Annotated in this window: 46 protein-coding genes (1 of these 46 running past the window's edge); 34 read left to right on the forward strand and 12 right to left on the reverse strand. The window is 34.8% G+C overall.

The window, feature by feature from the left end:
• Positions 1-108: 108 nt before the first annotated feature.
• Together Q0871_RS17055 and Q0871_RS17060 are read right to left on the reverse strand one after the other, a co-directional pair.
• Positions 109-861 (reverse strand): SDR family NAD(P)-dependent oxidoreductase, encoded by a 753-nt coding sequence (locus tag Q0871_RS17055; RefSeq protein WP_299325849.1) that lies wholly within the window; start codon positions 859-861, stop codon positions 109-111.
• A gap of 12 nt (positions 862-873) precedes the next feature.
• Positions 874-1,740 carry an aldo/keto reductase gene (locus Q0871_RS17060; protein WP_299325851.1) on the reverse strand — a complete coding sequence of 289 codons (867 nt, stop codon included), beginning with the start codon at positions 1,738-1,740 and terminating at the stop codon, positions 874-876.
• Between the two features lie 168 nt (positions 1,741-1,908).
• On the opposite strand from Q0871_RS17060, the gene Q0871_RS17065 reads away from it, so the two are divergent.
• From Q0871_RS17065 to Q0871_RS17150, 18 genes are all read left to right on the forward strand, one after another.
• Entirely contained in the window at positions 1,909-2,910 is a 1,002-nt protein-coding gene (locus Q0871_RS17065) for a MoxR family ATPase (protein ID WP_299325853.1), read from the forward strand.
• Positions 2,911-2,996: 86 nt separating this feature from the next.
• Complete coding sequence (locus Q0871_RS17070) at positions 2,997-3,863, forward strand: DUF58 domain-containing protein (protein ID WP_299325855.1); 867 nt, start codon at positions 2,997-2,999, stop codon at positions 3,861-3,863.
• A 5-nt stretch (positions 3,864-3,868) separates the two neighbouring features.
• The gene (locus Q0871_RS17075) at positions 3,869-5,530 is read left to right on the forward strand and encodes a hypothetical protein (protein ID WP_299325857.1); all 1,662 of its coding nucleotides are present in this window, start codon (positions 3,869-3,871) and stop codon (positions 5,528-5,530) included.
• Complete coding sequence (locus Q0871_RS17080) at positions 5,531-6,529, forward strand: VWA domain-containing protein (protein ID WP_299325859.1); 999 nt, start codon at positions 5,531-5,533, stop codon at positions 6,527-6,529.
• A 1-nt stretch (position 6,530) separates the two neighbouring features.
• Positions 6,531-7,577: a VWA domain-containing protein gene (locus tag Q0871_RS17085; RefSeq protein ID WP_299325861.1), complete on the forward strand. Its 1,047-nt coding sequence runs from the start codon at positions 6,531-6,533 to the stop codon at positions 7,575-7,577.
• Positions 7,558-8,427 carry a tetratricopeptide repeat protein gene (locus tag Q0871_RS17090; protein ID WP_299325863.1) on the forward strand — a complete coding sequence of 290 codons (870 nt, stop codon included), beginning with the start codon at positions 7,558-7,560 and terminating at the stop codon, positions 8,425-8,427. The genes Q0871_RS17085 and Q0871_RS17090 overlap by 20 nt, the downstream gene beginning before the upstream one ends.
• 59 nt (positions 8,428-8,486) lie before the next feature.
• A complete protein-coding gene (locus Q0871_RS17095) occupies positions 8,487-10,211 on the forward strand; it encodes a BatD family protein (RefSeq protein ID WP_299325973.1) in 1,725 nt (574 codons plus the stop codon).
• A gap of 2 nt (positions 10,212-10,213) precedes the next feature.
• Complete coding sequence (locus Q0871_RS17100; protein WP_299325865.1) at positions 10,214-10,975, forward strand: tetratricopeptide repeat protein; 762 nt, start codon at positions 10,214-10,216, stop codon at positions 10,973-10,975.
• Between the two features lie 59 nt (positions 10,976-11,034).
• Entirely contained in the window at positions 11,035-11,328 is a 294-nt protein-coding gene (locus Q0871_RS17105; RefSeq protein WP_299325867.1) for a hypothetical protein, read from the forward strand.
• A gap of 69 nt (positions 11,329-11,397) precedes the next feature.
• Positions 11,398-12,990, forward strand: a complete 1,593-nt coding sequence (locus tag Q0871_RS17110) for a SulP family inorganic anion transporter (protein WP_299325869.1) — start codon at positions 11,398-11,400, stop codon at positions 12,988-12,990.
• 65 nt (positions 12,991-13,055) lie between these two features.
• Positions 13,056-13,685: a carbonic anhydrase family protein gene (locus tag Q0871_RS17115; RefSeq protein WP_299325871.1), complete on the forward strand. Its 630-nt coding sequence runs from the start codon at positions 13,056-13,058 to the stop codon at positions 13,683-13,685.
• A 171-nt stretch (positions 13,686-13,856) separates the two neighbouring features.
• Positions 13,857-15,731 carry a SulP family inorganic anion transporter gene (locus Q0871_RS17120; RefSeq protein ID WP_299325873.1) on the forward strand — a complete coding sequence of 625 codons (1,875 nt, stop codon included), beginning with the start codon at positions 13,857-13,859 and terminating at the stop codon, positions 15,729-15,731.
• A 71-nt stretch (positions 15,732-15,802) separates the two neighbouring features.
• Positions 15,803-16,822, forward strand: a complete 1,020-nt coding sequence (pheS, locus tag Q0871_RS17125; protein ID WP_299325875.1) for a phenylalanine--tRNA ligase subunit alpha — start codon at positions 15,803-15,805, stop codon at positions 16,820-16,822.
• A gap of 9 nt (positions 16,823-16,831) precedes the next feature.
• Positions 16,832-17,227 carry a hypothetical protein gene (locus Q0871_RS17130; RefSeq protein ID WP_299325877.1) on the forward strand — a complete coding sequence of 132 codons (396 nt, stop codon included), beginning with the start codon at positions 16,832-16,834 and terminating at the stop codon, positions 17,225-17,227.
• 234 nt (positions 17,228-17,461) lie between these two features.
• On the forward strand, positions 17,462-17,953 hold the full coding sequence (locus Q0871_RS17135) for a transcriptional regulator (RefSeq protein ID WP_299325879.1): 492 nt from the start codon (positions 17,462-17,464) through the stop codon (positions 17,951-17,953).
• Positions 17,954-18,055: 102 nt separating this feature from the next.
• A complete protein-coding gene (locus tag Q0871_RS17140; protein ID WP_299325881.1) occupies positions 18,056-19,141 on the forward strand; it encodes an efflux RND transporter periplasmic adaptor subunit in 1,086 nt (361 codons plus the stop codon).
• 39 nt (positions 19,142-19,180) lie between these two features.
• A complete protein-coding gene (locus tag Q0871_RS17145) occupies positions 19,181-22,330 on the forward strand; it encodes an efflux RND transporter permease subunit (protein WP_036157438.1) in 3,150 nt (1,049 codons plus the stop codon).
• Positions 22,331-22,337: 7 nt separating this feature from the next.
• The gene (locus Q0871_RS17150) at positions 22,338-23,741 is read left to right on the forward strand and encodes a TolC family protein (RefSeq protein ID WP_299325887.1); all 1,404 of its coding nucleotides are present in this window, start codon (positions 22,338-22,340) and stop codon (positions 23,739-23,741) included.
• Positions 23,742-23,839: 98 nt separating this feature from the next.
• Here the strand turns inward: Q0871_RS17150 and Q0871_RS17155 are convergent, their stop codons facing one another.
• A complete protein-coding gene (locus Q0871_RS17155; RefSeq protein WP_299325890.1) occupies positions 23,840-24,307 on the reverse strand; it encodes a CYTH domain-containing protein in 468 nt (155 codons plus the stop codon).
• Between the two features lie 52 nt (positions 24,308-24,359).
• On the opposite strand from Q0871_RS17155, the gene dinB reads away from it, so the two are divergent.
• The 6 genes from dinB to Q0871_RS17185 all read left to right on the forward strand — a co-directional run bounded on the left by dinB (position 24,360) and on the right by Q0871_RS17185 (position 32,717).
• Positions 24,360-25,463 (forward strand): DNA polymerase IV, encoded by a 1,104-nt coding sequence (gene dinB / locus Q0871_RS17160; protein ID WP_299325891.1) that lies wholly within the window; start codon positions 24,360-24,362, stop codon positions 25,461-25,463.
• Positions 25,464-25,572: 109 nt separating this feature from the next.
• Positions 25,573-25,992 (forward strand): hypothetical protein, encoded by a 420-nt coding sequence (locus tag Q0871_RS17165; RefSeq protein WP_299325893.1) that lies wholly within the window; start codon positions 25,573-25,575, stop codon positions 25,990-25,992.
• Between the two features lie 145 nt (positions 25,993-26,137).
• Positions 26,138-27,223, forward strand: coding sequence for an efflux RND transporter periplasmic adaptor subunit (locus tag Q0871_RS17170; protein ID WP_299325895.1), 1,086 nt, complete (start codon positions 26,138-26,140; stop codon positions 27,221-27,223).
• A gap of 19 nt (positions 27,224-27,242) precedes the next feature.
• Positions 27,243-30,491, forward strand: a complete 3,249-nt coding sequence (locus tag Q0871_RS17175; RefSeq protein ID WP_299325896.1) for an efflux RND transporter permease subunit — start codon at positions 27,243-27,245, stop codon at positions 30,489-30,491.
• Complete coding sequence (locus tag Q0871_RS17180) at positions 30,478-31,926, forward strand: TolC family protein (protein WP_299325897.1); 1,449 nt, start codon at positions 30,478-30,480, stop codon at positions 31,924-31,926. Before Q0871_RS17175 ends, Q0871_RS17180 begins: the two co-directional genes overlap by 14 nt.
• A 266-nt stretch (positions 31,927-32,192) precedes the next feature.
• Complete coding sequence (locus tag Q0871_RS17185; protein ID WP_299325898.1) at positions 32,193-32,717, forward strand: PAS domain-containing protein; 525 nt, start codon at positions 32,193-32,195, stop codon at positions 32,715-32,717.
• Between the two features lie 75 nt (positions 32,718-32,792).
• Here the strand turns inward: Q0871_RS17185 and pyk are convergent, their stop codons facing one another.
• The 5 genes from pyk to Q0871_RS17210 form a co-directional block, all read right to left on the reverse strand.
• Positions 32,793-34,235 carry a pyruvate kinase gene (gene pyk, locus Q0871_RS17190; protein WP_299325899.1) on the reverse strand — a complete coding sequence of 481 codons (1,443 nt, stop codon included), beginning with the start codon at positions 34,233-34,235 and terminating at the stop codon, positions 32,793-32,795.
• A gap of 2 nt (positions 34,236-34,237) precedes the next feature.
• On the reverse strand, positions 34,238-34,702 hold the full coding sequence (locus tag Q0871_RS17195; RefSeq protein WP_299325900.1) for an IPExxxVDY family protein: 465 nt from the start codon (positions 34,700-34,702) through the stop codon (positions 34,238-34,240).
• 115 nt (positions 34,703-34,817) lie between these two features.
• Positions 34,818-35,552 carry a ribonuclease III gene (gene rnc, locus Q0871_RS17200; protein ID WP_299325901.1) on the reverse strand — a complete coding sequence of 245 codons (735 nt, stop codon included), beginning with the start codon at positions 35,550-35,552 and terminating at the stop codon, positions 34,818-34,820.
• Positions 35,553-35,560: 8 nt separating this feature from the next.
• Positions 35,561-36,811: a beta-ketoacyl-ACP synthase II gene (fabF, locus tag Q0871_RS17205; RefSeq protein ID WP_299325902.1), complete on the reverse strand. Its 1,251-nt coding sequence runs from the start codon at positions 36,809-36,811 to the stop codon at positions 35,561-35,563.
• A gap of 106 nt (positions 36,812-36,917) precedes the next feature.
• Positions 36,918-37,151, reverse strand: a complete 234-nt coding sequence (locus Q0871_RS17210) for an acyl carrier protein (RefSeq protein WP_008269813.1) — start codon at positions 37,149-37,151, stop codon at positions 36,918-36,920.
• Positions 37,152-37,441: 290 nt separating this feature from the next.
• Here Q0871_RS17210 and Q0871_RS17215 point away from each other — a divergent pair, with 290 nt between their 5' ends.
• The 5 genes from Q0871_RS17215 to Q0871_RS17235 all read left to right on the forward strand — a co-directional run bounded on the left by Q0871_RS17215 (position 37,442) and on the right by Q0871_RS17235 (position 43,074).
• Positions 37,442-38,017 carry a phosphoribosylglycinamide formyltransferase gene (locus tag Q0871_RS17215; RefSeq protein ID WP_299325903.1) on the forward strand — a complete coding sequence of 192 codons (576 nt, stop codon included), beginning with the start codon at positions 37,442-37,444 and terminating at the stop codon, positions 38,015-38,017.
• Entirely contained in the window at positions 38,017-38,652 is a 636-nt protein-coding gene (locus tag Q0871_RS17220; RefSeq protein WP_299325904.1) for a ribonuclease H family protein, read from the forward strand. Before Q0871_RS17215 ends, Q0871_RS17220 begins: the two co-directional genes overlap by 1 nt.
• Positions 38,653-39,239: 587 nt before the next feature.
• Positions 39,240-40,073 (forward strand): hypothetical protein, encoded by an 834-nt coding sequence (locus Q0871_RS17225; RefSeq protein WP_299325905.1) that lies wholly within the window; start codon positions 39,240-39,242, stop codon positions 40,071-40,073.
• 131 nt (positions 40,074-40,204) lie between these two features.
• Complete coding sequence (locus Q0871_RS17230) at positions 40,205-41,131, forward strand: PfkB family carbohydrate kinase (protein ID WP_299325906.1); 927 nt, start codon at positions 40,205-40,207, stop codon at positions 41,129-41,131.
• A gap of 44 nt (positions 41,132-41,175) precedes the next feature.
• Positions 41,176-43,074, forward strand: coding sequence for an amidophosphoribosyltransferase (locus Q0871_RS17235; RefSeq protein WP_299325907.1), 1,899 nt, complete (start codon positions 41,176-41,178; stop codon positions 43,072-43,074).
• A gap of 1,064 nt (positions 43,075-44,138) precedes the next feature.
• On the opposite strand, the gene Q0871_RS17240 is transcribed toward Q0871_RS17235, so the two are convergent.
• Entirely contained in the window at positions 44,139-44,747 is a 609-nt protein-coding gene (locus Q0871_RS17240) for a superoxide dismutase (protein WP_299325908.1), read from the reverse strand.
• A gap of 119 nt (positions 44,748-44,866) precedes the next feature.
• Between Q0871_RS17240 and Q0871_RS17245 the strand changes: the two genes are divergently transcribed.
• From Q0871_RS17245 to Q0871_RS17260, 4 genes are all read left to right on the forward strand, one after another.
• Positions 44,867-47,962: an exodeoxyribonuclease V subunit beta gene (locus tag Q0871_RS17245; RefSeq protein ID WP_299325909.1), complete on the forward strand. Its 3,096-nt coding sequence runs from the start codon at positions 44,867-44,869 to the stop codon at positions 47,960-47,962.
• Between the two features lie 6 nt (positions 47,963-47,968).
• Entirely contained in the window at positions 47,969-49,162 is a 1,194-nt protein-coding gene (gene kbl / locus Q0871_RS17250; protein ID WP_299325910.1) for a glycine C-acetyltransferase, read from the forward strand.
• A 113-nt stretch (positions 49,163-49,275) separates the two neighbouring features.
• On the forward strand, positions 49,276-50,619 hold the full coding sequence (locus tag Q0871_RS17255) for an OmpA family protein (protein WP_299325912.1): 1,344 nt from the start codon (positions 49,276-49,278) through the stop codon (positions 50,617-50,619).
• A gap of 73 nt (positions 50,620-50,692) precedes the next feature.
• Positions 50,693-53,437 carry a PD-(D/E)XK nuclease family protein gene (locus Q0871_RS17260; RefSeq protein WP_299325914.1) on the forward strand — a complete coding sequence of 915 codons (2,745 nt, stop codon included), beginning with the start codon at positions 50,693-50,695 and terminating at the stop codon, positions 53,435-53,437.
• Between the two features lie 2 nt (positions 53,438-53,439).
• On the opposite strand, the gene Q0871_RS17265 is transcribed toward Q0871_RS17260, so the two are convergent.
• Positions 53,440-54,150, reverse strand: coding sequence for an SDR family oxidoreductase (locus tag Q0871_RS17265; protein ID WP_299325916.1), 711 nt, complete (start codon positions 54,148-54,150; stop codon positions 53,440-53,442).
• A 116-nt stretch (positions 54,151-54,266) separates the two neighbouring features.
• Here Q0871_RS17265 and Q0871_RS17270 point away from each other — a divergent pair, with 116 nt between their 5' ends.
• Positions 54,267-55,607 (forward strand): sugar porter family MFS transporter, encoded by a 1,341-nt coding sequence (locus Q0871_RS17270; protein ID WP_299325918.1) that lies wholly within the window; start codon positions 54,267-54,269, stop codon positions 55,605-55,607.
• Between the two features lie 72 nt (positions 55,608-55,679).
• Here the strand turns inward: Q0871_RS17270 and Q0871_RS17275 are convergent, their stop codons facing one another.
• Together Q0871_RS17275 and Q0871_RS17280 are read right to left on the reverse strand one after the other, a co-directional pair.
• Positions 55,680-56,777, reverse strand: a complete 1,098-nt coding sequence (locus tag Q0871_RS17275) for an imelysin family protein (RefSeq protein WP_299325920.1) — start codon at positions 56,775-56,777, stop codon at positions 55,680-55,682.
• Positions 56,778-56,781: 4 nt separating this feature from the next.
• On the reverse strand, positions 56,782-57,671 hold the 3' portion of the coding sequence (locus Q0871_RS17280) for a di-heme oxidoredictase family protein (RefSeq protein WP_299325922.1). 508 nt of this gene lie beyond the right edge of the window; the window shows 890 of its 1,398 coding nt (coding positions 509-1,398); the start codon falls outside the window, past its right edge; its stop codon occupies positions 56,782-56,784.

Below are 57,671 nucleotides of genomic sequence, written 5' to 3' on the forward strand. Positions count from 1 at the left end.
TGGCTTTTGGCTTTTGGCTTTTGGCTTTTGGCTTTTGGCTTTTGGCTTTTGGCTTTTGGCTTTTGGCTTTTGGCTTTAAAGATTTTATTCTAAAATCTTTTCATTGTGTCAATTCTTATACACTATGGTTGAAGAAGCTTGTGCTGTTGGCATTACTACCAAATCGGCAATATTTACATGATAAGGTCTAGTAATTACATAATGAATGATATCTGCTATATCTTCTGGTTTTAAGGGTTGAAATCCTTTATACACATTCTCAGCTCTATCGTCATCGCCCTTAAAGCGAACATTACTGAACTCGGTTTCTACCAGCCCTGGGTTTACTGCACCAACACGTACTCCTGTGCCGTTCAGATCTATTCGCATTCCTTGATTTATAGCATCTACAGCATGTTTACTTGCGCAATATACATTGCCTTTTGGGTATACTTCTTTACCAGCTGTAGAACCAATATTTATAATATGACCAGATTTTCGAGCCACCATTTGGGGAATTATTGCTTTCGAAACATATAACAACCCCTTCACATTTATATCTAACATAGCATCCCAATCATCAATATTACCATCTTGTATGGTATCCATTCCATGGGCGTTACCTGCATTATTGATTAAAATATCTATTTGAGAAAATTCTTTTGGTAGCGAATCAACTGCTTCTTGAACAGCTTCCTTATTACGAATATCGAAATTTAAAGTATGTACCTGTACTTCTTTACCCAGTTCTTCTTTTAGCGCATCTAGTCGATCTTGACGTCGACCGCATAAGACCAAATTAATTCCGTTTAAGGCAAATTGAATCGCTGTAGATTTTCCAATACCACTTGTAGCTCCTGTAATAAATGCTGTTTTCGTCATTATATTTTTTAATTATGCAACTTCATGCCCTTCGTTAGCTTCTAGCAAGATAAACCAATCTTGAACATCCATATCAATTGAAACCGCATCCATTGCCAATTTTAAACGCTTTGGTGTCGCCGTGCCTACCACAGGGTGAATATTAGAGGGATGTTTTAAGATCCAAGCCAATAAAAGTTGATCTTCTGTTACATCATATTTTTTACTAAAATCTACCAATACTTTTTTAATTCTTGTATTTGCCTTTGACTCTTCTCTAAAATAATTGCCAAGCGGACTCCAGCTCATTGCAAGCCTATCAAACGTAATACAATCGTCTAAAGTACCATCGTTCATTACTGTGTTAGAGGACAATGAAAACTCAACTTGATTCGCCTCAACTTGAATTTCCTTTTCTATAAGTTGAATTTGAGACGGCGTAAAATTTGATACTCCGAATTGCCTGATTTTTCCATCATTCTTCAATATATCTATAGCTTCTGCAATTTCTGAAGGATTCATTAAAGGGCTAGGCCTATGCAATAACAACATATCTAAATGATCTGTCTGTAACATTTTCAAAGACCGCTCTACAGAAGATACAATATAGTCCTTATCATAATCGTAGTGCTTGACCCTATTCGACCGTTCTTTTACGTCGAACTGAATACCACATTTACTTATGAGTTGAATATCTTCTCTTTTAATAGCACTTTTTTTAAAAGCTTTGCCAAAATCTTCTTCATTGGTATAATCACCATAAATATCCGCATGATCAAAAGTGGTAATATTATATTCTAAACAATGATTCATTAGTGAAATCATCTCGGTGGTCGAATGCTGTTTTCCCCATTTGCCCCAAGTCATCGTACCTGCAATTATTCTAGAATATTTCAACATATTGTTATTTGATTAATGAAATTAAAAAGAAATCCCTTAAAACCTTCATAAAAATATGGGGTTTTCCATTTTTTTAACCTATCATTAACAGGGACTGAGTGAATAAATTTTCAATTTGCATAACTGTTAAAATTAGAAGCCTTAACAATCAATAATATATAGTTTTAAATGGAAGAAAATACTTCAATTGACATTAGTGCTGTTAATGAGAAAATAGCAAAAGAAAGCGCTTTTATCGATTTACTGATGCTTGAAATGAATAAAGTAATCGTTGGCCAAAAATATATGGTTGAGCGATTATTAATCGGACTTTTAGGACAAGGTCATATTTTGTTAGAAGGTGTGCCCGGTTTAGCAAAAACCTTGGCGATTAATACACTTTCAAAAGCTGTTAAAGGTAGTTTTAGTAGAATACAGTTTACACCAGATTTGCTGCCGGCAGATGTTGTAGGTACGATGATTTACAATATGAAACTAAACGACTTCTCTATTAAGAAAGGTCCTATTTTCGCAAATTTCGTTCTTGCAGATGAGATCAACCGTGCACCTGCTAAAGTACAATCTGCTTTATTAGAAGCTATGCAAGAAAAGCAAGTGACCATTGGTGACGAAACTTTTATTCTTGATAAGCCTTTCTTAGTAATGGCAACCCAAAACCCAGTTGAGCAAGAAGGAACGTACCCCTTACCCGAAGCGCAAATTGACCGTTTTATGTTGAAGACTGTTATTGATTATCCGAAAATTAATGAAGAGCAGTTAATTATGCGCCAAAATTTAAAAGGTAGCTACGAAACTGTAAATGCTGTTGTATCAATTGAACAAATACTAAGTGCACAGAAAGCAGTACGTGAAGTATATATGGACGAAAAGATCGAGAAATATATTCTTGATATTGTTTTCGCCACTAGATATCCTGAAAAATATAATTTAGAAAGCTTAAAACCTTTAATCAGTTTTGGTGCTTCGCCAAGAGGTAGTATCAACTTAGGTACCGCTGCAAAATGTTATGCTTTTATAAAAAGAAGAGGTTATGTTGTTCCTGAAGATGTACGAGCTATTGTACACGATGTTTTAAGACATAGAATAGGAATAACTTACGAGGCAGAAGCTGAAAATATTACCTCTGTTGATATCATCAACAAGATTGTAAACGAGATAGAAGTACCTTAATCTAGTTGTGATATTTGGTAAATACAATTATTTGATGCCAAATATAATGCACTGCTAACGGAGACTGTAAACTGTTTACTAAAAAAATGGATACCAAAGAGCTACTCAAAAAAGTACGAAAAATTGAAATAAAGACGAGACGTCTTTCTGACCATATGTTTGGTGGGGAATACCACTCTACCTTTAAGGGACGTGGTATGACATTTAGTGAAGTACGACAGTATCAATTTGGTGATGATGTAAGAAATATAGATTGGAACGTTACCGCCCGTTACAACGAACCTTACATAAAGGTTTTTGAAGAGGAACGAGAATTGACCATGATGCTTATGGTAGATATTAGCGGATCTGAATTATTTGGTACTACCAATCAATTTAAAAATGAAATCGTTACCGAAATATCGGCAACATTAGCTTTTAGTGCACTACAAAATAATGATAAGGTAGGTGTCATTTTGTTCTCTGATCAAATAGAACTTTTTATTCCTCCAAAAAAAGGAAAAACACACGTTTTACGCATTATTAGGGAATTGATAGAGTTTAAGCCTAAAAGTAACAAAACAGATATTGCACAGGCATTAAAATTCTTAAGCAGTATCATGAAAAAGAAGGCGATTGTTTTTGTTCTTTCTGATTTTATTGATGAAGGATATGAAAAGACTTTGAAGATCACAGGTAACAAGCACGATGTAACAGGTATTCGTATTTACGATGAACGTGAAGAAACAATTCCGAATATAGGTATGGTCCAAATTGAAGATGCCGAGACCGGTAAACTACAATTAATCAACACTAAATCTAAACAAGTACGTAACGCCTATGCTACATATAACAGAGAACGTGTGGCTTATTTTAAAGAATCGTTTACCAAAGCTGGTTGCGGAGTTTTAGATTGCAGGGTCGATGAAAGTTATGTGAAAAAATTATTGGGCTATTTTAAACGAAGAGGTTGATACGAATGATTACTATTAATAGAACAATTGAAAGCGGTGTTTCGTTCATAAAACGAATTTCACCTTTATTGGTATTTCTTCTATTCTTCGCTGAACTATCTGCTCAAGAACGACCAAATATTACAACAAAGGTAGATACCACTTTTATTAAAATTGGCGAACAGGTTCAATGGACGGTTACCGTCGATATAGATTCTACCGATTTTGTTATTTTCCCTGAAGGGCAAACATTTTCTCCTTTAGAAACCGTAGAAGCATTTGCTACAGATACCACAAGAAAAAAAGATAGGCTTACACTTCAAAAAATATATGCCCTTACCCAATTCGATTCTGGTGCATACAAATTACCATCGCAACGTATAGATATTAATGGAACCGGTTATATGACCGATTCTACACTGATCAATGTAGCTACCATACCAGTAGATACATTAAATCAGAAAATGTACGACATTAAACCACTTATCAATGTAGAAAAAAGCAATCTAGCTTTTTGGAAGTATTTGCTGATTGGCTTACTGATATTACTAATCTTAGGCGCACTTCTTTACTGGTTCGTATTTCGTAAAAAGCCACTTACCGAAGAAGAAAAAGTAGCACTTTTACCACCATACGATAGAGCTTTATTAGAACTTAAACGTTTAGAAAATTCTAAATATTTAATACAAGACGAGTATAAAGAATACTATTCTGAATTGACCACCATTGTACGTTCTTATTTAGAAGAAGACGCAAATGTTACAGCTCTAGAAAGTACCACAGGTCAATTGATTGAGAAATTAGAACTTTTAAAAGATGCAGGAGAATTAGAATTAGATGATGAAACCATCAAACAGTTTTCACAAATATTACAAACTGCAGATTTAGTAAAATTTGCCAAGAACAAGCCTTCTACATCGGTTGCAGAACAAGATAGAAAGCTAGTTGAGCAGATTGTAGAAAAAACACACGAAGCTTTACCAGAACCAACAGAGGAAGAGTTGCTGGAACAAGCCGAATACCAAGAAGAATTAGAGCGAAAAGCGAAAAAGAAGAAAATAAAAATTGCTATAATATCTACCGTAGCCTTAATTCTAATAGGTATTACTATTGCCGGCGTAAAATTCGGATTTGGTTATTTAAAAGATACCGTCTTAGGGCACCCAACAAAAGAACTTTTAGAAGGCGAATGGGTACGTAGTAGTTATGGCTTTCCTCCTATTCAAATAGAGACTCCACAAGTTCTGGTACGTCAAAAAATAAAATTGCCAGCAGAAGCTAAAGCTGTCATTGAAGATATACAAGCATTTCAATATTCTAGTCCAATCGGTCTTTTTAATGTAGCAACAACATCTGTAACGCTAGCACAAAAAGATGTGGAGCCAGAGTTTGATAAAACCATTGAACAAATTTTATCGAATTTTGAAAGTCAGGGCGCAAAGAACATCATTACCAAACAAGAAGAATTTAGCACAATAAGTGGTGTTAAAGGAGTAAAAGTTTTTGGAAGCGGTAAATTTTTAGCGCCAGGATCAGAAGAATTAATGGAAGGTGAATATACCGTACTCCTTTTTGGAGGAAAAGGTTTTCAACAGTATGTAATTCTTACTTGGTTAAAAGATGATACATACGCACAAGAAATAGTAGACCGAATTTTAGCATCGGTTGAAGTAAAAACAGAATTATAAATGTTCGAGAATATATCATTTGCAAATCCTGATTTCTTTTGGCTGTTTTTATTACTGCCATTAGCAATTGTGTGGTATATATTTAAACAAAAAGAGCAAACCGCATCTTTGCGAATTTCTAGCGCAAAAGGTTTTACCTATAATAGCATTTTACCAAAACTAAGGCCAGGCTTGTTCATTCTACGCCTATTGGCATTAGGCGCCATAATTGTAGCTCTGGCAAGACCACAGACAGAAGATATATCTACAAGAACCAAAACTACTAAAGGTATTGATATTGTAATGGCCATTGATGTTTCTTCTAGTATGCTGGCAAGAGATTTAAAACCTAACAGACTATCGGCACTGAAAGAAGTTGCCGCAGATTTCATCAAGCAAAGACCCAATGACCGTATTGGTCTTGTTGCTTACGCTGGTGAAGGGTATACTAAAACACCTATTACTACAGATAAAGCAATTGTGCTAAATGCTCTTTCAGAAATTTCATATGGCCAATTAGATGATGGTACCGCAATTGGTATGGGACTAGCAACTTCTGTTAACCGTTTAAAAGACAGTAAGGCGAAAAGTAAAATAATCATCTTGTTGACCGATGGTGTTAACAACACTGGTTTTATAGAGCCACAAACCGCATCTGAACTTGCACTCGAATTTGGAATTAAAACATACACTATTGGCTTAGGTACTAACGGCAATGCCCTTACACCTATTTCTTATAATGCCGATGGCTCTTTTAGGTTTGGAATGCGACAAGTAGAAATAGACGAAGAATTGCTGAAAGATATCGCAAATACTACAGGCGGAAGGTATTTTAGAGCCACTGACAACGAATCTCTAGAAGAAATCTATGATGAAATCAACAAACTAGAAAAAACGGAGGTAGAGGAATTTAAATATTACCGTTACGAAGAGAAATTTAGACTTTGGGTTTTAATAGCTGGAGGTTTGCTTTTATTAGAATGGATTTTAAGAAACACGCTTTTTAGAAGCTTTGTATAATATGGTACAGTACGACGAAAAAATATATTTCTATTTACTCATCATCATTCCGGTGATAGTGGTGTTGTTCCTATTATTATTGGTATGGAAAAAGAGAACGCAAAAGAAATTTGCGGACACCGAACTTTTAAAAAGGCTAACACCAAATCGTTCTTATAATAAAGGAGGTCTAAAATTGGTCGTTTTTATTCTAGCATTGGCATTAATGATCATAGGGCTGGTAAATCCTAAAATAGGCACAAAACTAGAGACCGTTAAAAGAGAAGGTGTAGATATTGTTTTTGCTGTTGATGTAAGTAAAAGTATGCTTGCAGAAGACATTGCCCCAAACAGATTGGAGAAGGCAAAAAGATTGGTTTCTGAAATAATAAATCAACTTGCAAGTGACCGTATTGGGATTATAGCCTACGCAGGACAAGCATACCCTCAACTACCGATTACAACAGATTATGGCGCTGCAAAAATGTTCTTACAGGGCATGAATACAGATATGCTAACATCTCAAGGTACGGCTATTGACCAAGCTATTGAATTAGCCACTACCTATTACGATGATGCGGAACAGACCAACCGTGTATTATTCATTATCTCTGACGGTGAAGATCATTCTGAAGGTTCTACATTAGATGCTGTAGAAGATGCCGTTGATGAAGGTATTATTATTTACACCATTGGTGTTGGTAAAGAAAAGGGTGCTCCGATACCGATTAAAAGAAACGGAATTTTAGAAAGCTTAAAAAAGGATAATCAAGGAGAAACCGTAATCACTCGTTTAAACGAGAGTGTTTTAGTAGATATTGCTAATGAAGGTGACGGGCAATATATAGATGGTTCTAACACTGATGAAGCCGTAGAATTTATTAAAGAAGAATTGTTGAAAATGGATAAAAAGGAATTTGAAGCCAAACAATTCGCAGAATATAAAGATCAGTTTCAATGGTTTATTGGCGGGGCATTGTTGCTTCTCTTTTTAGATATATTTATCTTGGACCGCAAGACCAGCTGGTTAAAGAAACTCAATTTGTTCAATGAGAAAAGAAATGAATAAAATAAATACAGTTTTAATACTACTTTTTGTTTGCTTTTCATCTTTTGCGCAAGAGGTTGATGAGAAAGAAAAACAAAAGTCTTTACAATCATCTACCAATCTTACTTGGGATGCTAACAAGGCATTATCAGAAGATGACTTTATTGCTGCAGAAGTAGATTACAGAAAGGCAATTTCAAAAAGTTCAGATAATAGCGCAGCCCCATATAATTTAGGTAACGCCTATTACGAAAATGAAACCTATAATGAAGCCTTTGGCAGATTTAAAGAAGCAGGCGAAGCATCTACATCTAAAGCGGACAAACATAAAGCTTACCACAATATGGGTAATGTTTTTATGAAGCGTAAAGATTATGCTAAAGCGGTAGAAGCTTATAAAGAGGCTTTACGTAACGATCCTACAGATGAAGAAACCCGTTATAATTTAGCCTTAGCAAAAGAGCTTTTGAAAAAAGAACAAGACGAAAATAAGCAAGACCAAGACGACAAGGATAAGGATAAAGATCAAGACGAGAACAAAGACCAAGATAAAAAAGACGAAGGCGACAACGAGGATAAGAAAGATGAAGGCGAGGACGGTGACAAGGGCGACGAAGGCGATAAAGACGAAGAGAAGAAAGACGATAATAAGGATGGTGAAGGGGACAACAAATCTGATCAAAAGAAGAAACCCGAACAAGGTGAAGGCGAGAACGAACAAGAGCAACAACAACCTAGACCTAATCAACTTTCTAAGCAACAGGTTGAGAATTTATTGAGAGCCATGCAAAATGCAGAAAAAAAGGTGCAAGATAAAATCGATGCTAAAAAAGTAAAAGGTGCTAAAATTAAAACCGAAAAAGATTGGTAGACTTTAAGTCCATAGCTAAACTTGGGTTAGTATTAACCGTTTTTCTATCATCAATTTTGATGATGGGTCAAGATAACAATGCCGTTACTTTTGAGATGAAACTAAGCAAACCAAAGCTTGGTTTAAACGAAAGACTACGCGTAGATTTTATTATGAACCGTGATGGCGATAATTTTAGCCCTCCAGATTTCAACGGATTCAAAGTAGTTATGGGACCTTCCCAATCTATAAGTTCTTCATGGATCAATGGTGTTAGAAGTTACTCGAAATCCTATTCATATACACTATCCCCTACTGCAAGAGGAAAATTCACTATTAAACAAGCATCCATTGTAATTGGTGGCGAAACCTATAAATCATTGGCGCAAAATGTAGAAGTAACTGCAGCTGTAGATAAGCCTAGTGATCAAATGACGGCGGATGATATAGCAGATGAAAATTTACATTTGGTTGCCGAAATTTCAAAAACTAACCCGTATTTAAACGAAGCCATTACCGTTATTTACAAGTTATATGTTAGTCCAGATATTAGGGTGTCGAATTATCAACCTTTAGACAATCCTACTTATAATAATTTTTGGAGTCAAGATATTAAGGTAACCATGCTTAGTGCGCAAAATGGCACTTATAAAGGTAAACCATATCGTTATGTAATCTTAAAACGTGTTGTTCTTTATCCGCAAAAATCTGGAAAATTAAACATAGAACCTTTATCTCTTGAGGTAACCGTAGATGTACCTACTGCAAGACGGGATTTCTTTGGTCAACGAATGTATGCCCAAACCAACAAAACCGTATCTGCAGGTAGTAGAACAATTAATGTAAAAGCATTGCCATTAGACAATCAACCTGCTGATTTTAATGGAGCTGTCGGTGATTTTGATTTTGCGGTAACAACAAGCAAAACGAGTTTAAATGCTTCAGAATCTTTGCAGGCAACGGTAGAAGTAAGTGGTAAGGGAAATTTAAAATTATTTAAACTTCCAGAACCTGAATTACCAAGTTCGCTAGAAGTTTATGAGCCTGAGTTTACAGAAGGTGTTAGAACAACCTTAGCAGGTATGCAAGGTAAGGTGAGCAACCAATACACCATTGTGCCTTCTTTTAGAGGTAAATATCCTATTTCACCTTTAAGCTTTAGTTATTTTAATCCTTCCACCGGAAAATACAAAACACTTACATCCGATGAAATAGTCATTAACGTTTTAGAAGGTCCGTTAAGCGCTTCATCTAATTCTGATGCAAATACTAATAGCAACAAACAATCTGTTATTAGCAGCGGAAATGAATTCAACTTCTTGAAACTTACACCGAACCTAACAAGCAAATCGGCATCTTACTTTTTTGGTTCAACCTCTTTTTACATTTGGTTATTGAGTCCGTTATTACTAATTCCATTAGCCATTTTCTTTAGAAAGAGAAGAGATGCTATCGCTGGTGATATCGTAGGTAATAAAATTAGAAAAGCAAACAAACTTGCACGTAAGTATTTATCTGCCGCAAGAAAACAACTAGGTAATAAAGAATCTTTTTATGTCGCCCTTGAACGAGCGCTACATAATTACTTAAAGGCCAAACTGAAAATTGAAACTTCAGAATTTAGTAAAGATAAAATTACCGAGCTACTTACAGAGAAGCAAATAGACAAGACTGCTGTAGATAGTTTTATAGCGCTTCTTAAAAATTGCGAAGCGGCAAGATACAGCCCATTCTCAAACGTACAAATGCAAGCCGATTATGATAAGGCAAGCGAGGTAATTTCTATAATGGATAAACAATTATAAGTATGTTCAAAAAGCTAGCTACTCTTATTAGCCTTTTCTCGGTTCTATTTTGCACCGCTCAGAACAACAAATTATTTGAGCAGGCTACCGAAGCATATAATGCCGGTGAGTATGACCAGGCGGTAACTTATTATAACGATATTCTAAGTAATGGAAAGCATTCTACTGCAGTATACTATAACCTAGGTAATTCGTATTACAAGCTTAATAAAATTGCTGAGAGCATCTATTTTTATGAGAAAGCTTTACTGCTATCACCAAACGATACAGAGATAAAAACAAATTTAAGCTATGCTCAGAATATGACCATAGATGCTATTGATACCATGCCCAAAACGGGATTATCAAAATTGTATAACAATATAACAGGCAAACTAACATTTGACCAATGGGCATATGTAGCCATAGGCTTCATGTTACTTTTTGTTCTTTTATATATCTACTTTTACAACTCAAGTTACAGCACTAGAAAACGGTGGGCATTTATTGGTAGCTTACTCGCGATTTTATTTTGTTTAATTTCTGTTCTTTTTGCATTTATTCAACGAAATGATTTTGATGAAAATCAACCTGCAATAATATTCGCTGAAGAAAGCATTGTAAAATCTGAGCCCAATAATAACAGTGCAGAAGTATTTTTGATTCATGCTGGAACCAAAGTGAATGTTTTAGACCAGTTAAATGATTGGAATAAAATTAGCTTATCTGATGGTAAAACAGGATGGATCCAAAAAAACGAACTTAAACTGTTAAAGGATTTTTAGAAAATTGTTAACAGTTTTTTATCATTTCAGCACTATCTTTACAATTGATTTTTTAGTATATGACTTTTTTCGCACGTATAACCTTACTGTTATTATGGCTTTTTGCAGTTACTGCACCGAGCATTATAACGCTATGCGATGTTGAAAACCCAATTGTAGTTACCAATCTTAATGAAGAAGAACAAGAGTCTGGTAAAAAATCTATGGGCGAAGAAAAGTTCGTTAAAGAAAATTCTTTAGATTATTCAATAGTTGCCATTTTTGAAAATTCAATTAGCAGTAACTTTAATATTGAAGGTTACCAAGACCTATCATTAGAGGTATTATCTCCACCTCCCGACCAATTTAGTTAGTCATTTTCGTATTTTATCAATTAACTAATCTGCCCTGAACTAATTCGAGGGCATAATTATATTATTTACATGTTTAAACATATCAAAAATGATATTCCTGCGAGTATCGTTGTATTTTTCGTTGCACTACCATTATGTCTAGGTATTGCTTTAGCTAGTGGAGCACCATTATTTTCAGGAGTAATTGCCGGTATTATAGGTGGTGTTTTAGTGGGTGCCCTTAGTGGCTCCAAAATTGGAGTTAGTGGTCCTGCTGCAGGTCTCGCTGCAATTGTTCTGACAGCAATTGGTACCCTAGGCGGTTATGAAAATTTCTTAGTAGCAGTTGTACTAGGTGGTATTATTCAAATGGTATTCGGAATATTAAAAGCCGGTGTAATCGGTTATTATTTTCCATCTTCTGTAATAAAAGGAATGCTTACCGGTATTGGTATCATTATCATTCTAAAACAGATTCCTCACTTTTTCGGTTACGACCCTGACCCAGAGGGTGACTGGGCATTTTTTCAAGTAGATGGAGAAAATACGTTTTCTGAGATTCTTAATACTATTAATAATATTAGCCCAGGTGCTACCTTAATTGCCATTATTGGTCTTTCGATTCTTCTACTTTGGGATAAAGTACTTTCTAAGAAAGGCAAAGTATTTCAAATTATTCAAGGTCCGTTAGTAGCTGTTGCCATTGGTATCTTATTTTATGTTTTCACTCAAGACAATGAAGTCTTAGGAATATCAAAAGATCACTTGGTAAGTGTTCCTGTACCAGAAGATTTTTCATCTTTTATAGGTCAGTTTCGCTTTCCTAATTTTAGCGCCATAACTAATCCGCAAGTTTGGATCACTGCCTTTACCATTGCGCTGGTTGCCAGTTTAGAGACCTTGCTTTGTGTAGAAGCAACCGACAAATTAGACCCTCATAAAAATGTGACTCCGACCAACAGAGAATTACTTGCACAAGGCGCCGGTAACATCGTATCTGGTCTTATTGGTGGTTTACCAATAACTCAAGTAATCGTTCGTAGTTCGGCCAACATACAATCTGGTGGTAGAACCAAATTATCTGCTATAATTCATGGTTTCTTATTATTGATTTCTGTAGTCTTGATTCCTACATTGTTAAATATGATCCCATTATCGGTTTTAGCTGCAATTTTATTTATTGTAGGATTTAAATTAGCTAAACCAGCTTTATTCGTAAAAATGTACAAATTAGGATGGAAACAATCTATACCATTTTTTGTTACCGTTATAGGTATTGTATTTACAGATTTACTAGTAGGAATTAGTCTAGGTCTTGCCGTAGGTATTGTAGTAATCTTACTTAAAAGCTACCAAAACTCTCACTTTCTACATATCGAAGACAAAAGTAATGGTAAGCATAGAATTAAAATGACTTTGGCAGAAGAAGTTACTTTTTTCAATAAAGGTGCTATTCTTAAAGAGTTAGATAGTCTTCCTCATGACACCTATTTAGAGCTTGATGTCTTAAAAACAAGATTTTTAGATTATGATATTATAGAGATTTTAGAAGATTTCAGCCTAAAGGCCAAGGAAAGAAATATCGATATCAAGCTAATTTCTAAGCGTGGTGTGGTAGAAAATCCGCCAAGTTATATTCAGTTCTTTGAGCAACGACCAAAATCAGATCTAAGCTTAAGCTAAAATTTTTTAAAAACTTAATACTGATTTTAAAGTATTAATTAAAACATAACTTAATAAGAAATAACATGAAAGCACATACTAAAGAAACTCAAGCAACGATGACCCCTAAGAAATCTTTAGATTTTTTGAAAGAAGGAAATCAGAGATTTCAGAGTAACTTAAAAGCGAACCGTAACCTTTTAGAACAGGTAAACGATACTAGCGAAGGCCAATTTCCTTTTGCTACCATATTAAGTTGTATAGATTCTAGAGTTTCTGCCGAACTGGTTTTTGATCAGGGACTAGGAGATATTTTTAGTGTTAGAATAGCTGGTAATTTTGTAAACGAAGATATATTAGGTAGTATGGAATTTGGCTGTAAACTAGCCGGTACCAAATTAATAGTAGTTTTAGGCCATACAAGTTGTGGTGCCATTAAAGGTGCCTGTGACCATGCCAGATTGGGTAATTTAACCGCATTGATCAACAAAATTGAACCAGCTGTTGATGCTGTCAAAGAACCTACGGATGAGAGTTTAAGAAATTCTAAAAATTTAGATTTCGTAGACGAAGTTTCGGCTAAAAACGTAGAGATGACCATAGATAACATTAGAACTCAAAGTCCGGTTTTAGCCGAAATGGAGAGTAATGGTGAAATTCTTATAGTAGGTGCCATGTATGATATTGCTACAGGTGCTGTTGAATTCTACAACTAGATACAAGAACATAAAATAGTAATCTTAAAACCGGTGTTTTTACATCGGTTTTATAATACCATAAAATCAATCAATTATTCGCAGCCAACGAATATATTTTATTTAAAAACGAAACGAATCGGTTATCAAAAAATCCGATTCAAACTCACTAAAATTGATTAATTTAATTGTATGAAGAATCTATTTTCAAATTTCAAAGGTGATTTATTTGGCGGAATTACCGCAGGTATTGTTGCTCTACCATTAGCTTTAGCTTTTGGCGTTAGCTCAGGAATGGGTCCTAGTGCCGGATTATATGGCGCAATTTTCATAAGTTTCTTCGCGGCACTTTTTGGTGGAACTAGCACACAAATTTCTGGCCCTACTGCACCTATGACAGCAGTAAGTATGGTGGTAATAGCGGGTATCGTAGCTGCAAATGATGGTAGCTTAGACAAAGCATTACCGGCCATCCTAGTAGTTTTTTTATTAGCTGGCCTAATACAAATAGGCTTAGGGCTTTTAGGCATAGGCAAATACATTAGATATATTCCTTACCCCGTAGTTTCTGGTTTTATGACCGCTATTGGTGTTATCATTTTGGTTACTCAAATTTTACCTGCCATTGGCTATTACCCAAAAGAAGATTCCGAGTTTGTAAATATTTACAAACCTAAAGCAGAACAAATTATTTTAGAAAATACACTAAAAGAGGAAGCCGACGAAGGTATTTTAGTTCTCGAAGATTTTAAGCAAACAATTTTAAGAGCTGAAGATATTACCGAAGCAGATAAGCTAAAAGAAGCTCAGACCTTAGCAAACTCTGAAGCATCTGGAGTAATAGGAGCTATTAAGGTGTTACCAAGAGCATTAAAAAATGTTAAATGGCTAGAACTGATTCTTGCGCTCTCCACCATTATCATTATTTATGGTTTCAAAAAAATTACCACAGCAATACCTAGCGCACTGGTTGCCCTTATTGTAGTATCTGGTGTGGCTTATGGTTTTGGTTTGAAGTATAGACCTATTGAAGAAATACCTAGCGATTTTCCTATGCCGAATATGGGCATTTTTACCCAGTTCGATTTAAACTCCGTAACTCCATATATCTTTACCGCACTTACTTTAGCTTTACTTGGCGCTATAGATTCTTTACTTACATCTGTTGTCGCAGATAATATGACCAAAACAAATCATAAACCAAACAAAGAATTAGTTGGTCAAGGTATAGGCAATAGTATTGCTGCAATATTTGGCGGTATACCGGGTGCCGGTGCCACTATACGTACGGTTGTAAATATTAATGCAGGTGGTAAAACCAAATTGTCCGGTATGGTGGCCGGTATTCTTTTGCTTATTGTTCTTTTAGCTCTTGGACCGATCGCATCAAAAATACCAGCCGCGGTTCTTGCAGGTATACTTGTTACCGTTGGTCTTGGTGTAATGGACTATAAAGGCCTTAAGGCCATACCAAGTTTACCTAAAGATTTGAGTATTGGACCTCTTAAATTTAGTTCAGAAGTGGTAATTATGCTTGTGGTATTGGTACTATCTTCCATCTGGAATTTAGTATATGCCGTGGGTGTTGGTTTAGTTCTCGCTTCTTTAATGTTTATGAAAAAAATGGGCGATTTAACCGCAGAACGCTCAGATGTAAAGTCACTGGAGAAAGAAGTTAATTGGCCAGACGAAGCTGCTTTTCCTTTAAGTTTACAAGAAGAAGTTTTCATAAAACACTTAAAAGGTCCCTTATTCTTTGGATCTACGAGTGAGTTTCAACATTTGGCAGATCAAATACCCAATACTGCATCTACCGTAATCATAAGAATGGGTAGAATGGAATACATGGATCAATCTGGTTTATATACCTTGGAAGATGTTTTGTTCGGACTAAGAAAATCTGGAATTGATATTCTATTTGTTGATGTCCTTAAACAGCCTAGATATATGATGGAACGTGTTGGTGTAATTCCAGAATTAATACCAGAAGAGCATATTTTTAAATCATTTGATGATTGTTTAACCTATGTTAAGTCTAACGTAAAGGATAAATTTGCCAAAAGCTAATTGATCTTAAGCAACAAAAACATATCATACCTGTTTTAAAAGTTTTAAATTTGCGGCTTTAATCAACATTCATGATTGATAAGATAAAAGAAGAAATCGCTACAGTAGCATCGTTCACAGCTGACAACTTGGAAGCCGTTGAAACGTTCCGTATTAAATATTTAGGCAAAAAAGGTATTCTTAACGACTTCTTTGCGGAGTTTAAAAATGTACCTAATGAGCAGAAAAAAGAGTTCGGTCAAACTATTAACGAACTTAAAAATGCAGCTACAGAAAAAGTAGAATCTTTAAAACAGGCTTTAGAAAATAACCAAACCGATGAACAGGTATATGGCGATTTATCTAGACCTGGAGATGCTATTGAACTAGGCGCGCGTCATCCTATTTCAATAGTAAAGAATAAAATCATTGATATTTTCTCAAGAATTGGTTTCAATGTTTCTGAAGGTCCAGAGATAGAAGATGATTGGCATAATTTTACTGCGTTGAATTTACCAGAATATCATCCTGCAAGAGATATGCAAGATACTTTCTTTGTTCAAACAGATCCAGATATTCTTTTGCGTACACATACCTCTTCGGTTCAAGTGCGTTATATGGAAAACCACCAACCTCCTATTCGTACAATATCTCCAGGTAGAGTATATAGGAATGAAGCAATTTCAGCACGTTCTCATTGTTTCTTTCACCAAATAGAAGGGCTTTATATTGATAAGGATGTTTCTTTTGCAGATTTAAAACAAACACTTCAATACTTTACTGCTGAGCTTTTCGGTAAGTCTAAAATTAGACTAAGACCTTCTTACTTTCCATTTACAGAGCCTAGCGCTGAAGTTGATGTATACTGGGGACTAGAAACTGAATCTGACTATAAAATCACAAAAGGTACTGGATGGTTAGAAATTGGTGGTTGCGGTATGGTTGACCCAAATGTGCTTACAAATTGCGGATTAGATCCTGAAGTCTATTCAGGTTTCGCTTTTGGTGTTGGTATTGATCGTATAGCTATGCTTCTTCATCAAATAACAGATATTCGTTTATTAAGTGAAAATGATTTACGCTTTTTAGAGCAATTTAGAAGCGCCCTTTAATATCACCTTGTGAAAAAAGATATTGAAATACCTATTGTTAAGGACGTACAAGTAGCCATTATTCGTGAATGGAACGAAGAATTCTTGGACAAAGATTGGAATGCTTACATCTTAAATAATCGTGAAACTGCTATTGAAATGACAATGGTAGTTTCAAAAGGATACGAAGGTGATCGTAAAACTTCAATAATGAGACACAATATTGGTATTGTAGAGCCCAAATCTTTTAAGAAAATTGAAGTGGTTCAAGATGATGTTTTAACATTGAACAACGAGTTTTATGTTACCTTCTACGCAGACAATAAACTATACGAGAAACGATTTATCTTCAGTAAAAATTCAGTTATAGAAGCTGACCTCTCCACTATTCCACTAATTGAGAAAGAAGGTGTTTTTGCCTCATAAAAAACCTCTTTCACAATAATAATTACTCTAAGTTACTAAATACATTCTTTTTTCTTTTAAAAGACACAACGTTTTTTAAATGCTCACACAGTTAAAAATATTTTTTATTCAATTAATTTTCAAATAGTTAACATATACTTTCGTACTTGTAACATATGTTTTAACAAAATTTAAGTTCTTTTAGTTTGTTTGTAGGCGAACTAACTATACCTTTGTCGCTTCAATTTTAGTCATATGAGTAAAGAAGAGATAAAAAATAAGCTAATAGAAGAACTGGGAGTTCATTTCGAATCTGAATATGATTTGCCTCCATTAGCTGCCAGAATCTTTGCGAACTTGGTTATTACAGAAGAAGAAGGGTTAACCTTTGAAGATTGTCTTCTTAAGAGAGGCGCTAGTAAAAGTTCTATTTCAACATCCTTAAATCTTTTATTACAAATGGATTTTGTAAAGTATTTTACAAAATCTGGTGATCGTAAACGATATTTTAAGGTTGCTGAAAAGAATACTTTCTTCATTAAAAAGCTTAATCGCTCATTAACAAAACTTGAAAGAGAGAGTGAAATGGTTCGTGAAATTACCGCTTATAATGAAGAGTATAGACCTGATAAACATGAAGAAAACAAAAACAAAATAACAGTTTACGTTAAATGTATCGATGATATGACATTAAGCCTAAAAACTACAATTGCTGCATTAAAACAACAACAGCAAGAGCTAAAATAATTTTTTACATCCATTTGGTTCGTTTTTTACCGAACATTCCGAATTAACAAAACCTTAACAAGGTTAAGCAACTATTTTAATACAAATAAACATCCATCTAAAATGAAGAAATTATCAATTATAGGATTATTAAGTGCAACTCTTCTTTTGAGTTCCTGCTTTAGTTCATCAGAAAAACCGGCAGAAGGAGCAGCCGCACCTCCACCACCAAGTTTAAAAGTCGAAGCCCTAAAAAAGCAAGATTTAACTACATACAACGAATTTTCAACCACTTTAGAGGGTAAACAAAATGTTGAGATTTGGCCTAAAGTTTCTGGTTTTGTGCAAAAAATATATGTGGAAGAAGGTCAGAAAGTCAAAAAAGGACAACTACTTTTCAAATTAGAGACCCAAACTCTAAACCAAGATGCTAATGCAGCTAAGGCTTCAGTTAATGTTGCTCAAGTAGAAGTAGATAAATTAAAGCCCCTAGTTGAAAAGAATATCATCAGTAGCGTTCAGTTAGAAACAGCTAAAGCACAACTTGCACAAGCAAAAGCTAGTTATCAAAGCGTTGCTTCTAATATCAACTACGCTAATATTTCAAGCCCTGTTGATGGTTATATTGGTGAAATTCCATATCAAATGGGTGCTTTAGTAAGTTCTTCGATGACACAACCTTTAACTACGGTTTCTGACGTTAGTGTAGTTCGCGCCTATTTTTCTATGAGTGAAAGAGAAGCTTTAAACTTTAAGTCTTCATTACCTCAAAATAAAGACCACCTAATTGACCTAAATAAAGCACCTGAAGTAAAATTAGAGATGATTAATGGTGCAGATTATGCTAAACCAGGAAAAATTGCAATGGTTAATAACATAATCAACAGCTCTACAGGTAATGTAACAGCTAGAGCAGATTTTGAAAATCCTAATAATATACTAAGTAGCGGAAGTACCGGTAAAATAAAAATTCCAACAATTTATGAGGGTGTCTATGAAATACCACAAGTTGCAACGATAGATTTACAAGGTAAAAAATTGATATATGTTTTAAAAAGTGACAATTCAGTCACAACTATGCCAATTGATATTATTGAGAACACCCAAAAAGGCTATATCGTTAAAAATGGTATAGAACAAGGAACAACTATTGTAGTTGAAGGTGTTACAAAAATAAAAGACGGAATGACAATTACACCAGTAAAATAAGACTTTCCAAAAAATCATTTCATATATAAATAAATAAAAATGTTCCAAAAATTTATAGATCGCCCTGTACTTTCTACAGTAATATCGATCATAATAACCATTTTAGGAGTTCTAGGCTTATCATCATTACCTATTGAACAATACCCAGAAATTGCACCTCCTACCGTACAAGTAACAGCTACATATACAGGCGCAAATGCAGAAACAATTCTAAATAGTGTAATTGTACCGTTAGAAGAGGAAATAAACGGTGTGGAAGGAATGACGTACATGACTTCTAGTGCAAGTAACGATGGTGCAGCGAGCATTAGCGTATTTTTTAAGCTAGGTACAGATCCAGATATTGCGGCAGTAAACGTTCAAAACAGAGTTGCTAGAGCAAACAATGTATTACCTAGTAACGTAATCGCAAACGGGGTTATCACTGAAAAAACACAGACAAGTGCATTAATGTTCTTCTCGTTGTTTTCAGAAAATGAAAACTACGATGCAACATTTGTTGAAAACTACGCCAACATCAATATTGTTCCAAAATTACAGCGTATTGAAGGCGTTGGTAGTGTAAATGTTATCGGTGCTAGAGATTATTCTATGCGAGTTTGGTTAAAACCAGATAAAATGGCCGCTTTTAACTTAATGCCTGCAGATATACAAAGTGCACTTAATGAACAAAATGTAGAAGCTGCAACAGGTAAAATTGGTGAAAATGCAGATGGAGTTTACGAATATGTTCTAAAATATAAAGGAAGATTATCTGAAATTTCAGAGTATGAAAATATTGTAATTAAAGCACAAGATAACGGACAGTATTTAAGATTAGGAGATGTTGCCGAAATTGAATTGGGTGCTTTTAATTATGGCACCAAAAATGAAGGTATGGGAAACCCAGGTACAGTTGTGGGTATTTTTCAAACTTCAGGATCAAATGCTAACGAGATAATTAAGCAAATTGAAACAATTCTAAAAGAAAGCAAGAGCGATTTCCCAAAGGGGATAGATTACATAATACCTTATAACTCAAAAGACTTCTTAGATGCTTCTATAGACCATGTTATAACTACTTTAATAGAAGCTTTTATCTTAGTATTTATAGTTGTGTTCTTGTTTTTACAAGATTTTAGATCCACACTAATACCTGCAATTGCAGTACCAGTGGCAATTATTGGTACTTTTTTCTTTCTTCAACTATTTGGCTATACCATAAATATGTTAACCTTATTCGCAATGATTCTTGCCATTGGTATTGTGGTTGATGATGCCATTGTGGTGGTCGAAGCGGTGCATGCTAAAATGGAGGAAGGTGCTACTAATGCAAAAGTAGCTACCAAATCTGCAATGTCAGAGATTTCAGGTGCAATTATATCCATTACTCTGGTGATGTCTGCTGTGTTTATTCCTGTTTCGTTCATTGAAGGATCTTCAGGAGTTTTTTATCAACAGTTTGGTATTACATTAGCTATCGCTATTTTAATATCAGCTGTAAACGCACTTACGCTAAGTCCAGCTTTGGCCGCCTTGTTTTTAAAGCCTCATACACCTTCTGACGAACACAAGAAAAAGAGTTTATCTAAACGTTTCTTTTCTGCTTTCAATACTGGTTTCGATGCTATAACGGATAAATATATTGGTTCTGTAAAATTTTTAGCCAACAAAAAATGGTTGACAGTTTTATTATTAATCATTTTTACAGGCGTTGCTGCTTTACTTTTCAAGACTACACCTTCAGGATTTATTCCTAATGAAGACCAAGGAATTATTTTTGCCGATATGACTTTGGCTCCTGGTACAACTTTAGAAAAAACACAGGAAACGGTTAAAAAAATGGATTCAATCTACGAGTCTATGGACATTGTTAAGGCTAGAATGAATATTGCAGGTCGAAGTTTATTGAACAATGTTAACGGTGGTTCTTACGGATTCTCTGTAATAAAACTAAAAGATTTTGAAGAACGTAAAGGCGATGGTCAATCAGTAGATGCTACAATTGGAGCTTTATTTGCTAAAGCCGCAACTATTAAAGATGCTAAAATTCTATTCTTTGCACCACCAAGTATTCGTGGTTTTGGAAACTCTGCAGGTTTTGAAGTTAACCTGCAAAGTAAAGACGCAGATGACTGGCATACGGTTAGTAATACAACAAATGAATTTTTAGCTGCATTAAACGCAAGACCTGAAGTTCAATATGCTATTACACAGTTTAACCCAAATTTTCCTCAATACGAATTAGTTGTTGATGTAGAAAAGACAAAATCTGCAGGACTTGCATTAACTGATATCTTTAATACAATGCAGGGCTATTATGGTGGCTTATATACCACCGACTTTAATAAATTTGGTAAACAGTATCGTGTAATGATACAGGCTAAACCAGAGGACAGAGCAAATGAAGAATCTATAAATTCTATTTTTGTAACGAATTCTAAGGGTGAATCAGTCTCTATTTCTCAATTCGTTTCTTTAAAGAAAATTTATGGTCCTGAAGTTGTTAGTAGATTTAACCTATTGAGTTCTGTAAAAATAAATGGTGCTCTTAATCCTGGCTACAGTACTGGTGATGCCATTAACGCAATTGAAGAGGTTACTGCGCAAGTATTACCTCAAAATTACACCTATGAATATTCTGGTTTAACAAAAGAAGAAAGTAGTGCCGGTAGTCAAACCATTATCATTTTTGCATTGAGTTTAATATTTGTATACTTTCTTTTAAGTGCCCAATATGAATCATATATATTACCATTCTCAATTTTATTATCGTTACCAGTAGGTATCGCAGGTGCTATTGCTTTTATAAATTTTGCAGGTTTAGAGAATAATATTTATTTCCAGATTGCATTGATTATGCTTATTGGTTTACTATCTAAAAATGCCATTCTTATTGTAGAGTTTGCATTGCAACGTAGAAAGCACGGTATGTCTATTATTGACTCTGCAATTGACGGAGCCAAAGCGAGACTTAGACCTATTTTAATGACCTCATTCGCCTTCATTCTTGGTTTAATGCCTTTGGCGTTGTCATCAGGTATTGGTGCAGTAGGTAACCGATCTATTGGTATGAGTGCCGTTGGTGGTATGTTAATAGGTACCATTTTCGGTGTATTCGTTATACCGGCACTGTATGTTATTTTCCAATCGCTACAAGAGCGCATTACTGGTGCACCGCAAGAACTTATTGAAGAACCTAAGAACTAAAGAAATCATGAATAAATTAGTATCCAATAAACTTATACTGGTCGCTTTTCTGCCACTTTTATTGCAGTCTTGCTTTACCGCAAAAACATACGAGCGCCCAGACTTGGAAACAGAAAACTTGTTTCGAACCGATAATTTACCTCAAGACAGTGTGTCTTTTGCATCGGTTTCTTACCAAGACCTTTTTACAGATTCTTATTTGAAGACTTATATTCAAAAAGGATTAGAAAACAACCTTGACATTCGCATTGCACTTCAGAGCATTGCGTCTGCAGAGGCTTATGTTAAGCAAGGTAAAGCTGGTAATTTACCTACTATTACTGGTGCTGCAAGTGCAACCAGAACTGCAAGAACTAGTGAGAACGGACAATTTGGTAGTTTCTTCACTCAGCCTTTTAATCAGTATGAAACTTCTGGTACTGTTTCTTGGGAAGCTGATATTTGGGGAAAAATTAGAAGTACCAAACGTGCTAGCGATGCGAGTTATTTACAAACTGTAGCGGCACATAAGGCCGTAAAAACTAGTTTAGTGGCACAGATTGCTACTACTTACTATCAGATATTGGCTCTAGACAAGCAAATTTCCGTTACTGAAGAAACAATTGAAAACCGTTCTAAAAGTTTAGAAACGATTTCTGCGCTGAAAGAAGCAGGACAAGCAAATCAGGTTGGTGTTGATCAAACTGCCGCGCAATTATATAGCGCTCAAAGTCAATTACTAGACCTAAAAAATGCATTGTATCAAACTGAAAATACAATGAGTATTCTATTAGGTGAACAACCACAAACCTATGATCGTACCACTTTAGATGAGCAAACTCTGACTAACGATTTACAACTAGGCGTTCCAACTCTTTTACTCCGTAACCGACCTGATGTTATGCAGGCAGAATATGGCTTAGTCAATAGTTTTGAACTGACAAATGTTGCTCGAAGCAATTTCTACCCTTCAATTACCCTTTCTGCCCAAGGTGGATTTCAAAGTTTAGAAATTGATAATTGGATAGATTCTAGTTCCATTTTCGCAAATCTAGTAGGTGGCTTAACTCAACCCATTTTTAATGGTAGAAAAATAAGAACTGCCTACGAAGTAGCGCAAGCTCAGCAAGAGCAAGCAGTATATATGTTTAAGAAAACACTTTTAAATGCTGGTCAAGAGGTATCCAACGCTTTGAATGATTATAACATCTCTTTAGAAAAAGAAGAATTTATCTCTAAGCAAGTATCAGCGTTGAAACGTGCTGAAAGTAATTCTGAAGAATTATTGAATAGTGGTTATTTAACATACCTAGATCTTTTAACTGCTAGAGAAAATGCTTTAACGGCTGAACTTAGTTTAGTAGCAAACAAACTATCACAATTGTCTGCTACTGTTGAGTTATATCGTTCTCTTGGCGGTGGATGGCAATAGTATTTGCTTTGAAAATTAGCATTTATTATAAAAGGGTCGGTATTTATTTACCTACCCTTTTATATTTTTAAAACTTATGTCAAAATTTTAATATAAACTTACCACTTTTTAAATGGGTGTTTACTTAGCTGTGAATTGTAATACTTTACCTCACCTGTAACTTCAATACCCAACCAAGCTGGCTTCTGAAATGATTCATTTTCATCGTTCAATTCTATTTCGGCGATAGTTAATCCTTCATTATCTACAAAGAATTCATCAACTTCATAAACATGGTTTCCAACGGAAATTTCATATCTATACTTATCTAGAATACCTTTTTCGCATAATTTCAAAAGTGCATCAGCTTCTTCTACAGTAATTTCTTTTTCCCATTCAAACCTAGAAGTACCCGAGGCGTTAGATTTCCCTTTTACAGTAATAAATCCTGCATCACCCTTAATTCTAACTCTTACCGTTCTATTAGGGTCGGTATTTAAAAAACCTTGAACAATACGTGTTTTAGATGTTGCTTCAGATTTATAATCATCAGATTTCACCAAAAATTTACGCTCTATTTCTATCATATGAATGGTTAAAACTATTATCCAAAAACTAAGATAAGTCTTAAATTTGCTTATGCCCAATGAAATGCCACTTCGAAAAATTATTCATGTTGATATGGATGCGTTTTATGCATCTGTAGAAGAACTGGATAATCCTGATTTAAAGGGAAAACCTTTGGCAGTAGGTGGTAGTGAAAAGAGAGGTGTTGTTTCTGCAGCCAATTATGAAGCCCGTAAATATGGTGTACGTAGTGCAATGAGCGGGTTTATGGCTAAAAAAAACTGTCCGCAGTTAACCTTTGTAAAACCCAGATTTGAGCGCTATAAAGAAATCTCGAAAATTATACGTTCTATATTTTTCGAATATACCGATCTGGTTGAACCCCTTTCTCTTGATGAGGCATATCTCGATGTTACTATTAACAAAAAAGGAAACCCATCGGCTACTATGCTCGCCACTGAAATTCGACAACGTATTTTAGAAAAAACAGGGTTGAACGCATCTGCAGGTATTTCTATCAATAAATTTATTGCCAAAATTGCAAGTGATATCAATAAGCCAAACGGACAAAAAACAGTGAACCCAGAAGAGGTCATCCCTTTTTTAGAAGAATTAGATATTAGAAAATTCTACGGTGTTGGTAAAGTTACTGCCGAAAAAATGTACAAGCTTGGCATTTTTACCGGAAACGATTTAAAAAACAAATCAATAGAATTTTTAGCAGAAAACTTTGGCAAGAGTGGTCCTTATTATTATCATGTGGTACGTGGTATACATAATAGCGAAGTTAAACCTCACCGAATACCTAAATCTGTTGGTGCAGAAAGAACCTTTAACGAAAACCTAAGTAGCGAGGTTTTTATGCTAGAACGTCTAGAACATATTGCTCAAGAGCTTGAAAGAAGACTTACCAAATCTAAGGTAGCCGGTAAAACAATTACGTTAAAAATAAAATACAGTGATTTTACCTTGAATACTAGAAGTAAAACTATGCCTTATTTTATCTCAGATAAAGATTTAATATTAGAAACCGCAAAAAATCTTTTATATCAAGAAGAGTTACAAAACTCAGTTAGACTTCTAGGAATCTCCTTGTCTAATTTAAATACAGAAGACAAGACGGCTAAAAAAATTGACGATAAATCAATTTTAGTACAATTAAAATTCGATTTCTAAATAATCTTAGCTCATTTTCTCTCTTTAAACCAATAATCTCAAATGTTAACAAAAATTAACGGCAATTAGTTGTGCAGCATTATTGGCTAGAATAGTTTTGCTCTCTTAAATGAAAAAAGGTTTTTTAAAATTTCTTCTTTCTACCTGTATACTACTATCTGGTATATACAGTCCTCTATTTGCTAATAACAATATAGGGGGTACTTCTTTTCATGCCATTCAACAATTAACCAATTCATTAGATAACAACCTAGAAACGGTAGTTGATCATAATGCGGTTCTTAAAGGCACTTTCGGTAATTTAGACAAGGTTTTTGAAATTGAAGCGGTAGAAATTGAGGAAGAAGAGAGTGAACATGCTTTCTTTAAAAAAGCTGGTGAACACCACCATGCTTCAATTTCTTTTTACCTTTTATCAGTACTATTCTTATTTAGTTATTTTACAAATAGCAATTCACTTCAAAGGCTATTTACTTTTCTACCCACAGCAGATAGGCGCTTTGTCCTATATCAGGTATTCCGTATTTAAAATTTCTTTCGGTCAAGATTTTATTCTGACCTGACATCATTTTTAAGACAACAGCCAGTTTAGATTCATTAATCTACTTGTCTTTTAAATTGAGTGTCTCCGCATTTTTATATTTCATTTTCCAATCAATTAAATATTCAATTTTATGACCAAGAGCGTACTCCTGATCGCTACCGCATGCACTTTATTTATTGCGGCGAGTTGCAATTCAAAAAAAGAAAAAAAAGAAGAGCATACTAAATTTCTTATTACAAGTCCTATTAAAAAAGATACATCGATCACTAAAGATTATGTATGTAATATTAATTCATTTAAACATATTGAGCTTAGAGCCCTTGAGAAAGGGTATTTGAAGGAAATTCACGTAGACGAAGGGCAACTGGTTAAAAAAGGGCAAAAAATGTTCAATATTATGCCCAATATCTATGAAGCAGATTTACAAAAAGCGAAAGCAGAAGCCAAGGTTGCTGAAATAGAATTACAAAATACCCAACTCTTAACTGATGGCAATGTCGTTTCTAAAAATGAACTTGCTATGGCAGAAGCTAATTTTGACAAAGCAAATGCCGAAGTTTTATTGGCACAAACCCATTTAGGCTTTACAAATATACGCGCACCTTTTGATGGTATTATGGATCACTTGCATGCGCGAGAAGGTAGCCTTTTAGATGAAGGTGAACTACTAACTACATTATCGGACAATTCTAAAATGTGGGTGTATTTCAATGTTCCAGAAGCCGAGTATTTAGATTATATCATAAGCACGGACAGGGACACCAAAAAGGAAGTGCAACTTTTAATGGCTAACAATAAAAAATTTAATCAAAAAGGTATTGTTGAAACTATTGAAGGAGAATTTGATAATGAAACTGGTAACATTGCTTTTAGAGCAACATTCCAAAATCCTGATAGAATTCTTAGACATGGTGAAACTGGTAGTATTCTCATGACCATACCTTTTAAAGATGCACTGATTATTCCTCAAAAAGCAACTTTTGAAATTTTGGACAAACGATTTGTTTTTGTTTTAGACCAAGACAATGTAGTACACCAAACAGAGATTTCTGTCGCTGCAGAACTTCCTCACCTTTTTGTAATTGGCAAAGGTTTAAAACTAAGCGACAAAATACTTGTAGATGGTATTCGTATGGTAAAAAACAATGAAAAAATTGAAACTGAATTTGCTGAACCAAATGAAGTGATTTCAAAATTAGCCGTGTACGCGGAATAACCAAACAAATACAAAAGACATGTTCAGTAAGTTTATAAAAAGACCGGTATTGGCTATTGTCATATCGGTAATAATCGTTTTTGTGGGATTGCTTTCCATAAAGCAATTGCCCATTTCACAGTTCCCAGATATTTCGCCTACTACGGTGAATATCTTTATAGCCTACCCTGGTTCTAGTGCAGACGTTTTAGTGAAATCGACCCTAATTCCTCTAGAGACCGCGATCAATGGTGTTCAAGATATGCGTTACATAGCATCTGATGCTACTAGTGCGGGTGAAGGTACTATACGTATCATTTTTGAACCTGGCACAGATCCAGATCAAGCTGTGGTAAGGGTAAAAACTAGAGTAGATCAAGTGATGCCTTTGTTACCTGAATTGGTACAACGAGAAGGTGTAATTATCACTCCGGTTCAACCAAGTATGTTAATGTATGTAAACCTGTACAGTGACAATTCTGATGATCATGAATTGTTTTTATACAACTACGCATACACCAAAATGATTCCTGAAATTCAGCGAATAGATGGTATCGCAAGTGCTCAAATTTTAGGTAGTCGTAAATACGCCATGCGTGTTTGGTTAAAACCAGACCGTATGCGTGCTTATAACGTTTCTGCAGAAGAGATTCTAGAAGCTATGGAAGAGCAAAGTATTTTAGCTCGCCCTGGTAGAATAGGTCAAAGTTCTGGTAAAACATCACAATCTTTAGAATATGTACTCATGTACCAAGATAGGTTTGATGAACCACAACAGTACAAGGACATTATTCTTAAAGCCACTGCAGAAGGTGAAATTCTAAAATTAGGCGATGTAGCAGATGTAGAATTAGGTAGTGAATTTTTTGATATCTATTCTAACTTAGACGGTAAACCATCTGCCTCTATTGTATTAAAACAGACTTTTGGCAGTAACGCTAGTGATGTAATTGAAGAAGTTAAAACAAAATTGGCTGAACTCAAAAAAGACTTGCCTACTGGTTTAGATTATAAAATTAGTTATGATGTTTCTAATTTCTTGAATGCATCAATAGAACAGGTATTACATACCTTAAGAGATGCCTTTATTTTGGTTGCCATTGTTGTATTTCTATTTTTAGGCGATTGGCGTTCTACTCTTATTCCAATTATTGCGGTACCAGTATCCTTGATTGGTGCATTTTTTATTATGCAAATGTTTGGGCTATCCATTAACCTAATTACGTTGTTCGCTCTGGTGCTCGCCATTGGTATTGTGGTCGATGATGCCATCGTTGTGGTTGAAGCCGTACATGCTAAAATGGAAGAAACACATTTAGGACCGTATGAAGCTGTAAAACTTGTGGTAAACGAAATTGGTGGTGCTATTATCGCAATTACTCTTGTAATGGTTTCAGTATTTATTCCAATTGCCTTCATGTCTGGACCCGTTGGTGTATTCTATCGCCAATTTTCAATTACTATGGCTGGATCTATCGTTTTATCCGCTATTGTCGCACTTACATTAACTCCGGTTTTATGTGCCATGATTCTAAAAAATAATCACGGCAAAGAGCGTAAAAAATCTCCTATAGATAAATTTATTGATTGGTTTAACAGAGGTTTTGAAAAACTTACTGGCAGGTACACTAAAATCTTAAATAAGATTGTTGCTAGAAGAGTACTGACTTTTGGTATTTTAGGTGCTTTCTGTGTTGGTATTTTCTTTACCAATAAAACATTGCCTGCCGGCTTTATACCTAACGAAGATCAAGGTATGATCTACGCAATTATACAGACTCCGCCGGGATCAACTTTAGAGCGTACAAATGACGTTGCTAGAAAACTACAGAAAATTTGTGAAGAAACTGAAGGTGTTGAATCTGTTTCGTCTTTAGCTGGTTATGAAATTATGACCGAAGGTCGTGGGTCTAACGCTGGTACGGTATTGATCAACCTTAAATCTTGGGGAGATCGCCATCACTCGGTTCATGAAATAATGGAAGAGTTAGAGGAAGAAACAAAAGACCTGGGTGCCGTTATTGAATATTTTGAACCTCCTGCTGTACCTGGTTTTGGTTCTTCTGGCGGATTCTCAATGCGACTATTAGATAAGACAGATGGTACCGACTATCACGAATTTGAAAAAATCAATAATGATTTTATGGAGGCGCTATCTAAACGTGATGAACTTACCGGTTTATTTACCTTCTACTCTGCCAACTATCCGCAGTACGAATTAAAAATAAACAATAAAATTGCCATGCAAAAAGGTGTTTCCATCAGTAAAGCAATGGAAAACCTGAACATTTTAATAGGTAGTACATACGAACAAGGTTTCATTCGTTTTGGTAGATTCTTTAAAGTATATACCCAAGCTGCTCCAGAGTACAGAGCATTGCCTTCAGATTTAGAAAAACTGTTCGTAAAAAATGAAGAGGGTGAAATGGTGCCATATTCTGCTTTCATGTCTATGGAAAAGAAATTGGGACCTAATGAAATTACCAGGTACAATCTTTATAATTCTGCTTCAATTAGAGGTTTACCCGCTGAAGGGTTTACCAGTGGCGATGCAATTGCCGCAATTAATGAGGTAGCGGAGCAAACACTACCTAGAGGTTTTGACGTTGCTTGGGAAGGTTTATCGTATGATGAAGCGCAAAGAGGTAATGAATCTATTTACATATTTCTAATCGTATTAATATTTGTGTATTTCGTACTTGCTGCGCAGTATGAAAGTTTTTTACTGCCGTTTGCTATTCTGCTATCCTTACCAATAGGTATTCTTGGTTCTTTCTTTATGCTAAAAACAATGGGATTAGCAAATGATGTGTATGCTCAAATTGGACTAATAATGCTGGTCGGGCTCTTAGGTAAAAACGGGGTGCTTATTGTAGAATTCGCCGTTCAAAAACGACGACAAGGCAGCACTATTTTAGAATCTGCTATCGAGGGTGCTAAAGTGAGATTTAGACCTATTTTAATGACGTCATTTGCCTTTATCGCAGGCCTTATTCCTTTGGTTCTAGCCCATGGTGCCGGAGCAATCGCAAACAAAACTATTGGTGCATCTGCTATGGGCGGTATGTTAATGGGTACTTTAATCGGGGTGCTTATTATACCAGGACTTTATTACATTTTTGCAATAATGGCTGACGGTCGCGGACTCATAAAAGGGGAATCTTCCGAACCTATTTCTGAAGAATTTGTACGAATAAGCGAAGGCGAAAGTAAAACACGCCAAAAACTTCGTGAATTAAAGCAAATGATTAAAAAACTAACCAAAAAAGAAGAAGATGATCAAAAATAAAAAAACCATTAAGAATGGAAAACTACTTTTGGTGGTTCTTATTAACGTATGTTTTTTCTATTCGTGCGTACCTACAAAAGACTTGAAAGAGGCAAATACAAATATGCCATCTAAGTATGTTGATCAAGCAACAGATTCAACAAATAGTGCCCAATTAAAATGGAAGGATTTCTTTAAAGATGAAAATCTGACCAAATTGATTGATACAGCATTGACCAACAACCAAGAACTACGCATTATGATACAACAAATTGATGTTGCTCAAAATGAGATTAAGGCTAGAAAGGGAGAATATCTTCCTTTCATAACTTATGGTGCTGGTGCAGAAGTTGAAAAAGTAGGTGAATATACCCGTAATGGTGCAGTAGAAAAGAATCTTGATATTAAGGATGGTGAGGAGTTTCCTGAGCCGTTAACAGATTACTCTGCCGGACTTTTTGCTACTTGGGAGTTAGATGTTTGGAAGAAACTGCGCAACTCTAAAAAAGCAGCTGCTTTAGAATATCTATCTACCATTGAAGGTAAAAACTTTATGGTCACTAGATTAATTGCTGAAATTGCTGATTCTTATTATGAACTCATTGCATTAGACAATCAATTGGCGTTTATAGAGCAAAATCTTGAACTTCAAGGTAATGCGCTTAGAATGGTGCGACTACAAAAAGAAGCTGCAAGAGCGACCGAGCTTGCCGTTAGAAGATTTGAAGCTGAAGTTTTAAAAAATCAAAGCCATAAATTTGAAGTACAGCAAGAAATTGTTGAAATGGAAAATAGGTTAAATTTCTTAATCGGACGTCAACCTCAGCCGATCGCCCGTAATTCTGAAGGATTTATTGAAACCCAGATGGATACTATTTATGCAGGATTGCCATTTCAACTTCTTTTGAACAGACCAGATATTAAACAAGCTGAATATGAGTTAGAAGCCGCTAAGCTAAATATAAAAGTAGCAAGAGCTAACTTTTATCCTTCAATTGGGCTGAAAGCTGGGATAGGACTACAAGCATTTAAACCTAAGTACTTAACCGAGACTCCAGAATCTTTAATATATAGTGCAGTTGGTGATATTGTTGGCCCGTTAATTAATAAAAACGCTATTAAAGCGGATTATAATACCGCAAACTCCAAGCAAATTCAAGCGGTATATGAATATGAAAAAGCAATTTTAAGTGGATACATTGAAGTTGTAAACCAGTTGTCTAAAATGGAAAATCTAAAGCAGAGTTATGCTTTAAAGGAAAACCAAGTAAAGGCATTAACAGAATCTATTGATTTGTCTACACGATTATTTCAGTCAGCAAGAATTGAATACATTGAAGTATTGCTAACACAACGTGAAGCTCTTGAATCTAAAATGGAATTGGTCGAAACAAAAAAAGACCAATTAATGGCTAGAGTAAATGTATATCAAGCCTTGGGTGGCGGTTGGAACTAGTAGTGCTATAACTAAGTAAAATTCATTTTTAAAACCCTAATAGAAGTAATTTCTATTAGGGTTTTTTTATTGTTTTGACTATTCTTCTGTAAAAATCACCTCTTTTGTGTTGAACTTTTTTAATCACTTTTTAAAGTATAACCATCGAACACTTAAACAATTATAATAATCCTCTCTAAAAATTATAACTGTAAAAAGTAATTTTTTAGCTTTATAGCAAATTCCAATGAAAAAGAAATTTTAATTACCTCTCTAAACTACGCAGTATGATAGATTTAAAAGATTACGATAATGCCGTAATCAAGTTTAGAAAAAGCCTAGACTTTACTATGTTACCAGTTCTCTCTTGGGATTTTTATGCTACTAATTATGAAGAAATAAAACAAACCGAAGAAGATGCTGTTGCTTTATTAAGTTTGGTTACTACCAATTCTTGGAATATCGATACTGAAATTATCGATACTAAATTAAAAGCAGATAAGAATATTATAGTCGTAACTGACGCCAAATTAAACATTGTTTTTGCTACCAAAAACATGTGGAATATGAGTCAATACCATCCTGAAGAAATAATAGGTAAAAGTCCTAAAATGTTTCAGGGTAATTTGACCTCTAAGTCTACATTAAAGGTCGTATCTGATGCTGTAAAAGAAAAGAAACCATTTGAGGTCACTGTAGTTAACTATAGAAAAGATGGATCTACTTATAAATGTTGGATACAAGGAGAACCTATTTTTGACAACAATGGTGATGTCGTTAATTTTATAGCCTTTGAAAAAGAAGTTGCTTAACTTTTCTGGTTAAAGAATAAAAAAAGGGTCGCTAATTAGCGACCCTTTTTATTGTATTATATATTCTAAATCTGACTATATATCGCCTGACTCTATTTCACTTACTCTTAATGTATTTACCATTCCTTTATCTTTAATAGGCATTGCAGCAAGACTAATAATCATATCGCCTACTTGCAAATATCCTTTATTGAAAGCTATACGGTTTACATCATCGATAGTATCATCTGTAGACACAAATTTATCATAGTAAAAAGCTTTTACACCCCATAATAAATTTAACTGCGTAAGTATTCTTTTGTTCGATGTAAACACAAGAATATGCGCACTAGGTCTCCATGCAGAAATTTGAAAAGCGGTATACCCACTATTCGTTAACGTAGAAATTGCCTTCGCTTTAATATCATTGGCCATTGTAGCTGCATGATAACAAATAGATTTAGTAATAAATCTTTTCGTACGAATATGTGGTGGATCATGAGGTACATGTATTAAATCTGAACCTTCAACGCTCTCTAAAATACTTGCCATTTTTTCAATAACCTGTACTGGGTAATTACCAACAGAAGTTTCACCAGACAACATTACTGCATCAGCACCATCCATAACAGAGTTTGCCACATCATTTACTTCTGCTCTTGTTGGTGTAAGGCTAGTAATCATTGTCTCCATCATTTGGGTAGCAATAATTACCGGTATTCTAGCTTTCTTAGCCTTTAAAACCAATTGCTTTTGAATTAATGGTACTTCATGAGCAGGAACTTCAACACCTAAATCGCCACGAGCAACCATTAAACCATCACAATAAGCAACAATCTTATCGATATTTTCAACAGCCTCTGGCTTTTCAATTTTAGCAATGATTGGAATTTTATGATCCGAGTGCTTATTGATGATGTTCTGTAAGTCAATTAAATCTTGACTAAAACGAACAAAAGAAAGTGCGATCCAATCTACCTCTAAAGAAATAGCGAATTCGGCATCTTCAATATCCTTTTTTGTAAGTGCAGGTAAAGAAATATTTGTATTCGGTAAGTTAACACCCTTCTTAGATTTCAATGGTCCACCTTGTATTACCTTGGCTAAGACCTCATCATCTCCATTGGTTGTTACTACTTCGAACATAAGTTTACCATCATCTAAAAGAATGCGTTCCCCAGCTTTTACATCTCTAGGAAATTCTTTGTAATTCATGTAAACACGTTCTGCAGAACCTTCAAATGGTTCACCAGTTACAAATGTTATTTCATCACCCGGGCTAACTACAACGTCACCAGCCATTACGCCTACACGCAATTTAGGTCCTTGTAAATCTGCTAAAATAGATGTATAAGTATCCATTTCATCATTTAACTCACGTATCATTTTTACACGCTCTTTAACATCATCGTAATCGGCATGAGAAAAATTTATTCTGAATACATCTACTCCCGCATCAATCATGCTCCTGAGTACCTCTTTTTTACTAGTTGCAGGCCCTAAGGTGGCAACAATTTTCGTCTTTTTTACAGTTGGCATATTTAAAAAATTAGATTGTTCTTTGATTTTAGTTTGTCTGTACTTATTTCATAAGCTGCCATAACCCTAGGCAACATTAATATGTTCTTTATTAAGGAATTTATATCAAAATCCTTCTCAGTTTCTATTTTTAATAGATAGTCGACATCCTTATACTCAGGTATGAGCCGAGGTGTCTTATATGTTGTTTCGTTCTTAAATAAATCATCTCGTACAATGAGCTCTTTTTCACTACTATGATTGGCAATTAACACCCAATACATATCATTATACGTATCTTCCCATTCAAAAATGGGAAACGATTTATTTTCAGCAAGAATAAAATTCTTTTTTGCTCTTACAAATTTTGACTTAACACTTTGGTTTAATCCGTAGGCTAAAGCAAAATCTTCTAAGGTAGTGTGTAAAGCTATAAGGCTGAAAGATTCATCATAAAAATCATCATTTATTTTATAAGTCGTAGCCATACTTCCACAAAACGGTAAATATAGAACTTCTAAGCTATAAAGCCTAGTTAGATAAATTGATAAAAACACATTAAAAGTTAATAAAATGTTAGCTTTTTATCATTTTGTTAAATGATTAATTTTCCATCTTGTCCTGCAAAGCAAAAAAAGCTCTTTTTGAAGCTCTCTCTTCTGCTTTCTTCTTTGAAGTTGCTCTAGCTTTTGCAACAACATTACCGCCAATTGAAAGTTTAACGGCAAAATGTTTTAATGGATCATTGCCAGTATCTTCATAAACGTCAAAATCGAAAGATTTCTTTTTCTTCTGACACCATTCGATTACTAAACTTTTGTAACTAATGACCCTACCTTCTAGTTGTTCAATATCTACATAGGGCTCTACAACTCTTTTGTATATAAATTTTTCGCAATATTTATAACCACGGTCAAGGTAGATTGCACCTACTAATGCCTCAAATACATTACCATGTATATTTTGACCAAAGTGCGATTTAGGTATTCTACTTTCTACATAATTAATTAAACCCAAATCTTTACCTAGTTCATTTAAATGCTCTCTACTAACAATTTTAGATCGCATTTTGGTCAAGTAACCTTCGTCACCTTCTGGAACTTCACTGTAAAGATGCTTAGAGATTATAGTGCCTAGCATAGAGTCACCTAAGAATTCTAGCCGTTCGTAATTCATAGCATTACCCTTTTCATCTTTTATATTCATTGACCTGTGTAGAAAGGCCTTTTTATAAAAAGATAATGTTTTTGGCTTAAAACCTAAAATCTTGGTTATTCCCAAAAAAAAATCCCCATCCTCTTTTGGATGGGAATTAAATAAGTTTGTGGGAAATGACATAAAACTAATTAATCAATTTTTTTAAAAACCACACATGCATTGTGCCCACCAAAACCAAATGTGTTACTCATAGCAACTTTTACATCTCGTTTTTGAGCTTTGTTCAATGTAAGGTTTAAACTAGGATCTATATTCTCATCTACCGTAGTATGGTTAATAGTTGGTGGCACTATACCATGTTCCATTGCCAAAATCGATGCAATTGCTTCAATAGCTCCGGCTGCTCCTAATAGGTGACCGGTCATAGACTTGGTAGAATTTATATTTATATCTTTTGCATGTTCACCAAAGACTTTGGTAATTGCCTTAAGCTCTGCAACATCACCTAAAGGTGTAGAAGTACCATGTGTATTAATAGCATCTACATCTTCAATTGATAGACCTGCATCTTTTAAACAGTTTTGCATTACTCTAACTACCCCTATCCCATCTGGGTGTGGCGCAGTCATATGGTAAGCATCGCTTGTCATACCACCACCTGCTACTTCTGCATAAATTTTTGCTCCTCTAGCAACTGCATGCTCATATTCTTCAAGAACTAATGCCCCTGCTCCTTCACCTAAAACGAAACCATCTCTAGTTGCATCAAAAGGTCTTGAAGCCGTTTCTGGACTATCATTTCTTGTTGATAATGCGTGCATTGCTCCGAAACCACCCATGCCTGCAATAGTTACGGCCGCCTCGCTACCACCTGTTACGATGACATCACAATGACCTAAACGTATATAGTTCAAGGCATCTATCATTGCATTTGCCGAAGAGGCACATGCTGAAACAGTTGTATAGTTAGGTCCCATAAAACCATGTTTTATAGAAATGTTTCCTGGTGCGATATCTGCAATCATCTTTGGTATAAAGAATGGATTGAATCTTGGTGTACCATCACCATTAGCAAAATTCATGACTTCGTTCTGGAAAGTTTCCAATCCTCCGATTCCTGCTCCCCAAATAACACCAACACGAAATTTATCAAGTTTTTCTAAATCTAATTTAGAATCAAGAATAGCTTCGTCAGAAGATACAAGTGCATATTGTGCAAATCTATCTAGCTTACGCCCTTCTTTTCTTTCAAAGTGATCTTCGGTTTTGTAGTTCTTCAACTCACACGCGAACTTTACTTTGAATTTTTCTGTATCGTAATAAGTAATTGGTGCCGATCCACTTTTACCGTTAATCAAGGCATTCCAATACTCTTCAATATTGTTACCAATTGGGGTAAGTGCCCCCAAACCTGTAACTACAACTCGCTTTAACTGCATTTAACTTTTGTTTGTTTAAATCTAAACCAAGCGTAAATTAAAAAAAATTATCCATGCGGAGTGTTTACCACATGGATAATTTGAATTCTATTTAAGAAAACATGCTTTACTTCGCTTCTTCTATATAGCTGATCGCTTGACCAACAGTTGCGATATTCTCAGCTTGATCGTCTGGAATTTGGATATCAAATTCTTTTTCGAACTCCATTATCAACTCTACCGTGTCTAATGAATCTGCGCCTAAATCGTTAGTAAAGCTAGCTTCGGTTACCACTTCGTTTTCATCAACTCCTAATTTATCAACGATGATAGCTTTAACTCTTGATGCAATGTCTGACATAATAATATTTGTTTTAAAAATTTAAATTGAAGGCAAAAATAAAAAACTTTGGTTTAATTACACTAATTGTCGTTAAAATGTATGGTAATTTAATAAAATTAAATACATGTGCTGTAATTTTACCTCATTAATATTTTGTTTCGGTAACGTTGATAAAAGGTATTGAAAAGTAGTGAGGTAATTAGAACTGTAAATGATAATCGTTTTTTTCTAAATTCTGACAAGCTTTAAATTTGCTTTATTTGCAGAACTTTAATTTTATTGTTCGCTCTCTTAAAAGACCATTTGTATTGAAAACCAAAAAAATTATTCTTTTTGCCTCAGGTTCTGGATCTAATGTTGAAAACATTGCCAACTATTTTAAACTCCGCAAAGATGTTACTATATGCTGTGTATTAACTAACAAAAGCGATGCCAAAGTCATAGAACGGTGTAATAGACTTGAAATAAACGCTTTGTTCTTTAACCGCCAAGCGTTTTCTAAAAGTGACTTTATTTTAAATATGATGCAATCCTTAGAACCTGACCTTATAGTATTGGCCGGCTTTTTATGGAAAATACCAGAATCTATTACGAATACTTTTCCAAAGCAAATCATAAATATCCATCCTGCATTGTTGCCTAAATACGGTGGCAAAGGCATGTATGGTATGAACGTTCATAATGCAGTTAAAAAACAAAAAGAAACTGAAACTGGCATTACCATACATTATGTAAATGCTCATTACGATGAAGGCGCAATCATTAAACAAGCAAAAGCACCAATCGCTATTAACGATACAGCAGAAGATATTGCATCTAAAGTTCACCAATTAGAATATGAGCATTTCCCTAAAGTTATTGACGAAATTTTATCGAAACAGTAATGGCTAAAAAAGGAAAATTCTATGTCGTCTGGAAAGGTAAAAAGCCAGGTATTTTCGATTCTTGGAAGGAATGCAAAAAATCTATTGCAAACTATGCCGGTGCAGAATACAAATCTTTTGAATCTTTTGACGTCGCCAAAAAAGCCTACAATGGTAATTATGCCGATTTTAAAGGAAAGAAAAAAACAGCACCTTCACTATCAAAAGAGGAATTGGCACGAATAGGGCTACCTAATTATCATTCTATTTCTGTTGATGCGGCTTCTAGTGGAAATCCCGGAGTTATGGAATACCAAGGTGTAGATACTAAAACGGGTAAAAAATTATTTAAACAAGGTCCTTTTCCGCAAGGGACCAATAATATTGGGGAGTTTTTAGCTCTCGTTCACGGACTAGCATTTTTGAAAGAGCGTAATAGTGATCGTATCATCTATACAGATTCTAGAACTGCCATGAGTTGGGTGCGCAAAAAAAAATGTAATACAAAACTAACAGTATCTGCTAAGAACAAGAATCTTTTTGACCTTATAGACAGAGCTGTAGACTGGTTAAAGAAAAACCAATACACTACTGTTATCGTAAAATGGGAAACAAAAGCTTGGGGAGAAATTCCTGCTGATTTTGGTAGGAAATAATATTTAAGCTATATTCTTTCTCTTTTCTTAACGAGATACTCTAAGTAATATATAATGAAGCTATTTCTTTACTTGCCAACTTTTGCTATTGTCTTTAATGTCTTGACAAGTCATGCTCAAAGTTCCAAGATCTGTTCTTTTGGACATAATTTTTCAGAAACCGAACAGCATATTTTAAGTCCTTTGAGAAAAGAAAATATTAAAACTATTGATTCTCTACTTGAAACAATTGGTGTTGAGAGAAACTTTCATATATATCATTCGAATACCACAGAAAAAATAGATATATTGTCATTCCAACATACCAAATAGATTCACTTACAGCTTGGGAGAATTTCAACATTCATAATCTTTCATTACTACATGCAATTGGTCATCATATCAACAATCATGAATTTACACAAGGTTCGGATTTAGACAATTTGGAGCTAGTTGCTGATCAACACTTAGGCTATAGCGTTTCTAAATTGGGTTTTACTATTGACCAATACCTAAACAAGCTAAACAACGCATTACCAGCTACATTTTATACTTACAACGACCCGCGAACTGACAAAAGAATCACTTCTTTTAAAAAAGGCTTCAATATGTTCATTGAAGAAAGAAATCTAATTGATACTAATAATTTAATTAATATTTTCAAACCAAATTATTCAAAAGCAGACTCACTTTTTACACAAGCCAAAGAGAATATAAGTTTTGATTCTAAATTAAGCGCATCAGAATTTTATAAAGTATACCAATATTCTAATGGTAAAAAAATTAGATCACTATACGAAGCTTTTACACTCTTTTACAAAACTCATCAATTTGAAGATGCAGTACTCTGTGGCAATCAGCTCATATATCATGGTGCAGGATTTTTAAGTACCGATAGTTACATCACCTTTATGTTAGAGCTAGGTCAATCATATAAAAATATATCTAATCACGAAAATGCTTTAAAAATTTTAAATTATGGTCAAAAATTAGCGCCCTCAAATGCAGGATTTCCCTACGTAATGGCCGGGATATACAACCGAATAGGCGATTATAATAAACGTATTGAATTTTTGACACAAACTCTCAAAAATGGCCCTGCAAATGTTGACTTATACTATGAATTGGCTGAATCATACAATACTGTCAATTTACCTTTAGAATCAATTAAATATTATAAAAGAATTCTTTTCTTAAAACCGGAACATATAAAGGCTAGAATAGAATTAGCAAATACATACATAAAAGAGGGAAAGAAATTGGATAACCAAATGAATAGTGAAGACATAAATTCTGATGATAACAAAAAGATTTTAAAAATTAAAAAAGAATTGTGGATTAATGCCGAAAATGTATTAAAAGAGGGATTAAAATATGAAATTAAAAATAATATTCTATACCAAGAGCTACAGAATCTAAAAAAATTTAAGCTAAACGAATAACTTCGGTAGAAATAAGCTAACATATTGGTGTTACATTGAAAAATCAATATCTGTATCCAGTAATCTGTCTATCCTATTATTAATTTCGAACTACAAAATCGTATATTTGCAGCTTAAATTTTTACAATTTTATGGGCAAGCTTTTAATAGTAGGTACTGTCGCTTTTGACGCCATCGAAACTCCTTTTGGAAAAACAGATAAAATATTGGGCGGCGCAGCTACCTATATTGGCTTAGCAGCATCTCAATTCGATGTAGATTCAGCTATTATTTCTATTGTAGGTGATGATTTACCACAAGAATATTTAGATCTTTTAACTGACAGAGGTATTGACATTTCTGGCTTGGAAATCGTAAAAGGTGGCAAAACTTTCTTCTGGAAAGGTAAATACCATAACGATTTAAATTCTAGAGATACTCTTGTTACAGAATTGAACACCCTAGAAGACTTCAACCCTGTAGTTCCTGAAGATTATAATGATGCCGATGTAGTTATGCTAGGTAATCTCCACCCAATTGTTCAATTAGGTGTAATTAATCAGATGAAAAAACGACCAAAATTAATCATATTGGACACCATGAATTTTTGGATGGACAATGCTTTGAATGATTTAATGGAAGTCATTAAACATATAGATGTACTAACTATTAATGATGAGGAAGCTAGACAACTAACTGGCGAATACTCTTTAGTTAAAGCAGCTCAAAAGATTTTTACCATGGGGCCTAAATATGTGGTTATCAAAAAAGGGGAACATGGGGCTTTATTATTTAATGAAGACCAAATCTTCTTTGCACCGGCATTACCTTTAGAAGAGGTATTTGACCCAACTGGTGCAGGTGATACTTTTGCTGGTGGATTTTCAGGATATCTGGCAGCAAGCGATGATAGTTCTTTTGAGAATATGAAGAAGGCTATTATACACGGATCCAATTTGGCATCCTTTAGTGTTGAAAAATTTGGCACAGAAAGAATGGTTGACTTAGATCGTAAAGAAATTAGAGAGAGACTACATCAGTTTAAAAGACTGACTCAGTTTGATATAGAATTACAATAATCCCCTTGCCTCAATTTTTTGGGGCTTTTTTAATACCAAAAACAATGAGTGACGCAATTAAGCATGAGTGTGGTATTTCTGTAATACGGTTATTAAAACCACTAGAGTATTACAAGGAAAAATATGGAACAGCATTTTATGGTGTAAATAAAATGTATCTAATGATGGAAAAACAGCACAATCGTGGTCAAGATGGTGCAGGTTTTGCTAGTATAAAATTAGATGTAGAAGCTGGGGAACGTTATATGAGCCGTGTACGCTCATGTCAACAACAACCTATACAAGATATTTTTGCCCAAATCAACGACCGTATCAACTCTGAGCTTAAAGAGCATCCGGAGTATGAAGATGATGTTGCTTTGCAAAAAAAGCACATACCTTATATAGGAGAATTACTTTTAGGGCATGTACGTTATGGAACTTTTGGTAAAAACAGTATTGAAAGTGTTCACCCATTTTTAAGACAAAACAATTGGATGCACCGTAACCTTATTGTTGCAGGTAATTTCAACATGACCAATGTTCACGAACTGTTCGATAATTTAATTCAGTTAGGGCAACATCCAAAAGAAATGGCCGATACGGTGACCGTAATGGAAAAGATAGGTCATTTTCTAGATGATGCGGTTGCCAAACTATACAAGCAAATTAAAAAAGAAGGATACACTAAACAAGAAGCTTCTCCCCTCATAGCCGAACGTTTAAAGGTGTACAAAATATTAAGAAGGGCTGCCAAAAATTTTGATGGTGGTTATGCGATGGCAGGTTTACTTGGTCATGGTGATGCTTTTGTATTAAGAGATCCAAGCGGCATTAGACCTGCATACTACTATAGAGATGACGAAGTTGTTGTTGTAGCATCAGAAAGACCAGCAATACAAACCGTATTCAATGTACCTTACGACGAGGTGAAAGAATTAGATCCCGGTGCAGCTATCATTATTAAAAAGAATGGCACCAGCGACATTAAACAAATACTAGAGCCTAAAGAGCGAAAAGCTTGTTCTTTTGAACGTATCTATTTCTCTAGAGGTAGCGATAAAGAAATTTACCAAGAGCGTAAAGCTTTAGGTAAGTTGGTATTTCCTCAAATATTAGAAGCTATCAACGAGGATATCAAGAATACCGTTTTCTCATATATACCAAATACAGCCGAAACTTCTTTCTACGGAATGGTTAAGGAAGCTCAAAATTACTTGAACAAGAAAAAGGAAGAGCAAATACTAGCTTTAGGTACAGGTATTACAGGTGAACAATTACATGAGATACTAGATGTACGCCCTAGAATAGAGAAAGTTGCCATTAAAGATGCGAAGCTTAGAACATTCATTACTCAAGATAGCAGTAGAGATGATCTTGTAGCGCACGTCTATGACATTTCTTATGGATCTGTAAAGAAAGGTGACAATCTAGTTATTATCGATGATAGTATTGTTCGGGGTACCACATTAAAAAAGAGTATTCTAAGAATATTAGATAGATTATCACCTAAGAAAATTATAGTGGTATCATCTGCGCCGCAAATTAGATATCCAGATTGTTATGGTATTGATATGGCCAAACTAGAAGACTTTATTGCCTTTAAAGCAACTTTAGCTTTACACGAAGACAATAACTCTATGCATATCGTAGAAGATATCTACAAAAAGTGCTTAACACAGGTTGGTAGTCATGATAACGACGTTATTAACTATGTTAAAGAATTCTATGCTCCATTTACCGCGAAACAAATTTCAAAGAAAACCGGAGAGTTACTTAGCCCTGAAGGAATAAACGCTGAAGTTTCTATTATTTACCAAACCATTGAAAACCTACATGAGGCTTGTCCTAAAAACTTAGGAGATTGGTATTTTACCGGTAACTACCCAACACCAGGCGGAAATAGAGTAGTAAATAAGGCATTCATTAACTTTTATGAAGGCAACAACGAACGCGCATATTAAATAATATATCGATGAAATGCATTCTATTTATGTATTTCATCGATGAATACAGTATTTTAACGACCGAATGGTCGATTTGACTTAACCAGCTTTACTTTTAAAGCTACCATAGCATAAGTAGGTTAAGTTCATGGTAAGATTTGGGGCAAAAAAGGTGGAGGTTTCTCCACCTTTTTTATTTGCCATTTTTTTCTTCAAACAGATTTGTAATCCGTTTCTTCACAAAGCTCCTTTTAACGTAATTACGAGACTTTCAGCCAATACCTTTTACATTCATTAACAAGCCTATTACATTTACAGAACCATAGCATAAGTAGGTTAAGTTCATGGTAAGATTTGGGGAAAAAGACGGAGCATTGCTCCGTCTTTTTATTTTAAAGCCATTTCTAACTTCACAACCACACAAAATCTTCCTAAATTATTAATTCTAGTAGTACAACTTAAGTTTGTGACGTACAACGAATAGCTTTTTATAATACCCCATCTGCATATACATTTACAGAACCATAGCATAAGTAGGTTAAGTTCATGGTAAGATTTGGGGAAAAGACGGAGCATTGCTCCGTCTTTTTATTTTAAAGCCATTTCTAACTTCACAACCACACAAAATCTTCCTAAATTATTAATTCTAGTAGTACAACCTAAGTTTGTGACGTACAACGAATAGCTCTTTATAAAACACCGTATGCCTATATATTTACAGAACCATAGCATAAGTAGGTTAAGTTCATGGTAAGATTTGGGGAAAAGACGGAGCAATGCTCCGTCTTTTTATTTTATACCAATTGGCTTATAAAACAACTAGTTAGCCCTAATGACCTACCCCTAGTAAAACATCTTCTGTTAAATAAAAGTTTATATTTTTCTTAAAAATCCTTTTTTTATTTACTCAATACCAGTAATTTAGTCTCGCCATAGCATAAGTAGGTTAAGTTTATGGTAAGATTTGGGACGAAAAGGGTGGAGACTTCTCCGCCCTTTTCTATTTTAAAACCAAAAAAACCACCCATGAATAATTCATAAGTGGTTTCTTACAAAATAGTTAAGAATATTTCTACTCTTTATTATTTGTTACTTGCGTATCTTTTCGAAACTTCATCCCAGTTAATAATATTGAAAAACGCTTCAATATAATCTGGTCTCTTGTTTTGGTAATTTAGGTAATATGCATGTTCCCATACATCTAAACCTAAGATTGGCTGACCTCCACATTCAACTCCTGGCATTAATGGATTGTCTTGATTTGGTGTAGAACATACTTCTACTTTACCTCCTTTATGAACACATAACCATGCCCAACCAGAACCAAATCTTGTACCTGCAGCAGTTGTAAACTTATTTTTGAATTCTTCGAAAGAACCAAAAGCGCTTTCAATTGCAGTTGCTAATTCACCACTAGGCTTTCCTCCACCGTTTGGTGATAATATTGTCCAGAATAATGAGTGATTGTAAAATCCTCCACCGTTATTTCTAACAGCACCATTACTCATATCCAATCCTGTTAAAATATCTTCTATAGACTTCCCAGCAAGGTCAGTACCTTCTATAGCAGCATTTAATTTAGATGTATATCCTTGGTGATGTTTTGTATGGTGTATTTCCATTGTCCTTGCATCAATATGAGGCTCAAGAGCATCATAGGCGTAAGGCAATTTTGGTAGTTCAAAAGCCATAATTTATGTGTTTTTAGATTAATATTAATTGTATCTCAAAGTTACGGATTTTAACATTTATATTCATGTAATAATTTGTTAAGAACTGTACAGGAATCCTTAATTTGCAGTAAAAATCAGTGTCCAGTAATTCTTTTACCATATACAATGCTTCTGCCGGATCAGGTAAAACCTACGCTCTTGCTAAGGTTTACTTGAAAATTATACTGGCTTCGCCGCAGAATTTCAGAAAAATATTAGCTATCACATTTACTAACAAAGCAGTAAATGAGATGAAACATAGAATATTGAACAGCCTGTTCGAGTTTTCTAAAATCACTTCTACTGAAGATGCTAATCCATTATTTAATGACATACTAAAAGAAACCAATTACACTTTTGAAGAACTGCCAGCATTAAGTAAACTTCGATTAAAGCAAATACTACACAACTATGCCTTTTTTGATATTTCTACCATAGATAAGTTTACCCACAGACTTATTAGAACTTTCGCTAAAGATTTGAAGATACCTCAGAACTTTGAGGTTGTTCTTGATGTAGACTTACTTTTACAAGAAGCTGTTGAGCGTGTTATTAGTAAAGCCGGTGAGGATCCTGAGTTTACGAAAGTACTTTTAGATTTTGCCATTGAAAAAATTGAAGATGACCGAAGTTGGGATATTGGTTTTGATCTCTTAAAAATCGGTAAACTGATTTTCGATGAAAACAATGCCGAACATTTAAAACATTTACAAGAAATAGAATTAGGCGATTTTCTAAAACTTCAAGCTCATCTTAAAAAAGAAACCAAAACTTTAGAGAAAAAAATTGTAGAACTTGCTACTGCAGCTCTTGATGTTATCACTTCATCTGGCTTAGATTTAAAAGATTTCCCTAGAGAAACCTTACCTAACCATTTCAAAAAAATAGTAGCTGGCAACTTTACACCTACACAACTCTACAATAACAAACTAGAGGATAATTTAATTGAAGGAAAAATAGTAAAAGCAACCATTAAAAATGCTCCAGCAGAATTAGCATCACAATTACTTCATCATTATCAAGCTATAAAACAGCTTATATATAAAAGGGGATTGTATGCTAACATCAATAGAAACATCATTCCTTTTGCATTACTAAATGCGATACAAAAAGAACTGAAGATTATTCAAGAAGAAAAAGACCAATTGTCTATTTCTGAATTTAACACCTTAATTGCAAAAGAGGTTAAAGACCAACCTGCCCCTTTTATTTACGAGCGCCTTGGAGAAAAGTATCGTCATTATTTCATAGACGAATTTCAAGACACTTCGCAAATGCAATGGGAAAATCTTATTCCTTTAATTGGTAGCGCCATGGAGGGTGAAGATGAATTGGGCAGTACTGGATCTTTGTTTTTGGTGGGAGACCCAAAACAAGCCATTTATAGATGGCGTGGTGGTAAAGCCGAACAATTTCTTGAATTAGCAACGCACCAAGCGCACCCATTCACCATACAGTCTGATCTGGTTACGTTACCAAAAAACTATAGAAGTTATGCAGAAATCATCAACTTCAATAACAACTTTTTTCAAAGTATTAGTCCGTTTTTAGAAAACGACATTTACCAAGAGTTCTTTAAAATTGGCAATACACAAGAAACCAATCAGAAAGAGGGTGGTTACGTAAATATTTCCTTGTTAGAAGAAGATACTGATGAGGAATATGCAGCGAACACATTGGCAACTATTCAACAATGTTTAAGCCAAGGGTATACCTTTAGCGATATCTGTATTATTATAAGAAAGAAAAAGCATGGTCTTCTGTTGGCAGATTTTTTAATGCAGCACAAAATTCCCGTTGTTTCTTCAGATTCCCTATTACTTAGTGAAAGTGCCAAAGCTATTTTCTTAGTTCAGCTGATAAGGCATATGGTTCAACCTACTGAACTAGAGATCCAATATGAGATTTTAAATTTTCTGTCGGAAGGCAAAAATGATAAGCATGCCTATATCTATGAGAATTTAGGAAAGCTTAATACACACTTGTTAGAAACTTATGGTTTCGATGCTTCTAAACTAAGACAGGCTTCGGTTTTTGACGGATTGGCTTATGGCATAAAAACCTTTGATCTTATCCCAACTTCAGATGCGCACCTTTCTGCATTTATGGATCTGGTTTTTGATGTAGAGCAAAAGTATGGTTCTGACATGCAGTCATTTTTAGACTATTGGGATAAGAAAGGTAACTCGGCAAGCATAAGCACACCCGAAAATATTGAATCGGTACAAATTATGACCATTCATAAATCTAAAGGGCTGGAGTTTCCGGTAGTTATTTTCCCTTATGCAAATTCAAACGTGTTTGAAGAGATTGATCCAAAATTATGGCTTCCGGTAAACAAAGAAGAATTCCTTGGCTTTTCCGAAGTACTTATCAATAAAAAACAAGAAGTTCAAGAATACGGTGAACTTGAATCATTACTTTATGAAATTGACCATCAAAAATTACAGCTTGATGCTTTCAATCTTTTATATGTAGTGCTTACAAGAGCGGTTAATGCCCTGTTTATTATTAGCGCCAACAAACTTGACAGAAAAGGAGAACACAATACAAATAGTTACTCTGGTCTATTCATACATTTTCTAAAGAGTATAGGCGAATATCAACAAGACAAACTATCATACGACTTTGGTAAATTAATACCACAGACATCTAAAAAACAAACGAGTACAGATCAACTTACTATACCTTATATATATACTAACATAAATAGACCCGATTTTAAGATACTTGCATTAGCTGGTACTTTATGGGATGAAGGCTTAGATGTTGCCATTAATCAAGGTAATGTTATACATTATATATTAGGTGCTATTTTTACAACGGTCGATTTAGATAGAGCTGTACAAATGGCGCTACAAAAAGGATTGATAAAAGAGCAAGAAGTAAACGGGACAAAGGAAATTGTAAAAAAGGTCATCTTTCATAAAGATTTGACGCAATTTTACCAAAATGATGTTGAAGTACTAAATGAACGCGACCTATTAATGGCAGATGGTACGGTTCAAAGACCAGATAGGGTGGTGCTAAAAGATAACCACGCTACCATTATAGATTATAAAACAGGCGAACAAAACCCAAAATACCATCATCAAATAAATACGTATGCCCAGAGTTTTTCAAATATGGGCTACACCATAGATCACAAGATCATTGTGTATATTAATACTGAAATAGAACTAGATTATATATAAAGGAATATGTACGGAAAAATTAAAGAACATCTACAGCAAGAAATTGAGAACATTAAAAATGACGGACTCTTTAAAGAGGAAAGAATTATCGTTTCTCCGCAAGATGCTGTAATCAAAATCAACACCGGGCAAGAGGTTATCAATTTTTGTGCTAATAATTATTTAGGACTTTCATCTCACCCAGATGTTATACAGGCGGCAAAAGATGCTATGGATACGCATGGCTTCGGTATGTCTTCTGTTAGATTTATTTGTGGTACCCAAGATATACATAAGACATTAGAAGCAAAGATTGCTCATTTCTATGGCACAGAAGACACCATATTATATGCCGCTGCTTTTGATGCCAATGGTGGGGTGTTTGAACCTTTGCTAAATGCAGAAGATGCTATTATTTCTGATTCTTTAAACCATGCCTCTATTATTGATGGTGTGCGTTTGTGTAAAGCAAAGCGTTACCGTTATGCTAATAGTAACATGCAAGATTTAGAGGCACAACTTATAAAAGCGAATGAAGACGGCGCACGATTTAAAATTATTGTTACCGACGGCGTGTTCTCTATGGATGGTATTGTAGCTCCGTTAGATAAAATTTGTGATCTAGCCGATAAGTACGATGCTTTAGTTATGATAGATGAATGCCATGCTACCGGATTTATAGGTGAAAAAGGAAAAGGAACCTTAGAGGAAAAAGGAGTGATGGGCAGAATAGATATCATCACCGGTACACTTGGTAAGGCATTAGGTGGTGCAATGGGGGGTTACACAACTGGTAAAAAAGAAATTATTACCCTATTAAGACAACGCTCTAGACCTTATTTGTTCTCTAACTCTTTAGCGCCAGCTATTGTAGGGGCATCTATAAAGGTATTCGATATGTTAGAAAATGACACTTCGCTGCGAGATAAATTGCAGGAAAATACTGCATACTTCAAAAAAGGCATTAAAAACGCAGGTTTCGACATTGTTGACGGAGATTCTGCAATAGTACCTGTAATGTTATACGATGCCAAATTATCACAAGATATGGCAAATAAGTTGTTGGAAAGAGGAATTTATGTGATTGGTTTTTTCTATCCTGTAGTACCAAAAGATAAGGCCCGCATTAGGGTTCAACTATCTGCTGCTCATACAAAAGAACATTTAGATGCTGCCATAAAAGCATTTACAGAAGTCGGAAAAGAATTAAAAATCGTTTAAATGCAATATTTAATCTATTAAATGCATTAAAAAAAATAGGAAATTGATTTTGTTAATAATATTTAACAAGTTACATTTGCAGCTAATAAACACTTAAACTTAAAATTTAATACATGAAACATCTTAGCAAATTATTGGCAGTTGCCCTACTTGTGGTAGGTATCAACAGCATACAAGCGCAAGACGAGAATAACCCTTGGCAAGTGCAATTTGGGGTTAATGCCGTTGACGTATATCCAACTTCGGATGTAAGTTCTTTCGGTAACGAATTCTTCAATGTGAACGATCACTGGAACATTTTACCTTCTGTCTCTTATGTAGGAGTATCTAAGTCAATTGGAGATGGTTTCTCTGTTGGAGCTAGAGGTTCTCTTAACAAGATTAGCAAATTTGGTGATACTAGCGTTGACGACCTTTCTCACTACGCTATAGATGGTACAATTAAATATGATATCATAAAAAGACAAACTGTTATTGATCCTTTCGTAGAGATTGGTGGTGGTTATACTTGGATCGATGAAATCGGTGCTGGTACTGCAAATGGTGGTATTGGTGTTAATATCTGGTTTACTGAAAACTTAGGTCTTACATTACAATCTTCTTACAAGCATGCTTTCGAAGATTACTTAGCTCCTCACTTCCAACACTTAGCTGGTATTTCAGTTAAATTTGGTGGTACTGATACTGACGGTGATGGTATCTATGATAAAGATGATGCTTGTCCAGAAGTTGCTGGTCTTGAAGCATTCAACGGTTGTCCTGATTCTGACGGCGATGGCATCGAAGACAGCAAAGATGCTTGTCCTAACGAAGCTGGTTCTAAAGAAATGAACGGATGTCCTGATGCTGACGGTGACGGTGTTGCTGATAAAGATGATGCTTGTCCTAACGAAGCTGGTCTTCCTGCTTTAGCTGGTTGTCCTGATGCTGATGGCGATGGTGTTGCTGATAAAGATGACGCTTGTCCTTCTGAAGCTGGTCCTGCTGAAAACAAAGGTTGTCCTTGGGCTGATAAAGACGGTGATGGTGTACTTGACAAAGATGATCAATGTCCTGATGTTGCTGGTACAGTAGCTAACGCTGGTTGTCCTGAAGTAACTGAAGAAGTTCAAAAGCAATTGAATGATTATGCTAGAACTATCTTATTTGATACTGGTAAATCTTCTATCAAAGCTGAGTCTACTTCTGTAATGGTTGACATTATCACAATCCTTAAAGAATACCCTAACGCTAAGTTTACTGTTGAAGGTCATACTGACAGCGTAGGTAGCGAAAAATTAAACCAAAGCCTTTCTGAGTCAAGAGCTCTTTCTGTAAAAGAATTCTTAGTAGACAAAGGAATCGAAGAGTTTAGATTATCTGCTGTAGGTTACGGTGAGTCTAAGCCAATGGCTACAAACAATACAAGAACTGGTAGAGCTCAAAACAGAAGGGTAGAAATTAACTTAGTAAAATAAGTTTATAAAAACCTAAGTGTTTTAATAACTAAAAGCCCCGCAATATTGCGGGGCTTTTTTATTTTTACACTATATGCAGAGTTTTATACAAGATGTAGTACTAGACGTTTTAAAAAATAACCCAGATACTGGTAAAGTAGTTTTTATTCTACCAAGTAAACGAGCAGGTGTATTTCTTAAAAAAATACTATCAAAATCACTTACACAAACCGTACTTGCCCCTGATATCTATAGTATTGAAGATTTCATTGAAAAGGTTTCTAACCTTGTAACTGCAAATACTACCACACAATTATTTGAACTCTATAATGCCTATTTAAAAGTGGGCGATTATGAAAAGGAATCTTTCGATTCTTTTTTAAAATGGGGACAAATACTTTTACAAGATTTTAATGAAGTAGACCGTTACTTAGTTGATGCGTCTACACTATACCAGAATGTTGCTGCCATTCAGGAAGTCAACCATTGGTCATTGAATCCTGATAATTCTGAAATGATTCAAAACTACCTTCACTTCTGGAGGTATTTAGAAGATATCTACAATCAATTTAATGGAAGATTACTAGAACAAGGACTTGGTCACCAGGGACTCATCTATAAAACCTCGGTAGCAGAATTGCCTAACTACCTTGATAACACGAATAAAAAACACATCTTTCTTGGTTTTAATGCCTTGAATACTGCCGAGAGTATTCTTATACAGACTATTCTTGAAAAAACAGATGCCAATATTTATTGGGATATTGACCCCTACTTCTTACAAGACAATATTCATGATGCCGGTTTCTTTATAAGAAACTATCAAAGCACATGGAACGTTTTAAAAGGAAAACCTCTTGCGGGACTAACCAATTACTATAACACCGAAAAACATATTGAAATAATTGGGGTGCCTAAAAACATCTCTCAAGTAAATTATGTAGGCGATTTATTATACAAAATTCAGAATGACTCACCAGATGCTCTACGCAATGCAGCTATTGTACTTGGTAATGAAGAATTATTAAATCCGTTATTAAATTCTATTCCCGATAATATACCTGCTACCAATATTACCATGGGTCAAAAGTTAGCATCTACTACTTTGGCTAGCTTTTTCACCAACCTTATAGAGTTTCATGAACAAAAGACCGAAAAAGGATGGTTCTACAAGTACTTACTTAATCTTTTGACACATTCGTATGCTGTACTTTTATTTGACGCAAATGAAGTCTCTACAGACAGTTTAATATCAAAAATTAAAACAAATAACTGGTCATATATCACAAATGCACAAATACGTGAACTATTACCAGAAAATGCAGCAATCAACTTACTGTTCGAAGATGTCAAGAATAACCCGAATCGACTTATAGATGATTTTTTAGCTCTTATTGAAGCCATAAGAGTTATAGACGTAGTAAAAGAAAATTCTCTTTTGTTAGAGCAGCTTTATAAATTCTTTACATTATTCAATCAGCTAAAAGATCTTTGTAACAGTTTTACCTATATCAATAATCTTAAAAGTTTAAAACATCTATTTTCACAGTTGTTAAGCTCAGAAACTTTAGATTTTCAGGGAAATCCTATTGAAGGCATCCAGATTATGGGAATGCTAGAAAGTCGTTTGTTAGATTTTGAAACTATTATTATTACTTCTGTCAACGAAGGTGTATTGCCATCGGGTAAATCTAACAATTCATTTATTCCGTACGACCTAAAAATCAAAAACGGATTACCGACCTATAAAGAGAAAGATGCTGTTTATACGTATCACTTCTATCGTTTATTACAACGTGCCAAAAATGTATATATATTGTACAATACCGAGCCAGATGCATTAGAAGGCGGAGAACGAAGTCGATTGATTACACAGTTATTGACAGATGATAATAGAACAAATATTAAATCTTTTATAGCTACACCAACTATACAACCTATTACCAAAAAAATTGAACAGGTAGAAAAAACCACTTCGCTGGCTGCGCTTATAAAAGACAAAGCCAGAAAAGGTTTTTCACCTAGCTCACTCAGCAATTACATTAGAAACCCTATTGATTTCTACAAGCAGAATTTATTAAATATTAACGAGGTATTACAAGTAGAAGAAACCTTGGCACCCAATACTTTCGGTACCATTGTACATGATAGTTTAGAAGAACTGTATACACCTCTAATTGGTAAACCGCTTACGGCAGATCTACTAAATGGCATTCGAAAAGGAATACCTACCATTGTCGCTCAGAATTTTGAAAAAACCTTTAAAGACGGAAACATTAGTTCTGGTAAAAACTACATTTCTTTTCATGTTATTCTTAAATACATACAAACGTTTATTGATGTTGAGGTAAAAGAACTTGCCGACCATAGTATTACCATTATTGCATTAGAGCAAGCGCTATCAGTGCCTTTAGAAGTTGCCGGATTAGATTTCCCTATCATCTTAAAAGGAAAATTAGACCGTGTAGATGAATATGACGGTATAACCCGTATCATAGATTATAAAACCGGGAAAGTAGAACGCCGTAATGTAGAGATTGTAGAATGGGATGTTTTGACCGATGAATATCAGTACAGTAAGGCGTTTCAGTTGCTTTGCTACGGATTGATGTATTCTAAAACACATCCTACAGAAAACTTATCTATTCAAGCAGGTATTATCTCTTTAAAGAATTTTGCAGAAGGTACGTTGTTATTTGCACAAAAAGAATCTGCCCGATCAACCACAAAAAACCATATTATCACTAATGAGGTCATTTCTGATTTCGAGCAGATTCTTGGTCAGTTAATTACAGAAATCTGTAATGCTGACATTCCATTTACAGAAAAAGAAGTGTAATACTACTTCTTGTCTGGTCTTGTAGGCCTTACCTCAATTTTACTAGGTAAGGTTCTTTCGTTCATTTGTAAAAGATCCAATACCAATTCACCAATATCTTCTGGTTGAATTTTCCATGCATCTTTTTCATCTGGTTCGTTATTATTAAAATGTGTTGCCACAGAACCTGGCATTATGGTAGACACCTTAATATCGTACTTTCTTAAATCTAACATTGCCGCTTGCGTAAAACCAACTACGCCAAATTTAGAAGCATTGTACCCAGCTGCTTTTGCGAAGAAATTGGTACCTGCCAAACTCGCCAATGTAATGTAATACCCTTTAGACTTTTTTAATTCTTCGACAGAAGCTTTTAGGGTATGAAAAGCACCGTTAAGGTTGGTATCTATCATTTGATGCCATTCTTCATCTGTCATCTCATCTATAGGTGCAAAATGACCCACTCCGGCATTTGCCAAAACCACATCTACTTGTCCCCACTTCTCTATTATTTTAGCAACGGCATTTTTCTCATCTGCCATTTTGCCTACATTAGAAACAATACCTAAAATGCCATCATTATTAAAATCTTTTAGTGCTTGGTCTACACTGCTCTGAGATCTACCACTAATAGCAACTCTCATACCTTGTTTTAGTAATGTTTGTGCCACTGCAAAGCCAATACCTTTAGTGCCTCCTGTTATATAAGCTACTTTATTTTTTAAATCTTTCATCGTTCAATTTTTAATTATAACACAAGTTAGCAATTCTATATTTTTTTTGTTGTGCTTTTAGATTAAGAATTAACGGTTTTCATTTATTATATTTAACTACAACTTAATACTCAACAATGAACAGAATTATCGTTTGGTCTATAACCGTAGCGCTTGCAGGATTTTTATTTGGATTTGATACCGTAGTTATCTCGGGAGCAAACGAACCCATTAAACAATTATGGAATACTTCACCTCTATTTCACGGTACTTTCATCATGAGTATGGCATTATGGGGTACTGTTGTAGGCTCGCTTTTTGGCGGTATACCTACCAAAAATTTAGGTCGTAAAAAGACCTTACTCTGGGTAGGTGTTCTATTCTTGGTTTCTGCCCTAGGTTCTGCCTTGGCACAAGACCCTTATTCATTCTCTGTATTTCGTTTTATTGGTGGTGTAGGCGTTGGTATATCTTCGGTTGCCGCCCCTATTTATATCTCTGAAATTACATCAAAAGAGAATCGTGGTAAGCTTGGCGGACTCTACCAGTTCTGGTTGGTTTTTGGTATTCTACTTGCTTTTGTTTCTAACTGGTTGCTTAAAGGATTCGACGGAGCAAACGACTGGCGTTGGATGCTAGGTGTAGAGGCTATACCCGCATTTATTTATACCCTAATGGTATTTACAGTACCAGAAAGCCCAAGATGGTTGGCGTTACATAAAAAAGACGACGCTGCTGCTTTAAAAATATTAGAGATCATATACTCAAAAGAAAAAGCAGCACAACAATTAATAGAGATAAAAACCGATTTAAAGCACTCTACTAAAAGTGAAAGCCTTTTTCAAAAGAAATATTCTAAAGTGCTTTATCTAGCTTTCTTTATCGCCTTTTTCAATCAGCTTTCGGGCATCAACTTTGTACTCTATTATGCTCCTGAAATACTAGAGCAAGCGGGACTGGGAGGTAAAGAGTCTCTTTTTAATTCTATTGCCATTGGTATCGTAAATCTCGTATTTACGTTTATTGGTATTCGATTATTAGATAAATTGGGCAGACGACAATTGATCATTATTGGATCTATTGGTTACATCATAAGTTTGGTAATGGTGGGACTATGTTTTCAGTTGGATTTAGGTTCTACCCTAACACTTACCTTCATCTGTACTTTTGTTGCCTCTCACGCTATTGGTCAAGGTGCCGTAATCTGGGTATTTATTTCAGAGATATTCCCAAACAGTGTTCGTGCATACGGGCAATCTTGGGGCGTAAGTGTGCACTGGGTATTTGCAGCAATCATTACTTTGATTACTCCGTTTTTCTTAGACTCCGCACAAGGTATTTTGAAAGACCAAGTGTGGTATATTTATTACTTCTTCTGTGCTATGATGGTATTTCAGCTTATTTGGGCAATTACCAAAATGCCGGAAACCAAGGGAGTTTCTCTTGAAGAATTAAGCAAGGAATTGGTGAAAGAATAACCAATACTTCTTTCTATATACTTATATAAATTATGGGTTGGTGCTTAAAAACATCAACCCATATTTTATTTTCTAGTCACCATCAGTGTCATTGAAAGTTACTACGATATTAGCGGCGCTAGAAAAATCGGTTTTTAGAAGACCAATTATTGTTTGTAAATCTACCCTTAAGTTATCTAAAGCTTCTATATCAGATACCAATGTATCCTCAATTGGTCCGTTGATATCGTAAAGATCATTTAAGGCGACCTGAAATGTCTCTTGAATAGCTATATCAATGTCTGGCCTATCTAAAACTTCTATCAGATAATCATCTAATCCAAAACCTTCTTCACCAATATAATCACCTAAATAACTATTATTAAGCGTTTCTAAATTTTCAATCAATGCTTCTTTACTAATTTCACTTCTATATGCCTCAAAATAAATAACTCCGTCACTTTCTGCATTTAAGGCTTCCTCTATTTTAGTACCTTTCATAGATTCTAACCCGGCAATAATGGCATTGACTACTTGGTTTTGACTTCCATTAACCCCAGTCTCTAAATTACTTTTAAAACTAGGTTCCACTTCACCCCAAAATTCTTTTAATATGATACTTTGCTCATTTAAATTCTCTATCAATGCCAATAGGTATTGCATGCGTTTTTCAGCATTATTCGCTGTTGTCAATTCTATCAATACGATATTAGAAGTATCATGAAACAACAAATATTCTATTGCGCTATACCCTTTTGTATTTGCACCTTTACTAGAAACAAAATCATTATCTAATGTTTCTTCTACTAGAATATTTTCTTCAATAGCTTCAAAATTAATTGGCCATTGATTTATTCTGGTGTGTATGAATGAGCTTTGAATAATTCCTAGGTTAAATACTTCATTACTTTTCCAGTTTAAAAAAGAAGTCTTCCACGCATTTTGTAACGCTAAAAGTTCTACTTCAGTAGGGTTCGATGAAAAATCATGACTTGCAGAAACCAAACCATCCAATAACGCTACGTGAGCAGTTTGATTTACTTTTATTTGAAAATCGTATAGGTCAGATACTTGCATTCTACGACCATCTTCTGTTGATACTTCAGGTATTGACACATTATCTTCACTATCATCATTACCGCATGAAAAAACCAAGAGTAAAAATGCGATGAATAGAATTTTATTTTTCATAGTATTAAAGTGTATTCAAAAATTGAATTAATTTGCTTCTTTCTTCGGCAGAAAAGCTTTTAAAATTTTCTTTAGATGCTTGTGCTTCGCCACCATGCCAAAGTATTGCTTCTTCTATATTTCTTGCCCTACCATCATGTAAAAGGTTTGTATGCCCATTTACGGTTTCTATAAGACCAATGCCCCATAATGGAGGTGTGCGCCATTCATTGCCGTTTGCATCAAAATCTGGTAATCCGTCTGCAAGACCGTCTCCCATATCATGTAAAAGTAAATCTGTGTATGGGCGAATGGTTTGGTTGGCCAACGCTGTTATCTCATAAGAACCTGTTTCAATTTTAGGGATATGACATTTTATACATTCAGCACTTTCAAATAACGATTTTCCTTCCAGAACATCCTCATCGTCTACATCTCTTCTTGCCGGAACAGAAAGTGATGCTGCATAAAAAGCTACTTTTTCTAAATTGTCATCCTCAATTTCAGGAGTACCTCCATTTGGGTAATCATCACAATCTAATGGTGTAGGACAATTTTCATCAGGAAATAATGAAGAGGTGATGCCTAAATCGCCAGCAAAAGCAGCGGCAACTTGTTGCTTTATGTTCGGTTGATTTGCCTTCCATCCAAAACGACCAATTTCCATAGTATTGGATTCTACATCGTAAACCATGTTTATTCTCCCAGAAATACCGTCATCATCGGCATCATTAGGATCTGAATAACTTAACAATGTTGCATCTGGTATAGCATCTAAAAGACCTAGACCAATCATTTGATTGGCAACCCTAGGCGAAAGTCTTGTTAAACTATTTAGCTCCCCAAATCCTAATCCGGTGAAGGAGTATTCCGGGTCTTGTAAACTTACCTGAGTACCATCATCATAGGTTTCTG

The organism is uncultured Maribacter sp., assembly GCF_947500985.1.
In the GTDB taxonomy this organism is placed as follows: Bacteria; Bacteroidota; Bacteroidia; order Flavobacteriales; family Flavobacteriaceae; genus Maribacter.

What these genes read in the sequence shown, in the direction of transcription:
- Q0871_RS17140 (WP_299325881.1), top strand. Translation starts at nt 18,056, where the DNA reads ATGAAGAAATTATCAATTATAGGATTATTAAGTGCAACTCTTCTTTTG.
- Q0871_RS17155 (WP_299325890.1), bottom strand. Translation starts at nt 24,307, where the DNA reads ATGATAGAAATAGAGCGTAAATTTTTGGTGAAATCTGATGATTATAAA.
- Q0871_RS17210 (WP_008269813.1), bottom strand. Translation starts at nt 37,151, where the DNA reads ATGTCAGACATTGCATCAAGAGTTAAAGCTATCATCGTTGATAAATTA.
- Q0871_RS17055 (WP_299325849.1), bottom strand. Translation starts at nt 861, where the DNA reads ATGACGAAAACAGCATTTATTACAGGAGCTACAAGTGGTATTGGAAAA.
- Q0871_RS17105 (WP_299325867.1), top strand. Translation starts at nt 11,035, where the DNA reads ATGACTTTTTTCGCACGTATAACCTTACTGTTATTATGGCTTTTTGCA.
- Q0871_RS17110 (WP_299325869.1), top strand. Translation starts at nt 11,398, where the DNA reads ATGTTTAAACATATCAAAAATGATATTCCTGCGAGTATCGTTGTATTT.
- Q0871_RS17090 (WP_299325863.1), top strand. Translation starts at nt 7,558, where the DNA reads ATGAGAAAAGAAATGAATAAAATAAATACAGTTTTAATACTACTTTTT.
- pyk (WP_299325899.1), bottom strand. Translation starts at nt 34,235, where the DNA reads ATGCCAACTGTAAAAAAGACGAAAATTGTTGCCACCTTAGGGCCTGCA.
- Q0871_RS17165 (WP_299325893.1), top strand. Translation starts at nt 25,573, where the DNA reads ATGAAAAAAGGTTTTTTAAAATTTCTTCTTTCTACCTGTATACTACTA.
- Q0871_RS17060 (WP_299325851.1), bottom strand. Translation starts at nt 1,740, where the DNA reads ATGTTGAAATATTCTAGAATAATTGCAGGTACGATGACTTGGGGCAAA.
- Q0871_RS17265 (WP_299325916.1), bottom strand. Translation starts at nt 54,150, where the DNA reads ATGAAAGATTTAAAAAATAAAGTAGCTTATATAACAGGAGGCACTAAA.
- Q0871_RS17080 (WP_299325859.1), top strand. Translation starts at nt 5,531, where the DNA reads ATGTTCGAGAATATATCATTTGCAAATCCTGATTTCTTTTGGCTGTTT.
- Q0871_RS17100 (WP_299325865.1), top strand. Translation starts at nt 10,214, where the DNA reads ATGTTCAAAAAGCTAGCTACTCTTATTAGCCTTTTCTCGGTTCTATTT.
- Q0871_RS17270 (WP_299325918.1), top strand. Translation starts at nt 54,267, where the DNA reads ATGAACAGAATTATCGTTTGGTCTATAACCGTAGCGCTTGCAGGATTT.
- Q0871_RS17260 (WP_299325914.1), top strand. Translation starts at nt 50,693, where the DNA reads ATGCAGAGTTTTATACAAGATGTAGTACTAGACGTTTTAAAAAATAAC.
- Q0871_RS17135 (WP_299325879.1), top strand. Translation starts at nt 17,462, where the DNA reads ATGAGTAAAGAAGAGATAAAAAATAAGCTAATAGAAGAACTGGGAGTT.
- kbl (WP_299325910.1), top strand. Translation starts at nt 47,969, where the DNA reads ATGTACGGAAAAATTAAAGAACATCTACAGCAAGAAATTGAGAACATT.
- fabF (WP_299325902.1), bottom strand. Translation starts at nt 36,811, where the DNA reads ATGCAGTTAAAGCGAGTTGTAGTTACAGGTTTGGGGGCACTTACCCCA.
- Q0871_RS17195 (WP_299325900.1), bottom strand. Translation starts at nt 34,702, where the DNA reads ATGGCTACGACTTATAAAATAAATGATGATTTTTATGATGAATCTTTC.
- Q0871_RS17185 (WP_299325898.1), top strand. Translation starts at nt 32,193, where the DNA reads ATGATAGATTTAAAAGATTACGATAATGCCGTAATCAAGTTTAGAAAA.
- Q0871_RS17170 (WP_299325895.1), top strand. Translation starts at nt 26,138, where the DNA reads ATGACCAAGAGCGTACTCCTGATCGCTACCGCATGCACTTTATTTATT.
- Q0871_RS17120 (WP_299325873.1), top strand. Translation starts at nt 13,857, where the DNA reads ATGAAGAATCTATTTTCAAATTTCAAAGGTGATTTATTTGGCGGAATT.
- Q0871_RS17150 (WP_299325887.1), top strand. Translation starts at nt 22,338, where the DNA reads ATGAATAAATTAGTATCCAATAAACTTATACTGGTCGCTTTTCTGCCA.
- Q0871_RS17275 (WP_299325920.1), bottom strand. Translation starts at nt 56,777, where the DNA reads ATGAAAAATAAAATTCTATTCATCGCATTTTTACTCTTGGTTTTTTCA.
- Q0871_RS17075 (WP_299325857.1), top strand. Translation starts at nt 3,869, where the DNA reads ATGATTACTATTAATAGAACAATTGAAAGCGGTGTTTCGTTCATAAAA.
- Q0871_RS17225 (WP_299325905.1), top strand. Translation starts at nt 39,240, where the DNA reads ATGTTCATTGAAGAAAGAAATCTAATTGATACTAATAATTTAATTAAT.
- Q0871_RS17235 (WP_299325907.1), top strand. Translation starts at nt 41,176, where the DNA reads ATGAGTGACGCAATTAAGCATGAGTGTGGTATTTCTGTAATACGGTTA.
- Q0871_RS17220 (WP_299325904.1), top strand. Translation starts at nt 38,017, where the DNA reads ATGGCTAAAAAAGGAAAATTCTATGTCGTCTGGAAAGGTAAAAAGCCA.
- Q0871_RS17255 (WP_299325912.1), top strand. Translation starts at nt 49,276, where the DNA reads ATGAAACATCTTAGCAAATTATTGGCAGTTGCCCTACTTGTGGTAGGT.
- rnc (WP_299325901.1), bottom strand. Translation starts at nt 35,552, where the DNA reads ATGTCATTTCCCACAAACTTATTTAATTCCCATCCAAAAGAGGATGGG.
- Q0871_RS17145 (WP_036157438.1), top strand. Translation starts at nt 19,181, where the DNA reads ATGTTCCAAAAATTTATAGATCGCCCTGTACTTTCTACAGTAATATCG.
- Q0871_RS17240 (WP_299325908.1), bottom strand. Translation starts at nt 44,747, where the DNA reads ATGGCTTTTGAACTACCAAAATTGCCTTACGCCTATGATGCTCTTGAG.
- Q0871_RS17065 (WP_299325853.1), top strand. Translation starts at nt 1,909, where the DNA reads ATGGAAGAAAATACTTCAATTGACATTAGTGCTGTTAATGAGAAAATA.
- Q0871_RS17070 (WP_299325855.1), top strand. Translation starts at nt 2,997, where the DNA reads ATGGATACCAAAGAGCTACTCAAAAAAGTACGAAAAATTGAAATAAAG.
- Q0871_RS17230 (WP_299325906.1), top strand. Translation starts at nt 40,205, where the DNA reads ATGGGCAAGCTTTTAATAGTAGGTACTGTCGCTTTTGACGCCATCGAA.
- Q0871_RS17180 (WP_299325897.1), top strand. Translation starts at nt 30,478, where the DNA reads ATGATCAAAAATAAAAAAACCATTAAGAATGGAAAACTACTTTTGGTG.
- Q0871_RS17115 (WP_299325871.1), top strand. Translation starts at nt 13,056, where the DNA reads ATGAAAGCACATACTAAAGAAACTCAAGCAACGATGACCCCTAAGAAA.
- Q0871_RS17175 (WP_299325896.1), top strand. Translation starts at nt 27,243, where the DNA reads ATGTTCAGTAAGTTTATAAAAAGACCGGTATTGGCTATTGTCATATCG.
- Q0871_RS17085 (WP_299325861.1), top strand. Translation starts at nt 6,531, where the DNA reads ATGGTACAGTACGACGAAAAAATATATTTCTATTTACTCATCATCATT.
- Q0871_RS17095 (WP_299325973.1), top strand. Translation starts at nt 8,487, where the DNA reads ATGATGGGTCAAGATAACAATGCCGTTACTTTTGAGATGAAACTAAGC.
- pheS (WP_299325875.1), top strand. Translation starts at nt 15,803, where the DNA reads ATGATTGATAAGATAAAAGAAGAAATCGCTACAGTAGCATCGTTCACA.
- dinB (WP_299325891.1), top strand. Translation starts at nt 24,360, where the DNA reads ATGCCCAATGAAATGCCACTTCGAAAAATTATTCATGTTGATATGGAT.